Annotated in this window: 62 protein-coding genes and 1 pseudogene (1 of these 63 cut by a window edge); 19 read left to right on the top strand and 44 right to left on the bottom strand. The window is 44.2% G+C overall.

The features are described from left to right. The first annotated feature begins 7 nt into the window (after positions 1-7). Positions 8-700 carry a Crp/Fnr family transcriptional regulator gene (locus E4U82_RS06440; protein ID WP_135109285.1) on the top strand — a complete coding sequence of 231 codons (693 nt, stop codon included), beginning with the start codon at positions 8-10 and terminating at the stop codon, positions 698-700. 339 nt (positions 701-1,039) lie between these two features. Here the strand turns inward: E4U82_RS06440 and E4U82_RS06435 are convergent, their stop codons facing one another. The 8 genes from E4U82_RS06435 to E4U82_RS06400 form a co-directional block, all read right to left on the bottom strand. After that, complete coding sequence (locus tag E4U82_RS06435; protein WP_135109283.1) at positions 1,040-1,834, bottom strand: ABC transporter ATP-binding protein; 795 nt, start codon at positions 1,832-1,834, stop codon at positions 1,040-1,042. A 2-nt stretch (positions 1,835-1,836) separates the two neighbouring features. After that, positions 1,837-2,823: an ABC transporter permease gene (locus E4U82_RS06430; RefSeq protein ID WP_135109281.1), complete on the bottom strand. Its 987-nt coding sequence runs from the start codon at positions 2,821-2,823 to the stop codon at positions 1,837-1,839. Between the two features lie 70 nt (positions 2,824-2,893). Further along, a complete protein-coding gene (locus E4U82_RS06425; RefSeq protein WP_135109280.1) occupies positions 2,894-3,883 on the bottom strand; it encodes an ABC transporter substrate-binding protein in 990 nt (329 codons plus the stop codon). Between the two features lie 394 nt (positions 3,884-4,277). Then, positions 4,278-4,511 (bottom strand): molybdopterin converting factor subunit 1, encoded by a 234-nt coding sequence (moaD, locus tag E4U82_RS06420; protein ID WP_135109417.1) that lies wholly within the window; start codon positions 4,509-4,511, stop codon positions 4,278-4,280. Then, the gene (locus E4U82_RS06415; protein ID WP_135109278.1) at positions 4,504-4,977 is read right to left on the bottom strand and encodes a molybdenum cofactor biosynthesis protein MoaE; all 474 of its coding nucleotides are present in this window, start codon (positions 4,975-4,977) and stop codon (positions 4,504-4,506) included. The genes moaD and E4U82_RS06415 overlap by 8 nt, the downstream gene beginning before the upstream one ends. Then, a complete protein-coding gene (mobB, locus tag E4U82_RS06410; RefSeq protein WP_135109277.1) occupies positions 4,970-5,476 on the bottom strand; it encodes a molybdopterin-guanine dinucleotide biosynthesis protein B in 507 nt (168 codons plus the stop codon). The genes E4U82_RS06415 and mobB overlap by 8 nt, the downstream gene beginning before the upstream one ends. 76 nt (positions 5,477-5,552) lie before the next feature. Continuing rightward, complete coding sequence (locus E4U82_RS06405; RefSeq protein WP_135109275.1) at positions 5,553-5,864, bottom strand: metal-sulfur cluster assembly factor; 312 nt, start codon at positions 5,862-5,864, stop codon at positions 5,553-5,555. Between the two features lie 121 nt (positions 5,865-5,985). Continuing rightward, positions 5,986-6,747, bottom strand: a complete 762-nt coding sequence (locus tag E4U82_RS06400; RefSeq protein ID WP_135109273.1) for an alpha/beta fold hydrolase — start codon at positions 6,745-6,747, stop codon at positions 5,986-5,988. Positions 6,748-6,878: 131 nt separating this feature from the next. On the opposite strand from E4U82_RS06400, the gene E4U82_RS06395 reads away from it, so the two are divergent. The 4 genes from E4U82_RS06395 (at position 6,879) to E4U82_RS06385 (ending at position 8,925) form a co-directional block, all read left to right on the top strand. Then, a complete protein-coding gene (locus E4U82_RS06395) occupies positions 6,879-7,709 on the top strand; it encodes a Cof-type HAD-IIB family hydrolase (protein WP_135109271.1) in 831 nt (276 codons plus the stop codon). Positions 7,710-8,107: 398 nt separating this feature from the next. Further along, complete coding sequence (locus E4U82_RS19815; protein WP_167751343.1) at positions 8,108-8,257, top strand: hypothetical protein; 150 nt, start codon at positions 8,108-8,110, stop codon at positions 8,255-8,257. 1 nt (position 8,258) lies between these two features. After that, the gene (locus E4U82_RS06390; RefSeq protein WP_135109270.1) at positions 8,259-8,462 is read left to right on the top strand and encodes a DUF3813 family protein; all 204 of its coding nucleotides are present in this window, start codon (positions 8,259-8,261) and stop codon (positions 8,460-8,462) included. A gap of 199 nt (positions 8,463-8,661) precedes the next feature. Continuing rightward, positions 8,662-8,925 carry a NifU N-terminal domain-containing protein gene (locus tag E4U82_RS06385; RefSeq protein WP_135109268.1) on the top strand — a complete coding sequence of 88 codons (264 nt, stop codon included), beginning with the start codon at positions 8,662-8,664 and terminating at the stop codon, positions 8,923-8,925. Positions 8,926-9,024: 99 nt separating this feature from the next. On the opposite strand, the gene E4U82_RS06380 is transcribed toward E4U82_RS06385, so the two are convergent. Beyond that, on the bottom strand, positions 9,025-9,867 hold the full coding sequence (locus E4U82_RS06380; RefSeq protein ID WP_135109267.1) for a YitT family protein: 843 nt from the start codon (positions 9,865-9,867) through the stop codon (positions 9,025-9,027). A gap of 184 nt (positions 9,868-10,051) precedes the next feature. Here E4U82_RS06380 and E4U82_RS06375 point away from each other — a divergent pair, with 184 nt between their 5' ends. Continuing rightward, the gene (locus E4U82_RS06375) at positions 10,052-10,912 is read left to right on the top strand and encodes a DegV family protein (protein WP_135109266.1); all 861 of its coding nucleotides are present in this window, start codon (positions 10,052-10,054) and stop codon (positions 10,910-10,912) included. Positions 10,913-10,990: 78 nt separating this feature from the next. Here E4U82_RS06375 and E4U82_RS06365 read toward each other — a convergent pair. The 6 genes and pseudogenes from E4U82_RS06365 to E4U82_RS06340 form a co-directional block, all read right to left on the bottom strand. After that, positions 10,991-12,051: pseudogene (locus E4U82_RS06365) on the bottom strand (GerAB/ArcD/ProY family transporter). Between the two features lie 54 nt (positions 12,052-12,105). Further along, complete coding sequence (locus E4U82_RS06360; protein ID WP_135109260.1) at positions 12,106-12,321, bottom strand: hypothetical protein; 216 nt, start codon at positions 12,319-12,321, stop codon at positions 12,106-12,108. Positions 12,322-12,329: 8 nt separating this feature from the next. Next, positions 12,330-13,568: a Ger(x)C family spore germination protein gene (locus E4U82_RS06355; RefSeq protein ID WP_135109258.1), complete on the bottom strand. Its 1,239-nt coding sequence runs from the start codon at positions 13,566-13,568 to the stop codon at positions 12,330-12,332. 9 nt (positions 13,569-13,577) lie between these two features. Next, positions 13,578-15,155 (bottom strand): spore germination protein, encoded by a 1,578-nt coding sequence (locus tag E4U82_RS06350; RefSeq protein WP_167751342.1) that lies wholly within the window; start codon positions 15,153-15,155, stop codon positions 13,578-13,580. Beyond that, the gene (locus E4U82_RS06345; RefSeq protein WP_135109254.1) at positions 15,148-15,372 is read right to left on the bottom strand and encodes a hypothetical protein; all 225 of its coding nucleotides are present in this window, start codon (positions 15,370-15,372) and stop codon (positions 15,148-15,150) included. The genes E4U82_RS06350 and E4U82_RS06345 overlap by 8 nt, the downstream gene beginning before the upstream one ends. Then, positions 15,329-15,532 carry a hypothetical protein gene (locus E4U82_RS06340; protein WP_135109252.1) on the bottom strand — a complete coding sequence of 68 codons (204 nt, stop codon included), beginning with the start codon at positions 15,530-15,532 and terminating at the stop codon, positions 15,329-15,331. Before E4U82_RS06340 ends, E4U82_RS06345 begins: the two co-directional genes overlap by 44 nt. A 220-nt stretch (positions 15,533-15,752) precedes the next feature. Here E4U82_RS06340 and yppF point away from each other — a divergent pair, with 220 nt between their 5' ends. Beyond that, a complete protein-coding gene (yppF, locus tag E4U82_RS06335) occupies positions 15,753-15,938 on the top strand; it encodes a YppF family protein (RefSeq protein WP_135109251.1) in 186 nt (61 codons plus the stop codon). Positions 15,939-15,958: 20 nt separating this feature from the next. Here the strand turns inward: yppF and E4U82_RS06330 are convergent, their stop codons facing one another. From E4U82_RS06330 to E4U82_RS06315, 4 genes are all read right to left on the bottom strand, one after another. Beyond that, positions 15,959-17,464 (bottom strand): alpha-amylase family glycosyl hydrolase, encoded by a 1,506-nt coding sequence (locus tag E4U82_RS06330; protein WP_135109249.1) that lies wholly within the window; start codon positions 17,462-17,464, stop codon positions 15,959-15,961. 286 nt (positions 17,465-17,750) lie between these two features. Continuing rightward, positions 17,751-18,752 (bottom strand): NAD(P)/FAD-dependent oxidoreductase, encoded by a 1,002-nt coding sequence (locus E4U82_RS06325; RefSeq protein ID WP_135109247.1) that lies wholly within the window; start codon positions 18,750-18,752, stop codon positions 17,751-17,753. Between the two features lie 21 nt (positions 18,753-18,773). After that, positions 18,774-19,790, bottom strand: coding sequence for a FecCD family ABC transporter permease (locus tag E4U82_RS06320; protein WP_135109245.1), 1,017 nt, complete (start codon positions 19,788-19,790; stop codon positions 18,774-18,776). Continuing rightward, positions 19,787-20,806 carry a FecCD family ABC transporter permease gene (locus E4U82_RS06315; protein ID WP_135109244.1) on the bottom strand — a complete coding sequence of 340 codons (1,020 nt, stop codon included), beginning with the start codon at positions 20,804-20,806 and terminating at the stop codon, positions 19,787-19,789. Before E4U82_RS06315 ends, E4U82_RS06320 begins: the two co-directional genes overlap by 4 nt. Positions 20,807-20,958: 152 nt before the next feature. Here E4U82_RS06315 and E4U82_RS06310 point away from each other — a divergent pair, with 152 nt between their 5' ends. Next, on the top strand, positions 20,959-21,921 hold the full coding sequence (locus tag E4U82_RS06310; RefSeq protein ID WP_135109242.1) for an iron-hydroxamate ABC transporter substrate-binding protein: 963 nt from the start codon (positions 20,959-20,961) through the stop codon (positions 21,919-21,921). Positions 21,922-22,420: 499 nt separating this feature from the next. Here the strand turns inward: E4U82_RS06310 and E4U82_RS06305 are convergent, their stop codons facing one another. Together E4U82_RS06305 and E4U82_RS06300 are read right to left on the bottom strand one after the other, a co-directional pair. After that, positions 22,421-22,786: a YisL family protein gene (locus E4U82_RS06305; RefSeq protein WP_135109240.1), complete on the bottom strand. Its 366-nt coding sequence runs from the start codon at positions 22,784-22,786 to the stop codon at positions 22,421-22,423. A 220-nt stretch (positions 22,787-23,006) separates the two neighbouring features. Further along, complete coding sequence (locus E4U82_RS06300) at positions 23,007-24,185, bottom strand: DUF418 domain-containing protein (protein WP_342447720.1); 1,179 nt, start codon at positions 24,183-24,185, stop codon at positions 23,007-23,009. Positions 24,186-24,302: 117 nt separating this feature from the next. On the opposite strand from E4U82_RS06300, the gene E4U82_RS06295 reads away from it, so the two are divergent. The 6 genes from E4U82_RS06295 to E4U82_RS06270 all read left to right on the top strand — a co-directional run bounded on the left by E4U82_RS06295 (position 24,303) and on the right by E4U82_RS06270 (position 26,194). Next, positions 24,303-24,515, top strand: coding sequence for a spore germination protein (locus tag E4U82_RS06295; protein WP_135109238.1), 213 nt, complete (start codon positions 24,303-24,305; stop codon positions 24,513-24,515). A 16-nt stretch (positions 24,516-24,531) separates the two neighbouring features. Continuing rightward, positions 24,532-24,735, top strand: a complete 204-nt coding sequence (locus tag E4U82_RS06290) for a spore germination protein GerPB (RefSeq protein WP_135109236.1) — start codon at positions 24,532-24,534, stop codon at positions 24,733-24,735. 69 nt (positions 24,736-24,804) lie between these two features. Beyond that, a complete protein-coding gene (gene gerPC / locus E4U82_RS06285; protein WP_135109234.1) occupies positions 24,805-25,377 on the top strand; it encodes a spore germination protein GerPC in 573 nt (190 codons plus the stop codon). Beyond that, positions 25,364-25,531 (top strand): spore gernimation protein GerPD, encoded by a 168-nt coding sequence (locus tag E4U82_RS06280; protein WP_342447721.1) that lies wholly within the window; start codon positions 25,364-25,366, stop codon positions 25,529-25,531. The genes gerPC and E4U82_RS06280 overlap by 14 nt, the downstream gene beginning before the upstream one ends. A gap of 7 nt (positions 25,532-25,538) precedes the next feature. Continuing rightward, on the top strand, positions 25,539-25,913 hold the full coding sequence (locus E4U82_RS06275; RefSeq protein WP_167751341.1) for a spore germination protein GerPE: 375 nt from the start codon (positions 25,539-25,541) through the stop codon (positions 25,911-25,913). 62 nt (positions 25,914-25,975) lie between these two features. Next, positions 25,976-26,194 carry a spore germination protein gene (locus E4U82_RS06270; RefSeq protein WP_135109231.1) on the top strand — a complete coding sequence of 73 codons (219 nt, stop codon included), beginning with the start codon at positions 25,976-25,978 and terminating at the stop codon, positions 26,192-26,194. A gap of 42 nt (positions 26,195-26,236) precedes the next feature. On the opposite strand, the gene E4U82_RS06265 is transcribed toward E4U82_RS06270, so the two are convergent. The 9 genes from E4U82_RS06265 to E4U82_RS06220 form a co-directional block, all read right to left on the bottom strand. Continuing rightward, positions 26,237-26,794 (bottom strand): hypothetical protein, encoded by a 558-nt coding sequence (locus E4U82_RS06265; protein WP_135109229.1) that lies wholly within the window; start codon positions 26,792-26,794, stop codon positions 26,237-26,239. Between the two features lie 3 nt (positions 26,795-26,797). Beyond that, positions 26,798-27,433: an SCO family protein gene (locus E4U82_RS06260; RefSeq protein ID WP_135109227.1), complete on the bottom strand. Its 636-nt coding sequence runs from the start codon at positions 27,431-27,433 to the stop codon at positions 26,798-26,800. Positions 27,434-27,512: 79 nt separating this feature from the next. Then, on the bottom strand, positions 27,513-29,192 hold the full coding sequence (locus E4U82_RS06255) for a cbb3-type cytochrome c oxidase subunit I (protein WP_135109225.1): 1,680 nt from the start codon (positions 29,190-29,192) through the stop codon (positions 27,513-27,515). Positions 29,193-29,204: 12 nt separating this feature from the next. Continuing rightward, entirely contained in the window at positions 29,205-29,666 is a 462-nt protein-coding gene (locus E4U82_RS06250; protein ID WP_135109224.1) for a cytochrome c oxidase subunit II, read from the bottom strand. Positions 29,667-29,678: 12 nt separating this feature from the next. Beyond that, positions 29,679-29,822, bottom strand: coding sequence for a cytochrome c oxidase subunit 2A (locus tag E4U82_RS06245; RefSeq protein ID WP_135109222.1), 144 nt, complete (start codon positions 29,820-29,822; stop codon positions 29,679-29,681). A 206-nt stretch (positions 29,823-30,028) separates the two neighbouring features. Next, entirely contained in the window at positions 30,029-33,754 is a 3,726-nt protein-coding gene (addA, locus tag E4U82_RS06240) for a helicase-exonuclease AddAB subunit AddA (protein WP_135109220.1), read from the bottom strand. Further along, positions 33,754-37,245: a helicase-exonuclease AddAB subunit AddB gene (gene addB, locus E4U82_RS06235; protein ID WP_135109218.1), complete on the bottom strand. Its 3,492-nt coding sequence runs from the start codon at positions 37,243-37,245 to the stop codon at positions 33,754-33,756. The genes addA and addB overlap by 1 nt, the downstream gene beginning before the upstream one ends. A gap of 623 nt (positions 37,246-37,868) precedes the next feature. Further along, positions 37,869-38,417, bottom strand: coding sequence for a signal peptidase I (lepB, locus tag E4U82_RS06225; protein WP_135109216.1), 549 nt, complete (start codon positions 38,415-38,417; stop codon positions 37,869-37,871). A 224-nt stretch (positions 38,418-38,641) separates the two neighbouring features. Beyond that, entirely contained in the window at positions 38,642-39,304 is a 663-nt protein-coding gene (locus E4U82_RS06220; protein WP_135109214.1) for a TVP38/TMEM64 family protein, read from the bottom strand. Between the two features lie 311 nt (positions 39,305-39,615). Between E4U82_RS06220 and E4U82_RS06215 the strand changes: the two genes are divergently transcribed. Then, positions 39,616-40,005, top strand: a complete 390-nt coding sequence (locus E4U82_RS06215) for a YhjD family protein (protein ID WP_135109213.1) — start codon at positions 39,616-39,618, stop codon at positions 40,003-40,005. Here E4U82_RS06215 and E4U82_RS06210 read toward each other — a convergent pair. The 3 genes from E4U82_RS06210 to E4U82_RS06200 form a co-directional block, all read right to left on the bottom strand. Beyond that, positions 39,953-40,474, bottom strand: coding sequence for a competence protein ComK (locus E4U82_RS06210; protein ID WP_135109212.1), 522 nt, complete (start codon positions 40,472-40,474; stop codon positions 39,953-39,955). The two genes, E4U82_RS06215 and E4U82_RS06210, sit on opposite strands and share 53 nt — an antisense overlap. Before the next feature lie 207 nt (positions 40,475-40,681). Further along, on the bottom strand, positions 40,682-41,677 hold the full coding sequence (gene lplA, locus E4U82_RS06205; protein ID WP_135109211.1) for a lipoate--protein ligase: 996 nt from the start codon (positions 41,675-41,677) through the stop codon (positions 40,682-40,684). 63 nt (positions 41,678-41,740) lie between these two features. Next, positions 41,741-42,484, bottom strand: a complete 744-nt coding sequence (locus E4U82_RS06200; protein WP_135109210.1) for an MBL fold metallo-hydrolase — start codon at positions 42,482-42,484, stop codon at positions 41,741-41,743. A gap of 100 nt (positions 42,485-42,584) precedes the next feature. On the opposite strand from E4U82_RS06200, the gene yhfH reads away from it, so the two are divergent. The 3 genes from yhfH (at position 42,585) to E4U82_RS06185 (ending at position 46,170) form a co-directional block, all read left to right on the top strand. Beyond that, positions 42,585-42,713: a protein YhfH gene (gene yhfH, locus E4U82_RS06195; RefSeq protein WP_135109209.1), complete on the top strand. Its 129-nt coding sequence runs from the start codon at positions 42,585-42,587 to the stop codon at positions 42,711-42,713. A gap of 346 nt (positions 42,714-43,059) precedes the next feature. Beyond that, positions 43,060-44,871 (top strand): oligoendopeptidase F, encoded by a 1,812-nt coding sequence (pepF, locus tag E4U82_RS06190; RefSeq protein ID WP_135109208.1) that lies wholly within the window; start codon positions 43,060-43,062, stop codon positions 44,869-44,871. A 258-nt stretch (positions 44,872-45,129) separates the two neighbouring features. After that, positions 45,130-46,170: a nuclease-related domain-containing protein gene (locus tag E4U82_RS06185; RefSeq protein ID WP_135109207.1), complete on the top strand. Its 1,041-nt coding sequence runs from the start codon at positions 45,130-45,132 to the stop codon at positions 46,168-46,170. Here the strand turns inward: E4U82_RS06185 and E4U82_RS06180 are convergent. The 5 genes from E4U82_RS06180 to E4U82_RS06160 all read right to left on the bottom strand — a co-directional run bounded on the left by E4U82_RS06180 (position 46,100) and on the right by E4U82_RS06160 (position 52,649). Further along, the gene (locus E4U82_RS06180; RefSeq protein ID WP_135109206.1) at positions 46,100-46,711 is read right to left on the bottom strand and encodes a hypothetical protein; all 612 of its coding nucleotides are present in this window, start codon (positions 46,709-46,711) and stop codon (positions 46,100-46,102) included. The two genes, E4U82_RS06185 and E4U82_RS06180, sit on opposite strands and share 71 nt — an antisense overlap. A 43-nt stretch (positions 46,712-46,754) precedes the next feature. Next, a complete protein-coding gene (gene hemY, locus E4U82_RS06175) occupies positions 46,755-48,161 on the bottom strand; it encodes a protoporphyrinogen oxidase (RefSeq protein WP_135109205.1) in 1,407 nt (468 codons plus the stop codon). Beyond that, the gene (gene hemH, locus E4U82_RS06170) at positions 48,158-49,096 is read right to left on the bottom strand and encodes a ferrochelatase (protein ID WP_135109204.1); all 939 of its coding nucleotides are present in this window, start codon (positions 49,094-49,096) and stop codon (positions 48,158-48,160) included. Before hemH ends, hemY begins: the two co-directional genes overlap by 4 nt. 27 nt (positions 49,097-49,123) lie before the next feature. Next, positions 49,124-50,158, bottom strand: coding sequence for a uroporphyrinogen decarboxylase (gene hemE, locus E4U82_RS06165; RefSeq protein WP_135109203.1), 1,035 nt, complete (start codon positions 50,156-50,158; stop codon positions 49,124-49,126). Positions 50,159-50,519: 361 nt separating this feature from the next. Beyond that, positions 50,520-52,649: a transglycosylase domain-containing protein gene (locus E4U82_RS06160; protein WP_135109202.1), complete on the bottom strand. Its 2,130-nt coding sequence runs from the start codon at positions 52,647-52,649 to the stop codon at positions 50,520-50,522. A gap of 244 nt (positions 52,650-52,893) precedes the next feature. Between E4U82_RS06160 and E4U82_RS06155 the strand changes: the two genes are divergently transcribed. Continuing rightward, a complete protein-coding gene (locus E4U82_RS06155) occupies positions 52,894-53,394 on the top strand; it encodes an antibiotic biosynthesis monooxygenase family protein (RefSeq protein ID WP_135109201.1) in 501 nt (166 codons plus the stop codon). Positions 53,395-53,616: 222 nt separating this feature from the next. Here the strand turns inward: E4U82_RS06155 and E4U82_RS06150 are convergent, their stop codons facing one another. From E4U82_RS06150 to E4U82_RS06125, 6 genes are all read right to left on the bottom strand, one after another. Then, a complete protein-coding gene (locus E4U82_RS06150) occupies positions 53,617-54,126 on the bottom strand; it encodes a thioredoxin family protein (protein WP_135109200.1) in 510 nt (169 codons plus the stop codon). A gap of 3 nt (positions 54,127-54,129) precedes the next feature. Further along, a complete protein-coding gene (locus E4U82_RS06145) occupies positions 54,130-54,564 on the bottom strand; it encodes a disulfide oxidoreductase (protein ID WP_135109199.1) in 435 nt (144 codons plus the stop codon). 79 nt (positions 54,565-54,643) lie between these two features. After that, positions 54,644-55,282 (bottom strand): response regulator, encoded by a 639-nt coding sequence (locus E4U82_RS06140; RefSeq protein WP_135109198.1) that lies wholly within the window; start codon positions 55,280-55,282, stop codon positions 54,644-54,646. Positions 55,283-55,298: 16 nt separating this feature from the next. Next, positions 55,299-56,336 (bottom strand): sensor histidine kinase, encoded by a 1,038-nt coding sequence (locus tag E4U82_RS06135; RefSeq protein WP_135109197.1) that lies wholly within the window; start codon positions 56,334-56,336, stop codon positions 55,299-55,301. Positions 56,337-56,349: 13 nt separating this feature from the next. Then, entirely contained in the window at positions 56,350-57,114 is a 765-nt protein-coding gene (gene liaF / locus E4U82_RS06130; protein ID WP_245183527.1) for a cell wall-active antibiotics response protein LiaF, read from the bottom strand. Positions 57,115-57,201: 87 nt separating this feature from the next. Beyond that, positions 57,202-57,279: the 3' end of a phosphatase PAP2 family protein gene (locus tag E4U82_RS06125; protein ID WP_135109196.1), read on the bottom strand. Its footprint extends 576 nt past the window's final position; the window shows 78 of its 654 coding nt (coding positions 577-654); its start codon lies beyond the right edge, outside the window; it ends in the stop codon at positions 57,202-57,204.

Raw genomic sequence — 57,279 nt, 5'->3', positions numbered from 1 at the left:
GAATCCAATGAATACCGATACTATACAGCAGTTGCTCCAAAATATTCCACTATTCAAAGATCTGACCGACTATGAAATGGAGCCGATTATCGGTCTGGCAAAACACCGAATGTACAGGCATGGCACCCACATATTCATGCAGGGCGATCCATTAACGAACGTTTATTTTATTCACCAGGGAAAAATAAAAATCTATAAAACCGACTTTCATGGCAGGGAACAGATTGTAAACATACTGCAGCCTGGCGATATGTTTCCGCATCAGGGGTTTTTCAGGAAAGACAATTACCCCGCACATGCCGAAGTATCGGAAGACGCTGTATTGATTTATATTCCAATCGAATCATTCGAAATCTTTCTGGTTAACCACCCTGAAATCTGTGTAAAGCTGTTTCGTGTACTCGGGGATATTATTGTCGATTTGCAGAGCCGGCTGGAGGAAAAAATTCTTCATAACACATACGAACAAATTATTATGCTACTATTGCGCCTTTCGAAAGGATACGGAAAACGGACGCGTGATGGCATGGTCAAGCTGACAACCCAATTCACCAATCGCGAGCTCGCCAATATGATCGGCTCAAGCCGGGAGACCGTCAGCCGCACACTGACCCAGCTAAAAAAATACAACCTGGTAGCCACTGACAAGTCCGGTACGGTCGTACTGGATATCGATGGGCTGGAAGATGAGTTGTTCTAAGGGAACGGACCACCCTGAGGAGTGGTCTTTTTTGTTGAATATGATCATGTGGGGCTACTTTGTCTTTTGCTGATATCGATATACCCCCTACTGAGGGAACAACAATCATGCACTTGACAAAGAAGTTGGCATTGCCTTATCTGAAGTCTTCAACCCGGGACTTGGCATGAGTCGTGCTGATGGCAATAGGCATGGACGCCTGGCAAACGAGTGACCGCGTCAAGAGATGCTTGGTTTTGGATGAGTCCAACCACCGAAGAGAGAAATGACATATTCCTTCTTCGGCTGTTTTCGCCATCCTTCGGAGTATAAAGATATTCCAGCGAAAATTGACGCCAATCAGCCCAATATCGCCCGGTCGCTTTCAAAATCACTTCCGCGTTTCTTCTGAAATTCCTGCATCAAATTTTCAATAGTCAGCTTCTGCTTTTCTTCTTGTTCAACATCCAAAATAATTTCCCCTTTATCCATCATAAATAATCTGTCCCCCAGATCCAACGCCTGTTGCATATTATGTGTAACCATAAGCGTAGTAAGTCCAGATTTATCCACGACATCCCGGGTAATATTAATAATCAATTCAGCTCTTGAAGGATCCAATGCAGCCGTATGTTCGTCCAGAAGCAAAATATCAGGTTCGGTAAAAGTGGCCATCAACAAAGAAAGAGCCTGACGTTCACCGCCAGAAAGAAGACCTACCTTTGCCTTCAAGCGATTTTCAAGTCCTAAATTCAATGTAGCCAGGTATTCTTTGAACATCTGTCTTCGGTTTTTGGTTACGCCTGGTTTTAGCTTTCTTTTTTTATTCCTTGCATAAGCCATCGCCAAATTTTCTTCAATCGTCATGGAGGGTGCCGTTCCAGCCATGGGATCCTGAAATACACGGCCGATAAAATGGGATCGTTTATATTCGGGAAGACTGGCGACCTCTCTGTCATTTACGACGATACTTCCGACATCAGGTTCCAGACTGCCGGAAATGACATTCATCAGCGTGGATTTCCCCGCTCCGTTACTTCCGATAACTGTCACAAACTCTCCTTTGGGCAGTTCAAGGTTAATCGCCTGCAATGCCCGTTTTTCATCCGGTGTATTTTCGTTAAAGGTAATAGAGACATCCTGTAACCAGAGCATTTTTACACCTCGCTTGCTTTCTGCTGCAGTAATTCAGTCTTTTTCTTCATTCGTCTTTTTTTCTCATTTCGCGCCTGAACCATTTTCGGGGCAATCAGGGCTATTACGACAAGTGTTGCTGTGATTAGTTTCATATCGCCTGTCTCCAAGAAATCAGCACGAAGCGCCATGGTCACAAAGATTCGGTAAATAATGGCACCGCCAATAACAGCTAACGTGGCTCTTGCAATTGTTTTGACGCCAAATATTGATTCCCCAATAATAACAGATGCCAGACCAATTATAATCATTCCGATACCCATATTCACATCGGCAAAACCGCCATGTTGAGCGATTAATCCTCCGGAAAAGGCTACAAAAGCATTTGATATACCAATACCGCTAATAATAAGGAAATCTGTATTTGCGGAGAGACTGCGAATCATTTTTTTATTGTTACCAGTCGCTCTCAGCGCCAGACCAATTTCTGTTTTCAAGTAATAATCGGTTAACAATTTGATACTGAGGGTTACTAGTATCATAATTGCAATGATGACCCATGTTGAAGGGGTCTGATCCGCTCCCATAGCTGTTAATGCCCCGTTAAAAAAGGTATCGATACCTGTTGTTGCCCATAAGGATTCCAACTGCTGAAACAAAGTTGTTTCGTTTAACATGGATAGTGTAGGCTGTCCCATTATTCGCAGGTTAATTGAATAAAGAGCCGTCATCATAATAATTCCTGCTAATAAAGCGTTGATTTTTCCTTTCGTATGAAGAATGCCTGTTAAACACCCGGCCATAAAACCAGCCACTGCAGCCAGAACAGATGCAACGGCCGGTGGCACCCCATTTACGATGGATACCGCTGCTACCGCAGCCCCGGTAACAAAGCTGCCGTCAACTGTTAAATCCGGAAAATCCAGGATGCGAAAGGACAAATAAACGCCAAGTGCCATAATGGCATAAATCATTCCTGATTCAATAGCTCCGAATAACGATATAAGCATGATTGCCTCCTTACGGCAAGATGACTATGACTGCCATCTTGCCCGGCTTCTGAAGTTGTATCTCTATTTCCTATTCAGTTTCAACAAATTCCGCATCTTCATCCCAGGAATCATTCCATTCAACCCCTTGTTCTTCAGCAGCCTGTTTATTGATAAAAAGTTGAATTTCAGGTGGATACTCTACTGGGATATCTTTTGTGGTTTTCTCTCCTGTTAATATTTCTGCGGCCATTTCTCCAGTACGATAACCGATGGTATGATAATTAATTCCATAGGTGGCAAATCCTCCCCCTTTTAGGGAATCGGGCTCACCGACCATTAACGGAATATCCTGCTCATTTGCAACACCCACAACACTGTCTAAAGCAGATACAACTGTGTTATCGGTGATAATATAGAATACATCTGCTTCACTAGCCAATGTCGTTGCTGCATCTTTTACTTCAGATGCGTTCGCAACTGTTCGCTCGGCCAAACTTAACCCTGTACCCTCCATCGCTTCCTTGACAGACTCTATTTGAGCTACAGAATTTTGCTCACCCGCGTTATAGACTGTGCCTATAGTAGCCTTCGGGAAGTTGGCAGCGATAAATTCGACCGTTTTTTTAATGGCATCCGGATGGAGATCAAGTACACCAGTAATATTAGCACCAGGATCATCCATAGACTCTACTAACCCTGCTCCTGAAGCATCTGTTACAGATGTGAAAAGAATCGGAATTTCATCCGTTGCCTGCAAAGCACCAAGTGCACTTGGTGTGGAATTGGCAAAAATCAAGTCAACACCATCTGCAACGAAATTATCAGAAATAGGCTTTACATTATTTTGGTCGTTTTGTGCGCTTTGAAAATCATATTCCACTTCTAATCCCTGTTCTTCTAACGCAGCTTGGAATCCTTTATATGCCTGATCCAATGACGGATGTTCCACAATCTGTGTAGCGCCTATCTGATATGTTTCAGATGCTGTCGTTTCCTCCGAAGATCCATCATCAGAGCCGCATGCAGCCAGCAAACTGAAAACTGCAATAATTGTTATAATCTGTATCCAGTTTTTCATCTCATTTCCCCCTATTCGAAATTGTCAGAACACTTTATTTCACTTCTGCGCTTTAAAAGGTTAAAGTTGGATGATAGACGACTACAGGGTCAATTGCTGCCGCAATCATTTTTGCCATATCCGTCCTCGGGAGTGAGCGCTCCCTCCTTTTAACCTGAAGATGGTAGCTCCCGGGAATTGTTATCCAGCGGGGAAAGTAAAGTGAAAGGTTCTTAAAAATATTATGAATATATTACACCACTTTTGTGTACTGCGTCAATGAAAATCAGTTTTGTTTTTATTAGAGTAGTTTTCATTGTAAAAAACAGGCAGCAAACACCATAAAAAACAAGCCCCGCTCATCTGTGAAAAGTGAAAACAACAAAAAAACGGGGCTTAGTTGTGAATTGGAAACTCAACCTCCGCTCACCGGTGGTATAAACGCCACAACATCGTCACTTTTTAAGACAGTTTCTTCACGGGAATATTCTTCATTAACGGCAATCATGGCCTGATCCAGATTTGTCAGTTCATATGATGATAACAGTTTTGTTTTCAACTCGTTCACAGATAGACCATCAGCCTCTATCCGCACTTGATCACTCCCGGCGTCTTCCTGCAATTCGGCAAAAAACAAGACATCAACCATCACGCATCTCCTCCTCAGAAGGTATGTCCTTTTCATATGAAGTGTTCTCTTTTTGATCCCCGATCCACTTGGTTCCGTCTTCCCAGTATTCTTTTTTCCAAATCGGCACTATTTCTTTAATTCGCTCAATGGCATAACGGCTTGCTTCAAACGCGTCATGTCGATGTGGGGTCGATACAGCGATCACAACCGCTGCATCCGTAATATCGAGCCGTCCAATCCGGTGCACAATGGCAGTATCGGCTTCCCCCCATTTTTCCCGAATCTCCTCACCAATCTGTAGAAGTTTCTTTTCAGCCATTGGAATATAGGCCTGATATTCAAGAAACAATGTCCGTTTGCCTTTTGTAAACTCCCGTACAGTGCCAATAAACGTGTTCACGGCTCCTGCTTCATGACGAACGACTTTTTCAATACAGTCATTCGGATTAATTGGCTCTTGTGTTATCCAAAATTTTTTATCCATCGAAACCCCTTCTTATGTAATCTGCAAGCGCTGATATGTCTTTCTTGAGATCATTCAAGTCGAATACGGGGTATTTTTGATTTTCCACCAATGTCACATCCCGTGTTCCTACTGCTATTATATTCGAAAGTTCCCGTAAAAGCGATAGGTCCGCTTCATTTTTAATCAGAACAATTTTACGGTAATTGGCTTGCTTATATCCTTCAATCAGCAATAAATCAAGCGGGAATGTCCCATACAACTTGATTAATTCATCTAATTCAAAAGGCATTTGCAATGTAAGTTGTGTCAACTCTCCACCCTGCACACCACTGACGACCGAACCGGACTTAAGGTGCTGATGGCTGTCTGTTCCTTCAAGCCCCTCCGGCTCACCACCATGACCATGATGCTTCAACGAACCGACTTGCAAGCCCTTTTCGGAAAAATACCGGACGAGCTGATTCATAAGCGTTGTTTTCCCTGAATGTTTATAACCGGCAATTTGACAAATTTGCATAGAATGTCTCCACTCTTATATAAAAATAAAAAAAGGCCGATTCACAAGAGATGAATCAACCATGTAAGTGCCTGTATTAGTCAGGAATGCCGAGTGCAATTTTGGCATAACGGGACATATTTTCTTTGCCCCATGGCGGATCCCAGACAATACTCACTTCCGTTTCTTCAATTTCCGGAATATCTGAAAGAGCACGCTTGACATCCTGTTCAATATGACCCGCGAGCGGACATCCCATTGCTGTCAGCGTCATGGTAACGGTACAGATGCCGTTATCATCCAGATCCGCGCCATATACGAGTCCAAGATTGACAATATCGATTCCCAGCTCGGGGTCAATGACATTTTCAAGTGCACCCAGGATATTTTCTTCGAGAGCTTCGTCCATGACAATCCCTCCTTCATGCTTATAATCTTATTTAAACATATTCAGGCCCTTTTTTAAATGATTTACGTCACACTCATAACGTATGTACAAGAACAATGATAAGTAGCCATCTTTCAGGCCCCTATAAATATGTTTTAAACCATTTCACCGTCTCCAGTATAGCATATCGGCTCACTTTATGATCCCGATTTGCTTCTTTGATAAAACGGATCCGTTCTTGGTTGGTATAATGTTGTTTGGCATCTTCATAGAACGTATAGGAATGGTCAAACGGCACCACCGGGTCATTTTCACCATGCCAGAACAAGACTGGACGTTCATTCAGCTTATCGACCTGATTCGACAAATCATACTGTTCAAGCTGGACGTACAGATGCTCAATCACATCATCGGTCACAGGCAGATTACCCATCTTCTTGAAACTATCCACCAATGTTTTGGCATATGTCGTTATTTTCGGTGACCCCATTAGTATACCAGCTGTTTTAATCCATGGGTATTGTGTCAGTGCCGCAGCGGTTGTAATGCCGCCCATGCTGGTGCCGGCAATACCAAAACGCCCATCCAATATAAGGCTTTCTGAATCCAGTTCCTCCCTGATCGCCTTCAGTTCCATTACATTTTGCATCACGATATCCCAGAATGATATTTGCTTTTTGATGCGGGATATTTCTGTTTCGCGTTCACCATGATACATGCTGTCCGGAAGAATGACCCGAAAACCTTCCTCTGCCATTAGATAAGCAAGTGGCAAATTATGTTCTTTGGCACTGGTAAAGCCGTGAAAATATGTAACCGTTGGCAAGGGTTTGTTTTCTTTTGACTGATCGACAATAACCAGGCAAGGCATGGCTGCAATCGTTTTGTGGTGTATTCCTATCATAAATGAGGTTCCTTTCCTGTGAATTGTTGTTCTATTGCCATCATAATATGAAGTTTTTGCAAATTGCAAACGAATCCTTTACATATCGTACCATCCCTTATAAACTATAGAGCAGACGAGGTGAAAAATATATGAAAGAAAAGCATCTAATTGCATTGGATTTGGATGGGACATTATTAACCGATCACAAACAAATCAGCTTGCGCAACAGACAAACCCTGAATAAAGCAATCGATGAAGGGCATATCGTCGTCATCGCTACCGGAAGGCCACATCGTGCCAGCATCGACTATTACCATACGCTTGGACTTGATACGCCAATGGTTAATTTTAACGGCGCCTTAATCCACCATCCGACTGATGACAAATGGGATGTCTTGCACAACCCGATGCCTGTCAGAACAGCCCACGGCATTATTGATGCGTGTTATGACCTGAATGTCCGAAACATCCTTGCTGAAGTAATGGACAATGTTTACATGGATCAATATGACGAAAAAATCCTTGACATTTTCCAGGCAACGCGAAAGGATTCACCTTTTACGATTGGAAGCCTTAAAAATAAACTGCAGGAAGACCCGACCTCACTGCTGATTCACCCGAGAGAAGACAACATTGTCGCATTAAAAAATCATTTGGACGATTACCATGCTGAACTGGTTGAGCATCGCAAATGGGGCGCTCCGTGGAATATTATTGAGATTGTTAAAAAAGGACTGAACAAAGCTGTCGGACTGCAAAAGATTGCGCATTATTATCATATCCCCGATGAGCGAATTATTGCATTCGGTGATGAAGATAATGACCTGGAAATGCTCGATTACGCAGGTGTAGGTGTTGCAATGGGCAATGCGATCGATGAGCTCAAATCAGTTGCCAAACATGTGACAGACACGAACGAAAATGATGGAATCGGCATATTCCTGGATGATTATTTAAAACTCCAGTCCGAAGTCATCTAAGAAAAGCATAGGGCACCTTGTTCACCCCTAAAAAGCTTAAGCAAGCATTTGTAGTGGCGGGTTTTACCACGTACAATGATTGCTTAAGACCTGGAGAGGGTAGGCGCTGGCCGGCTAAGTTCGGCACGTCCTGTGCCAACGCTGGCACTAGTACGTCCTGTACGTCGAAGCTGGACATGGCTATTGCAACAATGAGCTTCATATAGCCAAAATTTTTTTCCTTTAGTGGTCAAACAAGGCTCTTAACAGCCTCTAAAAATTTCCTTTCATATTCGGTGGGTACCGGACCAAACTAGAAGTGAGCGCATAAAGCGTTCACTTCTTATTTGTTTTGATGACTTCCATGAGAACGATGGGCGCCTGTCATTGTTCAGGGTATTCCGAGGGAGGAATTGCCAGTGGGAAAACAAAGCAAGTCAAGACGATTCAGCCAGCATAGTGCGGATGCCGTTAAACGACATGACGAAGTGTTTCCCTACAGATCGCGTTTTTCAGAAAGCAAACGCAATCAGGATGACACGGACAGTCACACATTAGGAGGGGTATAAAATGGCCCAGCAGCAAAACAATATGATGCAACGTGCCAGAAATGCCGTTAACCAATTAACGAACGCTCAAGGCAATGCAAACCAGCAAGAACAGCAGGCTGCACAAAATGCCATTCAGGCTGCCAAAAGCCAGGCATCATCTGAAGAGCAGCAACAGCTTCAACAGCTTGAGCAGCAGTTAAGGCAACAAAACCAATTGCAATAACCTCCAAGCATCACTCAAAGCTTTAGCGCACAAAAAATGAATGTATGTTAACGATCCACCATTCATTAATAATTGATGAAGTGCGGGATTCTAATATGCATGAGCACCCTTATCTGAAAGGCCGGATAAGGGTGTTTCCCTTCTGTTCATTTTCTGTTAAAATATAGATAAGTATCGATAATGATGGAGGGAAAAATTAATGGGAGTAAGAGCTGAAGCTACGCCAAACCCAAATGCATTGAAATTTACAACTGACAGCCTTATTTTTGAAGGTGACAGCAGTATTTCTGTCATGCCCGGAGATACAAGCGAACATGACATTTTAAATGATCTGATGGACGTAAATGGTGTCGATAACGTATTTGGTTACCAAAATTTCATTACGGTTAATAAAGCCTTTGACGCGGAGTGGGATGAACTGCAGCCGCGGGTCATTGAAGTGATTGAAAAATATGGCTATTAATCCAAATACATAGTAACTGGAAAGACAGCAAATTGGGGTTGCTGTCTTTTTAGTGAAAAAATTAGCGGTCTGCTGATGACTAAGCAAACCGCTCCTCGTCTAATCCTTCCTGAAGAAGCCAAATATACCAGTTGTCTGAACAATATTCGTGAAAGCGTTCGGATCCACTTCCCCAATAATCCGTTCCAGGTCGTAAAGCTCATAACGGGTAACAACCAGATACATCATGTTTTTATCTTCCCGTGTATAAGCTCCTTTTGCCGGAATAATGGTAATCCCGCGAACCATTGTGTCATGAATCGCTTTTTGCAATTCTTCCGCCTTATGTGTGATAATCATAGCCGTTACTTTCTCATGGCGTGTATGGAGCGCATCAATCACACGTGTTGTTACATACAATGTCAAAAGCGTATACAGAGCGTTTTCCGGTTCATACAGAATACCAGCCATGGCGATAATCACAGCATTCAGGATTAGAAAATAGGTGCCAATCGGCCTGTCTTTCATCCGTGATAAAACCATGGCAATGATATCCATCCCACCTGTTGACGCGCCGTGCTTTAACGTCAATCCGACACCTGTGCCGGCAAGAACGCCCCCAAACACAGCATTTAAAATAATATCCCCGGAAAGCTCAACAACTGGGAGAACCTCCAGGAAAGCCGTCGTAACAAGAACCGATATGACACTGTAAATGGTGAACCCTTTGCCGACCTTATACCAGCCTAATACCGCAACCGGAATATTTAACACGAATAAAATAATACCTGTTGATAAACCAATTCCCAGAAAGTCATTGAAAATACTGGAAACCAACTGTGCCGCGCCAGTGAACCCGCTCGCATAGACATTTGCCGAGATCAGGAAAAAATTCAGCGACAAAGCATTTAGCACAGCTCCAAATATGACGATAATGATTCTTCTTGCCTCGACTAAAAACATAAGGCCCCTCCTTTTCCAGCGGCTAAAACCGCCACATCAATTGCAACTTCTTTGTGATCTGCATCATGCAGTGGGGAAGCCTGTCCCACTGCATGATGTTTCACTTTATCACTATTTTTTGACTATTATCTTATATAGTTTTAAACTAAAGTAAATAATATTATCAGAGAACGCAGGTGAAAAAATGACAATTCAAATTCTGGCAGACTCTGCATGTGATTTGTCCGAGACTCATTATAAAACATATGACATTGAAATGATACCCTTAACGGTCCATCTTGACGATCAGGAATACAAAGATGGCATTGGTATTAAGCCTGAAAAGGTCTATGACGCCATGCGTGAAGGGAAAAGTCCAAAAACATCCCAAGTATCACCCCAAGCCTTTAAAACGATGTTTACATCGTATGCTGAAGCAAATCAACCATTAGTGTACCTTGCCTTCTCTTCAGAACTTTCAGGTACATACCAGACGGCGAAAATGATGGAACAGGAAGTGAAAGAAACTTATCCGGATGCTGAACTGCATGTCGTTGATACACACTGCGCCTCCATCGGATATGGGCTTGTCATCCTTCGCGCCGCCCAGCTAGCTAAAGACGGCGCAGGCATTGAAGAAATCATCGAAACAGCCACATACCATGCGAACCACATGGAACATATTTTTACAGTCGATGACCTTGAATATCTATATCGCGGCGGCCGCGTCAGTAAAACGGCTGCATTTGTCGGATCATTCCTTAAAATCAAGCCGATTCTTCATGTGGAAGGTGGCAAATTGGTTCCGCTTGAAAAAATACGCGGGTCTAAAAAAGTCTTGAACCGAATGCTCGAAATCATGGAAGAACGCGGAACGGATTTTTCGAACCAGACAATCGGCATTAGTCATGGCGATGATGTTGAGACGGCGCAAAAATTAGCCAGCATGATTAAGGAAAAATTCGGTGTTGATGATATCCTGATCGAAATGGTCGGCGCCACAATCGGTGCACATGCCGGACCGGGGACGCTTGCCCTTTTCTTTTTGAATCATACCTATCAATAATACAGCCAATACTGATCCGCTCCGTCCCGGATCAGTATTGGCTGTAATGCTCTGGGCACAACTCGTTCCACAAAACATTTATTCTCTCTTGTGTTTTTTATTGCGGCGAAAAACAATCAATGCCACTATGAGACCCACTGGAATGATGGCACCCATCAAAATATTAAGAGGAACATAGGATTCAAAGAAAAATTCATTTAATTCTGCGTAATTAACGGCAAATAGAATAGCGCCGAAGCCAGTCAGCCAGGCTAACGGAATCACCAACGGGCGGTATGTATCGAGCCGGAAAGCCTGAGCCAATCCTAAGCTTAATCCGTAAAGAAACAGTGATATGTGAATCATGAGCCCAACCGTCCAAAGAATAATGGCAATCGCATCAAACCGGTTAATAACCTCCCCCGCTTCGATATACCGGACTTCTGTAAACGTCGGGAATGCCATTGCGGCTGCCTGTTCAGCCCCAAATAGAGCAACAGGACCAATAACCGGGCCGAGAAAAAAATCAAGGTAACGCTGGCCACTCCTATCCCTGTTTTTCCAAGTTTTTGTGGATTTTGCACATAAGGAAGAATCATGCCCATAATCACAAATTCACCGAACCAGGCCATAACCGACAGCGATCCGATTGTGACCGGAAGCATCCCATCCCCCATAATTGGGAGCAGATTGGTATAATCTTTGTTTTCCCCCATTGTCAAAAAAACCACTGAAACGGCCACAACGACCAGAACAATTAACATGATTTGGTTAAGTCTTCCCATAGTTTCCAGGCCAAGATACACGATATAGACAGTTAACAACAATATGATTGTGACAAGTGCCCACATAGGTGTTTCGTCCAAAATGAGCTTATAGGCTTCAGCAAACAATCGTACCCCCAGGGAAGCCATCAAAAAAAAGTAAACCAGATAAAGGACACCGATGATTTTTCCCGGCCATGCAAAATGCTGAAACAGAATTTCAATCAGTGTCAGACCCGGGAAGTGCTGCGATAGTTTCACCAGTGCCATAATCCCAATCAGCCCCAGGATGGCACCGCCAATCGCCGCAAGCCAAGCATCCTGACGACTTTGCTCAATGACAACCGTTAGCAAAATTAAGTGTCCAATAATTGTTAAGGATGTAATCGCCAGCATAGCAGCTTGAATATTGCTTATTCGGCCTTTTTCAATCATAGGTTGTACCCCCTGTTATTTATCCACCGGACTTATGGTATTGAATACACTGGATATGGAAAGTTCCGAAACATTATAAATCGTCAGGATCCCTAACAAAAACGCTAAACTGATAATCCCAATTTGGATAAATAATAAGTTATGCTTTTTCCGTTTCCATGCAAACCGGACATGCCATCCCGTTGTTAGAGCCATTAAAATGAACAACAGTAAAATCATTAAAATAGTCATATCTTCCCTCACTTATTCGGTTTGGCAGGATCTTTTATCTCTCCATACCGTGATAGACTTGCCGAAACCGTTAAATCGATCTTCATTTTTTTCAGCAGGCCATTTCGCCATTGCGGCGCCATTTGCTTCCATTCTTCAGGATACTTACGGTAAAATTCCTCACCGAACTTGAATATATCTGTTTGCCACTCATTTTTGACCTTTTCTAGAACAGTAGATACATCCCGTTTGATCAAATCCTCAAGCTGCTGATTAAAACGCTCCACTTGCTGGGAGTTCATGTTTAAATTAGAACAGGTCAGTTGCCCAATATCACCCTCAACCTGAATGTCGATCGCCATTTTGGGAGCGCCCCCTGCTGCCAGTGGAGATAATTTTGAATTAACATCGGTTATCGTTATAGTGGCCGTTCCCTGATTCTTACCACAGTTTAAAACAAATATCTGATTTTGAAGTTTGCCCTCAATCGCCATTAATCCACGTGTCTCTTGTTCATTTAAAATACCTTTTAACTGTCCGCCCTTAAAAGCGGCGGCACCTCCCAGACTCATTGCATTAGGTACATTTTGTTGTTGCTGATTTTGACGATTTCCCGCGTTTGGTTGTTCGGTCTTTTGTTTTTCACCTTTGTCCACATCGATTCCGTCTTCTTTCGCGGAATTGACGACGCCGGTATAGGGATCAGCGGTCTCGCTTGAAAATGCCTCCATAAACTGACTGACATCGTTTACCATGCCTGTAGCCGCATATCGATTGGAAATTAATAAATCATTCATTTCCAGCCCAAGGGAGATATTAAACTGAGGGGTCGTTTTAACAAACTGTTTTGCAGAGCCGCGTGTGACCATTAATTGGATGTTCGGTCTGAAATCATTTTCCCGTTTGATAAAGTCCAGTGAGGCTGAGATCCCTTCACGTGCTGCCTGTTCACCAAATACGACGAGACTTGTATGGCCATAATAAATTTTTTCCGGTATAGAACCTGATATTTTACCGAATGCCTCCAATATACTTTCACCTGTTACTGTTTCAGCCAGAAATTTGTTCTGCCCCTGACCTTCCACAGCGGTATCTGGAAAAAGTGTATACGGTCTGGTTATAACGGCGGTTACTTCAACCTTTCCGGCGTTGTTCACATCAATCCCGATGACATCGACTGTGGATAGATCATTGATTTCCACTGCATTCCAGCAGCCTGTCAGAGCAGTCCAGCAAGCATTCCCGTCAGCAAAATTGGACGTGCCCATGTGAACAGCTTATTTTTTTCCATCTTGATCCACCTTTTCTTCTGCAGGAGTATGAACCCTATTCTTTGCTCCAACCCGGTCGATATTGTCAACGCCCAGTCCAGGTGCACGGGTGTCCATGGCCCACCATGGCGCCCGTATAAATACGTCCTTCCAGCCTTCCTTCCGTCCAGGGGAAACAGGTGAAAAATATGGGACACCAAAGGAACGTAAGCTAATAAGGTGGGCTAATACAAACATCAGAGCGACCAATATGCCCATAAAGCCGAACACGCCAGCCAATAAAAGGAAGGGAATCGTACCAAAACGTATCACCTGGTGAAATTCGTAATTCGGCAAAATAAAGGAGGTCAATGCGGTTACCGATACCACAATAGCCATCATGGAACCGACAAGCCCTGCCTGTACAGCGGATTGTCCAATCAGCACCAGCCCCAAAATGGTGACGATGGCTCCCCCAAGCTTCTTTGGCATTCGTAACCCTGCTTCGCGCAATAATTCATAGGTCAACAGCATAAAAAAACCTTCAACCATGACTGGATACGGCAAAGCTTCCCGGGAGGCTGCGATGCGCATTAAGAAAGGCGTCTGTAATAAGTCCTGATGAAATGTCGTTATACCAACAAAAAAAGCCGGAAGTATTAAAGTAACAAACAATCCTAAAAAACGTACCCAGCGAATAATACTTGCAACCAGTGAGCTATCGTAATAGTCTTCACTTGAATGAAGGAATTCAACAAACATAGTGGGAGCTGTTAAAGCAGAAGGGCTGCCATCGGTCAGAATTGCCACTTTCCCATCCAAAAGTCCGCCACAGACACGGTCTGCACGCTCTGTACTGAATAACGTCGGAAACGGCGACCACGGTGAATCCTTAATCATCGATTCAATATAATGACTGTCAAGCACCCCATCAATGTCGATACGGGACAGACGACGGTGAACTTCTGCAACGATCTCTTTATCAGCAATTCCTTCCATAAACACTACACTGACTTTTGTATTTGATTGTTCGCCAAGCGTTAAATAATTGACCTTTAGCGAAGGTGTCTGTATTTTTTGTCGGATGAACCGCAGATTGGTATCAATGGTCTCAACAAACCCTTTATTAGGCCCCCGGACAGTCCGTTCCGTATCAGACTCAGGAACGTTTACTTCAGATGGATTGTTCGTATCAAATAAAAGTGCATCGTCTGTATCATCAACTAAGAGAGCGACTTTACCTGCCATGATCCTTTTGATGACACCTCGTATGTTTTTTGAGTCCTTATCACGCCGGAATGGAAAACAGCGATAAACTAGCGAGGTAAAAGACGGTTGTGGCCCGTTTTGCGTATACGACTCTAAAGATGATGCAAGACCCTTTTCAATTTCGAATATCGTTTGATTGCTGATTAATTCAGCGATATAAACCAGGCATACGGATTTATCGACGAATGATACCTCGTTAAAGACGATGTCGTCACAGCCATCAAACGTCTTTTTTAAAACATCAAGATTTTCGTTAAGCGATGAAGATAGTGACATGGATGGAATGTCAGAATTTGATTGCCCTAAGTCCTGGTTAGTAGGGAGAGAGTTATTCATCCGCCACACCTCCTTCAGGAAGTAGTTTTTCATAAAAGAAGGTATTTATTCGGATAACCGCCAATATTAATGGAACCTTCCCCAACGTGGACTCCGAAACCAGGGTGATATCTCCCATCTTCTCGCGCGATTCTTCCACTCTTCTGCCGATTCTTTCGCCCTTCTGCTGATTCTCACGCTCTTCTGCCGATTCTTCCGCCCTTCTGCTGATTCTCACGCTCTTCTGCCGATTCTTCCGCTTTTCTGCCGATTCTTCCGCCCTTCTGCTGATTCTCACGCTCTTCTGCCGATTCTTCCGCCCTTCTGCTGATTCTTACGCTCTTCTGCTGATTCTCACGCTCTTCTGCCGATTCTTCCGCCCTTCTGCTGATTCTCACGCTCTTCTGCCGATTCTTCCGCCCTTCTGCTGATTCTTACGCTCTTCTGCTGATTCTCACGCTCTTCTGCCGATTCTTCCGCTTTTACCTGTTATCAATCTTTCTATACTGAAAAAGAAGACCTTTTTCCAGATAACATATCACCTATCATGTTTCTATTACCTTTTGCATATATTTCCGATAAGACAACCTAAACCGGGAATCATAAAGGAGGATTCGGGTGAGTATTTTTGAATTAATTACAATTTTTGAAACGGAACGAAATCGGCCGCCGGAATCAATGAATGCATTGCTGGACTTTTATCAGCAGAAATACATCACGGACGATATTAACATAAATGACTACCGGAAAATTTATCATTATTTACACCGACAAGGCGCCATCTCAGCTCATGAAATTGCATAAAAAAAGCGGGAGGCTGAGCATTATGCGTCAGCTTCCCGCTTTTTTTGTTGTCTGGACAGATAGATAATACCTGCGACAAATAGAATAAAAATCACTACAATCGGAACAATGATAAGCCAGTTCAGACCGGCATTATCCTCGATAACATAAACTTCAGCAGTCTCGCGCGGCAAACCAATCCGGAATTCTCCTTGATCATTTTCCCTTACAAGGTTATCACCGAGCAATCCTTTCAGCTGTTTGTCAGATTCAATACCTTCAAGTGATATGGCTTGCGATTGGGTATCATTATTAATCGCAATATAAACTGTTTCTCCTTCATATGACCGCTTGAATAAGTTCATCGCGCCACTGGAATCCAGCATTTCATAATCGCCATGCTGCAATGCCGGAAATTCCGATCGGAGCGCACCAATCCGCTCTGTGAACTTCTGCAAGTCTCCATCTGCATTGTTCCACTTCACTAACTGCTGGCTTTCAGGAAAACCTGCGCCGCCCATTGGAATTTCTGACCCCTGATAAACCATCGGCGCTCCGGGGGCTGTATATAAATAAGTCAGTGCCAATTTCCACGCTGTTACGATATTGCGTCCATTCTCCTGGAATTTTTGCGTGAATCGTATGGTATACGGATTATCCAGATAGTTTAAGCCGGCCTGCTCTCCCGTACGCTGCCACGTTTCATAAATCGGTGCAATTGGGGTACCAGCGTTGGCGAACACATCCGTCATCGGCTCATACAATGCATGGTTTTCCACTGCTTGTATAGCTGTATTTTCGGTAAGATTGCCGTTATAAGCGTCATCCAAAATGTTGCCTAGCAAATAAAAATTCGGATCCTTATCGTGGATATGTGCTGTCAAATCATCAAAAAATGCTTGATTGCCCTGGTCTGCAGCATGAAATTGATATCCATCAATATTAGCTTCCTCCATCCAATAATCCGCCACATCAGTTAAAAAGCTTTGCACCTCCGGGTTGGACTGGTCCAGTACAGCCGTTTTATCCTGCCACCGGAAAGATTGTCTGTTACTTTCTTCAGCAAGCCAGTCACGTTTATCCGGATTCTCTGTGATGGGATGGTTTTCGGAAACATAATTTGTAACAAACTCCAATACGATTTTCATGTTGCGATCGTGCGCTTCATTCACCAGCTTCCGCAAATCTTCCAACGTTCCGAATTGGTCATCCACTTGATAAAAATCCTCGATCCAATAGCCATGATACCCATTAGGGGAATTTTCCATAATTGGCGATAGGACAAGCGTCGTATAACCCAAATCTTTTAAGTCATCAAGCTTTTCTGTAATGCCTTGTAAATCACCGCCATGATAGGTAAGCGGGTCCTCAAGGTCAATCTGCTCGTCCAAGGAGCTGTCGCCATTGTTAAAACGATCCACCAAAATATGATAGAAGATTTCGCTTTGTACCGACCCGGACTCCTCCTCTGCTGCCACAGCGTAATTGACAAAACAAAACGACAGCAAAAGAACAACCGCCAGAGCTCGTAATATAAGGCGTTTCATACGCGTACTCCTTCAAATGTGTAATGTGATGTAGTTCCATTATTGACGATTCATGTTCATAGTCAATACAAACGGCTGGATTGTCGAAAATCATTCATATTTACGACGCTTGTGAAAATAACCGCTCAGACGAAGCCCGTCCACTGACACACTGTGATAACCAGGAGAATTGGACAGAAGTAAAACAGTCAATCCACTACTTAAGCGAAGTATATTTCCGCAGCAGGTTAGATGCACCAAACTAAAATCGGGTTACACTGTAATAAAATACTTTTGTCTATGCTCCCTAAGAAAACAGGTTAGTATCCGTTGAGAACAAATGGTCCAATTGCTGATCCGGGTAAATATGTTTTTTGGCACTGTTGACGGCAATCGGGCCTTCATTAAATCCACCCGCAATTAATTGTAATTTGTGCGTATATCCGGCAATATCACCAACGGCAAAAATACCGGGGATCGTTGTTTCCATTTTGTCATCAACCGAAATCGTGCCGCCTTCCATGTTCATGCCCCAGTCAGCAATCGCCCCAATATCAATTTCAAATCCATGGTTCACAATTAAGGCGTCAGTTGTGACGTCTTCTGTTTCATCTGTCTGCAGATTTTTCAGCCGGAGACTCGAAATAGAACCTGCTTTTCCGTTCAACCGATCAATCGTATAGGGCGTTTTAACAACAATGGAAGAATTCCGCAATGTCGTGACATTACTTTCAATACTTGGAAAAGTTGTTTTGCGATATACCAAAGTTACCTGTTCAGCAATTGACCCCAATTCATTTGCCCAATCAACAGCCGTATTGCCGCCACCAGAGACGACAACACGTTTCCCGCGGTAATTTTCCAAGCGATTTATAGTATAGTGCAAACTGTCCCCCTCAAATGGACCGGCATCAGGCAAATCCAGTTTGACCGGTTTAATTGACCCAAAGCCTGTCGCGATGATAACCGTCCGGGTATAGTGTTTGGCACCATTGTCACTTGTCAGAATAAAACAGCTCCCGTCCGCTGATTTTTCCATTTTACTGCATTGTTCGCCTAGAACGACAGCCGGGTTAAATGTCATGGCCTGTTCAATCAGCTCAGCGGTAAATTTTTCGCCGGATATGGACGGAATCCCACCAACATCCCGAATCGCTTTCTCAGGGTAAAAGTATGGCACTTTACCACCTAAAAACGGTAAATATTCGACTATTTTCGTTTTCATCTCACGCATGCCACTGTAGAAGGCTGTAAATAATCCAGCCGGACCGCCTCCAATAATCGTGACATCATAAACTTCCGTTGACATGAATGTCCCCTCCCATTTGGGTTAGTTCACTTTGATGAGTAAATAGATAAAATATGGAGCGCTCAGAATCGAAACAACGACTCCGACCGGTATTTCCATTGGTGCCAATAAATTTTTCCCGACCATATCGGCAGCCATCAAAAGTAGAGCACCAATCAGCGCTGAAACTGGAATGGTATAATGGCTTAACGGGCCGATAATTTTCCGAGCCAGATGCGGTACAACCAGTCCCAGAAAGGCTATGGCACCGCCAGCAGCCACACTTGCCCCAGCCAGTGCAACTGCAACCAATAACAGGATAAGGCGATCGCCTTCAACCTTTGAACCAAGTCCTGCTGCAATATCATCGCCCAGATTCAACACATTCAGCGCATTTGCTTTCACAAGTGCAATCGGGATAAGTATGAGTATCCATGGCAATAACGACATGACAAACGGCCAGCCGGCATTCCAAATATCGCCCGACAGCCAGACCGTTGCCTGCCGGAAATTCTGGGGGTCCATTTTTAGTTGGAGGATGATCAATGCTGCACTGAAACCGGCATTGATGCCAATCCCCACCAGAACGAGTCTGATTGGGTTCACCCCATTTTTCCATGCCAGGGAATAAACAAGAAATGCGGCAAGTAATGCTCCTAATAACGCAAATAAGGGCATGATAAATACGGATAATGTGCCAGTAAGCGAATCCTGAATAAAGAATATAAACAGGACGACAGCAAATCCTGCCCCAGTATTAATACCTAAAATGCCCGGTTCCGCCAGCTCATTTTGTGTCACACTCTGCAAAATGGCACCGGAAACCGCAAGACCGGCACCGATTAAAAGCGCCAGTATAATCCGCGGTAGCCGGAAATCAAACAGTACCAGATCCTGTCTGTCTGTCCCCTGCCCCAGAAGAGTATGAATGACTTCAGCAGGTGATATGGAAACAACACCTGCCCCCAGTGTAATAAAGAACATGACCACAATTAGCACGATTAACGAAACGGTGACAGCCGCAAACCGTCCTGTTTTCTGTCTTTGGTTCTGTTTCATGATTGACCACCCCCGTTTTTACCGCGTGCAAGATAAAGAAAGAACGGGATGCCAATTAAAGAAGTGATAGCACCCACAGGGGTTTCAAACGGCGCATTGATCAGTCTTGAAACAATATCAGACAACACGAGCAGCAGTGCTCCAAACAATGCCGATACAGGAATGATCCAGCGATAATCGGTTCCCATCATAAACCGTGTGATATGTGGAATAATGAGACCGAGAAACCCGATTGAACCTGCTACCGACACGGCAGCTCCGGTCAATATAAGCACAGTTAGAATGCCAAGAATTTTTAACAGGACGTTATTTTGTCCAAGTCCTGCTGCCACATCTTCACCCAGATTAAGGACAGTAATCGATTTAGCAATCATCAACGCAATAAACAGTCCGATAGCACCTGAGATTAATAAAACCTTGTTGGCCTGCCAATCTGCACCCGCTAATCCACCGGCCTTCCAAAATCCCAGCTGCTTTTCCAGTTGAAAATAGAGTGCAATAACCGACGTAACCGACGTTAACAATGTTCCAATGGCAACACCGGCCAGGGCAAGCTTTACCGGTGTTAATCCGCTTTTCGAAAACGAACCGACCATAAAAACCAGTACAACGGCAGTACCGGCACCGGCAAACGACGTGAACGTCATAGCTGAATTCGAAGCCGCTGGAAAAAATGCCATGGTGATAACAAGGGCGAATGCGGCACCATGTGTAACCCCCATAATAGACGGCGATGCCAGTGGATTGCGGGTCATACCCTGCATAACAGCTCCCGATACCGCCAAAAAAGCGCCGACTAATGCCGCAGCAACCGCTCTTGGCAGCCGCAGCTCCTGGATCACCTGGTGGGATGTCAAGTCTTCATTGAAATGAACAATTGCTTCCCAAACCGTTGACAGATGAATATCAGCAGCCCCAAAAGCAACCGAGAAACCTATCGAAACGACCAGCGCAATGATCGCTGACATAATGATTGCTGTTTTAAAAATCCTGGAATGCTGAATAGTGGATAACATAATTGGCTCCTGTAAAAAAACAAATTAATCCATACAAAAGTATAATGGCAAATAAAAGACTCTGCAATATTTTAAAAACAAATTGACATATTAATTGAAAATGATTATCATTACCATTAGGAACTTCATTATAACATAGAGGAGTTTTACATATGAACAAAATGGGCAAATCTTATAACGTGATCATGGCTTTTTTGGTAGCTTTGACCGTTTTGCTGACCGCGTGCGGTGGCAATGGTTCGGATGAGGATTCAACCACTGGTGATGAAGGGGATCAGACATCCGACGTAACACTGGACAGTAAAATGGGGAAAGTTACGATTCCCGGTGACGCTGAGCGTATTATCGCGCCATATCATGAAGATGCATTGCTTGCACTGGGCGTTACACCAGTAGCTAAATGGGCAATCGGCGAAACGGTTCAAGATTATCTGGCCGACCAGCTGAAAGATGTCCCGAAAATTGAATGGAACCTCCCACTGGAACAAGTTCTGGAACATGAGCCAGATTTAGTTATTCTGGAAAATGCCATTGATAGTTATGAAGGCTCTTATGAAGACTATCAAAAAATTGCCACAACCTACGTGATGTCCGAGGAGACAACCAATAACTGGCGTCAACAAATCGAAACGTTCGGTAAAATGCTTGATAAAGAAGCCAAGGCCGAAGAAGTGCTCAACCAATATGACAAGAAAGTTGCGGACGCAAAAGAAACACTCCATCAGGCTATCGGCGACGAAACAGTTGCCATGATCTGGGCAAAAGGTGACCAGTTTTTCTTATTTGAAAAAAACCGTCATAGCGCAGAAGTTCTTTATTCTGAACTGGGGATCAGTCAACCTGAATTGGTCAAGGAACTTGGAGAAGCAGGCCAACAGTGGAATCCGATCTCCCTTGAAAAACTCTCTGAATTACAAGCTGACCATGTATTTCTGCTGGGCCAGGAAAATGAACAGGGACTGGAGACGCTCCAGAACAGTTCCGTCTGGCAAGGCACACCAGCAGCGCAAAACGACAGGGTCTATGTTATCAATGATCCAAGCCCATGGACCAACAAAGGCCTGATTGCATCTAAAAGAACAATCGATGATGTTCTTGAAACGTTGGCAAACTAATTTTCAGATGAAGTCTAACCCCTTGGGCCAAAAACAAGGGGCTGGGGCAAAATCATAGCATCAAAATAAAAATCCGAACAATGATGTAACATATTTATAATCTGTTCGGATTTTTATTATAGAGTGATAGGCTTTTCAACTAGCGGAGGAAAAATACAGAAAATCCTGGGTGAGCGGAGACCTGGAGGGGACCCCGGAACGCGCCATTTAGGTTCAAAGGCTAAAATCGCGACGACAATCGCAACTCCTTTGTGACCAACGTCCTGTTGGCCTGAGCTCATCAGCCGCCCCCGAAAAGCGACGAGCAAAACTTCTGCCGAGTAAACTGCTGGTTGCAAGGAGTGCTACTTCCCCGCAACATCTTACAACACGACGAGCACCAAGTATTTTTCCGGAGCGATGGTTAACACATCCTGACTTTAATCTAAAATAATAAATGATCATTCGTTTCTAATATTTAAAAAGTTGAGTTTTGTCCCAGCCTCTTGTTTCACATATTCTATGGCAAAAATCCGAAGCCGAGCCGTCCGAATCCTAAAATCAGCGTCAGCAAAACGGCGATGACGAGCTGAATCCACCAGCTTTTTGTTGGTTCCTCACGCCCCGATTTCAGACTGATCATTTCCATTGCAAAAATCGCCCAAATCCCGGCAAGCCCTTTGAAAATAGCTTCTCCCATTTGCGGACCGTTAAAATAGGCCGCAAGCAATGTTCCGCCTGAATACAGAATCAATAAATAATCCAAGCGAAGAATCATTTGCATTATTTTGGCGCCTTTTGCTTTGCCTGATTTATTCAGCGCAATGACGACAATAAAAAGGATAAATGCCAGAACCCATGAGGTCACATGTAAATGTGTATTCATTTTTTATCGTTCCTCCTTGAAACATACTTTTACTCATTATCATAATCCCTATCTTAACATGTCCGATCAGGAAAATCATTTGAAAATTTATTGAACAGTTGAGAAGGCTGACTTTCGGGCGGAAGTTACTGCTATCACACCGAAAGAAATCCTTTTTCCTAAGATGAAGTTTTGCCTTCAAGTTGACGTTCCTTTTCTATCCGTTAAACATCCCATCAGGTTATTTCCTTTCCCGCAATGGCTGCCGTTCTTTATACGTAAGGCTTCTCCAGACCCACTCAAGCGGTCCGAATCGGTATCTGGCCAACCACCATTTACTAACGAAAATCTGCATCGTGTACACTATTACAACAATCCCCATTGCCTCAATCGGTCTGATCAATCCATACAGGCCGAACCCGACACCATAAAACAGCACAAAACAGATGAATGATTGCAGGATATAGTTACTCAGCGACATACGCCCGACATAGCTGAACGGCTTCAGCAATTTTTGGCCGAACGGACTACGGGCAAGAAGTGTTATGGAAAATAAGTAAAACAATGCAGAAGCTGTGCCACCAATATTATCCTGCACGCAGGAAAACCATACTGGATTACCGTACAGATACGGGCCCATCTTAAGAGCAAAGAACACAATCAAACTTAACACCCAACCGATACAGAGCTTACGCCTGTGTTCATGGGGATTATGCAGCCATCGCTTCCGTGCTGTGTACATCCCAAATAAGAACAGAGGCAATAACGTCGTCGCCAGAAGCAAATAAGAGACGAAACTATTAGAATAGAGCCAGTCATTCAAGTTCTGCCCCAAAATGACAGACAGATCATCACTTGCATAATGCTTTTCCGCCATATGAATTCCCGATGTGTGGGCACCGCCAAGAAAGGTCCTGAGATTATATAGCATAACTGTATAGAGAAACACGCTAATACTGAGCATAAACACCGACCAAATCAGAATCATTTTGTTGCTCCGGTAAATAAATGCCATGAAGAACAGCCCGATAACACCATACGACAGTAAAATATCACCATGCCAGATCAAAAACGCGTGGATCACTCCAAACACTATTAATATGACAAGCCGGCGGAATAAAAATGGCCTGACAGCAATATTTTTTATAATCAGGCGTTCCTTTAACATCTGAAGTCCAAAGCCAAAAAGAATGGAGAATAATGTATAAAAACTCGCCTGAAAGAATATATCAATCAACGCTTCTGTGAATTGATCAATTGCCAGAGGCCAGGCTTCTTGTCCCCCACCATATAAAAAATATGGTGCTGCGAATGCACCAATATTGACGACGAAGATTCCCAAAATCGCAAATCCTCTGGTTGCATCCACCCACATCATGCGTTCAGATTTTTGTAAAGGCTCCGCAGTATTCATGACCATTTCCATCATCCATTCGTTCGGTTATCTGTCATCCTATTCGATACCTGCCATCCGATTTCCTCCCGGGTTTCACAAATTCATTTTCATTCATAAACTACAGAGAAGGAGGACGTTACGATGCCAGCAAAAGTAGGTGCTGTAAAAGTGAATAATGTTGGGAACTCAAGTGTTTTTAATATCGGTGACGTCTACTCCATGAGCCCGGAAAGCACTGCAAAAACCTATGCTGGCGGCGGTTCTTTCATCACGGGTGACGGAATACGCATCAGGCTTGGGCAATCCACCACATATGTGACCGACAAAGACAAATTAGACCAAAATATAACATAGTAATGGGGTGTGGCGTATGAATTTTATCATACATCAATCGATTTCCATACATTTCGTCAAAATAGGTGCCATAACAAACTCCTCTGTTTTTCAAATAGGCAGTACTGGACATATTCAGGCACAATCAGATATTCATAACACCGGTGGTTACACCGAAGCAGCTGATCCTGCTGAACCTGCCGGGGAATATACCATCATCCGGCTTCAGCAGCCTGATTGAATTCACAATCAGAGTCCCTGCGCATATGCTGTCTATAGGTCTTTGCCTAGTCATAAGGAGGGCGCTTATATGAATGGCTGGAATCAATATATTTATAGCCTTTACCAGCGTATCGATGAACAGGACCGATTCATCCGATCACTGGAAACACGAATACAGCAACTTGAAAATAATACCTACCAGCACAATAAGCAAACAGTCGAAAAAGTTGAATATCACTTCGACCAACTGAAAATTGAAAACCTTGATGGCACATTGCATATCGGTCTGTCACCGGATGATCTGAACAACATAGAAGATTTTTCAACGCCGGATGCCGGCCATTCTACGATTAAACAGCAGTTATTGCCGGATTTGAATGCTTATTTAAGAGAAAATGGCGTGGAGCTGATTCGAGACCTCGCAATCCAAAATCAGGTTCCAATGGAGCGTATCGACTCAGGTCTCCTTCTGGAGGATATGGCAAAACAATTGCCAGAAAGGATTGCACATTATGAAGCAGAGGCTAGACAAAGCAGACAGGAATTTAACGAAAAGCAGTTGAAAAGTCATATTCGTGAACAAATCAAACATGAAATTCACCATTCATTAAACAAATTCATGGAAGGGAATGATCAGAACAGTGAATATGGAAGTCCATAATTGGGAGTTGTGCGTTGCCAATGTTGAGGTCGGAACAGTTACCGCGTCATCCGTCTTTTTAGTTGGTGATAATGATTCGTTTGTCATGTCGTCTTTTTACGACACGCCACCTGAAGCAACAGCTATCGGGACAATTGTACCCTTATCAGGATGAGGTCATCATGATGGAAAAAAGGACCGTGCATACCGAAAAAATCAGACTGAATGGGTTAACGTACAGTGCCATTTTCAACATAGGTGACACAAAGCTGGCCCGACCACGTTCCAAAGGGATTGCTGTCCAAAAAGAAGGGGCGTCCTTTCAGGAAGATCATGGTGCTGATTTCAACGAATATGAGCTATTTCAACAAAAGGCAAACTGGCCCCCGCCGGGACCACCTGTGCAAAAAATGACCATTCAACACCGTGGTACCATTCAAGTAAATCGTTTGAATATAATCGGCGTCACCCAGTCTGCCATTTTCCAGGTTGGCAGCATTAATCAGGTGGACAGTGAAGCACGATTGAAACACACGCGCAAGTATCTAAGCGGTTAATCCACACACAAACGAAAAACCATCATAAACTATCGTAACCATTATCCTAAGAAGGTGTTTTCATGCCATCAATTGTCGGACCCATTAAAATCAATAGCGTCGATGGTGGCGTCATAAACTTTGGGGATTCATTTTATCTGTCACCAAAAAGCACGTCAAAAACAAGTTCCGGTTCAGGGTCTTTTAACACGGGAGACTTTCTGAATACCAATAATGGAGTCAGCTCGACTAACCCACTTGATCCAGATGTAAATGATCAGAATATGTCAGCAAATGCTTAAAAAGTCTGCGCAGCACCGGTTGTGCAGGCTTTTCGTTCATATCTATTCATATTGCGATTGATCGATGAACAGTACTTGCAGGACGTAAAACGACAAGATGACTCCAAAGAACAACGACCCCCATCCGACCGTTTGTTGTTCGACCAGCAGATAATTGTTGCAAATTTGATTGTCAGCACCAATATAAATCCATGCCATGAATGAGAATACCAGAATGAAGAACCCGAACACAATGTATTGCCCGCGAGCCCCAATTTTGTGCCAGCTGTCCCGCAACGCAACCCCAGCGAGAAACGGAAGGCTGCTAAACTTAAATAGTTCAACGACCTGAATAGTCAGCGCGTCGTCCATCGACCTTGGAATCATCCAAAAGCTCCAGATAATCATGAATAACAGGATTCCGGCAATGCCATTCATGTTCCATTTTTTGAAAAAGACCGGGAATTTCAGCTGGAAAAAACGCCCCATTAAAAAGCCTGATAGCACTAACAGGGTCATCTGCATATGCATATGGACAATCATGATCGATTCCATAACGGCAGCAACCGGAGGAAGCGCCAGGAAGCTAAATAATAATAATCCGTAGAATGCCTGTTTCATCGCCTATGCACCCTCTTCGCTTTCAAGCAGCCTGTTCACTTCGTCTGCTGCCTCATCAATTAAAGTAAAATCCATCATTTCCAGCAAATGCCCGGACTTCCCAATTAAATAAAATGCGCTGTTATGCGTAAAATCACCATTGCCATCCGGGATAACGATAACACCAAGCTTATCCAGAACTGTATTCAATTCTTCTTTATCATGAATTCTTGCCATTCGCCATGTTTCACCATTACTGCCAAAATAAGTCCTGTACTTGGACAATGTTTCCGGATCATCATGTTCGGGATCAAAGCTGATGCTTAAAAATACAATATCCTCGCCAATGTAGTCATTCGGAATTTGTTCATAAACCTGTGCCATGTTCATCTCAAGCTGTGGACATACCGTCGTGCAGTTCGTGTACATAAATGTGACAAACACATACTTCCCCTCAGCAAATTCATCAAATGTGTATGTCCGTTCTTTACTGTCCTCCAATGTCACATCAGGAAACGCGGGCTGGCTCTGGTTAATGTCATAAGTCCGTGCACTTTCCGCAGTAAATGCCCGGAACCCATCTGTGCCGGCATAAAACAACGCAAAGCCAAACAGCAATACGGCCATAACAGCTATTGTATTTCGTTTATTTTCGCCCATCGAGATCACTTCCCTTAAAATTGCAGGGCCGAGGTCAGAGGCACCTTTTCTTAGTCCCTCATCTCCTATAGCCTCTGTTTCACCACGTTTTAATAGGTGGTGAACCTGGGGGCGCGTTGACAACGAAATCGACAATTGGAACCACGTAAGCCATAGCAACAACCATCAGCAGCAGTATAATCCAGAGACTCCAGCGCTCGGTCCACAACGGGGTGTTCTCTGCGTTAATTTCCACTTCACCGATCGGGAATTCCGATTCGCCTTTTGTCGCCAAAAACATCATGTTGAATACGGCATAAACTTGAATGATAATACCTAATAAAAGCAATGTTGCCCCGAATGCCATCACATATTCGTACGGTATCCAGCCGAGAGCCGTCTCATGATCACCGTATGTTGTATAAGAAGTACGTCGTGGATCGCCTAACAGACCGACCATATGCTGTGAACCTGACATCAAAATCATGCCAACCGTCCATACGATCGTCTGGATAATTCCCAATTTATTCATTTGGGGTGTCAATTGACGCTTCGATATATATGGGACGAGCCAATAACAAATCCCGAAGAATGTCAGTACAGCCGTTACACCAACTGTTATATGAAAATGGCCGACAACCCACATTGTATTATGAATCACCTGGTTCATCTGGTTGCTTGTGTTAATCAGTCCACCTGCACCACCAGGGATGAAGGCAATCATCGCGACCATCGGTGCCAGGAAGCGGACATCGCCCCACGGCAACTTCGTGAACCAGCCAAACAACCCTTTACCACCTTTTTTGCGGCCTGCGCGTTCAAATACCGCAAACATCGCGAACGCCGTCATCAATGATGGAAACGCAATCGAAACACTCATAAATACATGCAGGAATTTAACCGTCTCAGAGATTCCCGGGTCAATAATCTGGTGGTGAAAGCCACCCGGAATATTCAGGATAACAAGCATGATAACGACCACCCGCGCTAATTTATCGCTGAAAATTTTGCCGCCGATAATCTTCGGTATAGTGACATACCATGCTGACGTTGCAATGATGTACCAGACGTTAACTAATGTGTGACCAAAACTCCAGAACAATGTCCGGCTGACCATGACATTAATCGTCTCTTTCCATCCCATTGACCATGGAATAAGTGTCAGCACTTCAATCGTTACACCGAGACTCCCGAAAAACCAGAGAATAAACACCCCCATTGTAAAGAAGGCAAACAACGGAGTGACTTCACCCCTATGATTTTTCCGCCAGTGATGATAGTTGATGAATACACCCAACGCACACGACCAGATGCCAAGTACAACAAACACCAGTCCGATATAAAACACAGGTGATGCAGCCAATGGCGGATAAAACGTATACAACACAGATGCTTCATTCATTAGAATCGTTGCAACTACTAGTGCAACACCTACTAGAATCAGACTAAATCCTGCCCAAGCCATTTTTCTTACTTTAGGAAGTAATCCACCTATTGTGTGGGAAAACCCTGCATATAAATAACCAATCGAGAATGCAGCCGTGAAGATAAGGATTAGTAAAATACCATGCGCGGTCAGGACCTGATAATAGTTCAGCCAGGCCGGCAGCTCTAGTAATCCCGCTCGTTCAAGACCCTGTACTAATCCTAAAAGTCCGCCGACAAGCAATGTTATAAAGGCAACTGATAAATAAGCTTTCGAAATTTTAGCATCTTCAGGGGTAACCCCGAGCGTTTTTTTCGGGTCATCACGAATAATATCCTTCAGTGGTTTTGCCATGTAATCACTCCTTTACTTCACCGTAATTTCCGTTGACATTAGCTGATGCCCACTGCCACAATACTCATTGCATAACACCAGATAATTGCCGGGCTCTTCAAACGTGTGTGTGATTTCCTGAATGTGCCCTGGCATAACCATGGCGTTGATATTTGTTCCGGCAACTTGAAAACCGTGGCTCACATCCTTGGACGTCATAGTAAATGTCACCTCTGCCCCAGCAGGCACTTCAATATCATTCGGGGTAAATCCAAATGCTTGAAGTGTCATGACAACTTCATATTCATTTTCGCCTGTTTCATATACGCCGGGCTTATCAAACGGTTCTGTCTGGTCAACTTTTTGCGGATCAATGGTTTCCTTATGACTTGGCGGCCCCATTCCCAGTGCGAACGCCTGATAACCGACAATAACCATGAATAAGACTAAAACACCTGCACTTAAACCGAGCCAAATCTCCTCAAGACGATGCATGTTACTCCCTCCTTAGACGCGATCCATATAAATCAGGAACACACCAGCCCACATGACGACGATAATAGCTGCTACAACCAGTACTGATGCGAATGTTCCTTTCAGTGACTTGTCATTTTCTTTATTTTTTGGGGTGATTTCCTGTGCCTCTCTCATGCGAATTCCCCTCCTTGTTTGACTTATTACACTTTCATCATATTCAGTTAAAGAGGGGATCGAAGTGAACTAAATCACAAGGAAATGTGATTTTCGTAACACCTTTAAAAGGGATTCATGCTTTTAAGAATAAAAAAAGTCAAACCCTTGATATATCAAAGGTTTGACCAGGTTTATTCTGTAACAAATTCGCCATATTCGTTTGATCAAATTTCCAATTCAAGCTGTTTGGAAAAGAAATAAAGATATGCGGTTTTGACCTGTTCTTTCCAGATACGCTGTAAGGCTTGTTTATAGAGTTGCATTTGCACATCATAACGCTTCAGCAGGTTCGTTTTTACGCGATCTGTTAGGTCTCCTGTGATTGTATCTGTCTTATAATCCAAAATAATCCAGCCATCATCCATGGGAATCACACAATCGATGACCCCTTGAATCAATACATGTTCATCTGTTTCACCAGACCAGTTTGCATAGATTTCACTAGCTGGGAGCGTCAGGCTAAACGGCACCTCACGATCTACAGTCGGTGCATTCATGACCAACTGACCGACAGCAGTGCCAAAAAAGGCCTCAACGGCATGAATATCAATGACGTCTGCTTCCTGTCTGGTCAAAATCTCCCGTTCGAACAGTGATTCCACAAACTCGGCAATCGCATCAGCCCGCATAGGCTTTTCTAATGGGATATGCTGCATCACGGTGTGCATGGCGGTCCCACGTTCAGCCGCCGTAATGGTCTGTTGTTGCTGCATAAATGCCGGCCGCCTAACAATGGGCGGTTGTGGCTGAGACTTCTGGAGGAGCTGATCACTGCTGTATTCGTCCTTCAGTTCGCGCTGTCGTTTGATTTCCGTAACGGTTTGCTTGGCCCGGGAATGGGCTGCTTGTTCATGTGGATACGTATACGCCAGCCGATTATCCACCGCGTGATCATACACGTTATCATCAATATCAAGCGGTTCCCAGTTGACAATGTTTTCTTTCAGCTCGCCAACTTCCTTCGTATCTTCTTCCTCCAGGTTGGCAAAAGAGCTTCCATGTACAACGGATACGTTCCACTCAGACGGGTCGATACGGATGGCTTCAAGTACTTGATCAGACACTTCCATTGTACGCAGCACATCGTTTGTCTGATGCCGGATCAATGCGGGGCCGATCCAGTCCAGGTATGTTTTCGACTTGACGCGGTAATGCGCCGGCAATATCCAATCGGAATGATCGATGACCTGCTCCCATTTTTCCTGTTTTTTGGCAAACGATGCGACACTCGCGACCATCAGCAGTTTTTCTTTTGCCCGTGTCAGTGCCACATATAACACACGCATTTCTTCGGCAAGCAATTCTCGCTTTAATGCTTGTTTTACAGCGTGATAATAAAGCGTTGGATACGTAATGCGTTTGACCGGATCAATATATTTGCTGGCAAACCCGAGATCTTTATGCAGTAAATACCGCTGATTCAAATCCTGCATATTAAACTGCTTATCCATGGCCCCGAGAATAACCACCGGAAATTCGAGTCCCTTACTCTTATGAATCGTCATAATCCGGACAACATCTTCTTGTTCACTGAGCGCACGCGCAGCGCCCAAATCATCGCCACGCTCTTCCATTCGTTCAATAAAGCGCAAAAAGCGGAATAAGCCGCGAAATGACGTTGTTTCATAACCCCTTGCCCGGTCATAAAGCGCCCTCAGGTTCGCCTGACGCTGCCGCCCTCCAGGCATACCACCGACAAAGTCATAATAGCCGGTCTCCCTGTATATCTGCCAGATCAGCTCTGATAAAGCCCCCTGACGTGATGCAAGACGATAACGTTCCAGCTTTTCCATGAAATGGGTCACTTTAACGGCAGCATCATCAATATCCCCCCGATGAAAAGCTTTCAAAGCATCGTAATAGGTGCCCCGTTTATCAGCTAACCGAACAATCCCGAGTTCTTCTTCATTTAGCCCGACAATCGGGGATTTCAGCACAGAAGCAAGCGGAATATCCTGTCTTGGATTATCAATCACTTTCAGCAAGTTCAGCATGATCTTTACTTCGATAGCTTCAAAGTAACCGGTTGAAAGCTCAGCATAAACGGGAATGCCCTGTTTTTTTAACTCATCCACAATCGTTGGCGCCCACGTCATGGAACGTAGCAAAATAACCATATCACGGTACTGAACATCCCGCTGTTGATCCGTCGTTTTATCATAAACTTTTAGTGGTTCTTTTTCTTTCTGACCAATCCAGCCTTTGATTTTTTCCGCATAGGCACGTGCCTCAAGCTGTGCTTTTTCCAGATCCTGATAGTCTTCCTCTTCCGGTGTCAGGTCTTCTTTTTCTTCCGGTGATTCACGGTCAATGATGACGAGTTCAGGCTCCGGCTCAGGTTGTGGTAATGCATCGTACATGTTATTGGCATAAATCAGCTCTGCGTCCGGATCATAATTCATCTCGCCTAATGATTCATCCAGAATTTGCCTGAAGATGTAATTGGTACCTGTAAGGACTTGTTCCCGGCTCCGAAAATTGCTTGCCAGGTCAATTCGTTTCGCAGACAAGGCATCACTTGCGAACCGTTTATATTTATCGATAAACAGGGAAGGTTCAGCATGCCGGAACCGGTAAATGCTCTGTTTGACATCGCCGACCATAAACATGTTTCCAGGGCCTTCGTGATCACTTATCAGCGTCAGAATCGTCTCCTGAACAAGATTCGTATCCTGGTACTCATCAACCAGCAATTCTGTAAATTGCTCTCTCAGGCTGACTGCTACATTGGATGGTGTGACCCGCCCGGGACTTGAGGTGTCGTCCATTAACAGCTGCAAACAGTAATGTTCCAAATCGGAAAAGTCGACAATCGCCTTCTCGCGTTTTTGTTCGGCAAACCGCACTTTGAACTGTTTAACCAGTACAGTCAGCTGTCTGATCACAGGAGCCAGTTCCTGCATATCGGTAACATGGCCCTCCAGGTTACGGCTGAACCATCCCTCTTTCATATCGTTCCAGCGTTTTTTATAGCTATCACGCAGTTTTTTTACTTTATCTTTTTTCGCTTCATCACAGTCAGCCTTTTTTCCAGATAATCGTGCAAAGGAACTGGCAGCCATCACCGCCTGCAGATGGTCCCACGAATCAATTTGGGCCTCGGCTTCCTGTAACCCGGAAAGGTCTGATTCGATTGTCTCAGCATAATGATATGGTCCGTCACTCTCCCGGGTCAGATCCATTGCCAGCTGCATCTCCTGATTGATCGCGTCAAACTCGCTTCTGACTTCTTTTTTAATGATGGAAAGCCAGTCTAAATCAGCTTCCTGCCAGTTATCCGGAATATCATAGACATCTGCAAGTCGATCAAGCCACTGGTCCGGCCAAGGATTTTGTACGGAAAATGTATACAAATCAAGGACAAGACTTTCGACATCGGTATCACTGCGGTCATTCGAAAAACGGTCCACCACCGCGAAAAAGTTTTGCTGCTCTTCCCCCTCTTTTCCATACCAATCCTCAAATAAATCATCAATGACTTCCTGTTTGATCAAATCAGCTTCCATATCATCGGCAATCCGGAAAGCGGGATCAATCTCAAGCAAATACGCGTATTGCTTTACAATATCAAGACAAAAAGAATGCAAGGTCGATATGGAGGCGCGCTGCAGAAGGGATAATTGTTTTTTCAAATGACTGGAATCCGGATCATCTGCCAAAGCCTGTTCCAGCGCCAGCCCGACCCTGTTCCGCATTTCCTGTGCCGCCGCGTTCGTAAACGTCACCACAAGCAGGGAATCGATATCTGCCGGGTCCTCTTTCCGCAGCAGTTTCTGGATAATCCGCTCCACAAGAACAGCCGTTTTTCCTGATCCTGCCGCAGCAGCAACAAGGATATCACGGCCATCGAGGGAAATCGCTTCTTCCTGTTCTTTTGTCCAGTTGACCATTATGATTCCTCCTTCGTGCGGAGTTTCTCCAAAATTTCATCATCCTTCATGTCGGTCAGTTTACGATAGTTATTTTCATCCAAAGTTGGGTCAAATTGACAAACGGATAAAAATGGACAATAGGTGCATGCTTTTTGCTGCTTATGCTGATAGGGGTTCAAGTGGACACCGCCTGATGTCATATCAATGCCTGCCTGCATCATCAAATGATGGATGTGATTTTGCAGGTTCTGGAATGTTTCATTGTCAGCAATCCTCGAACCACTGTAAAAGTCACCATTCTTTTTAACACCCGCCGGAATGATTTGACTTCTTCCTGAATCCAGTGAAGTATCCATCAATTTAACAATTTGCTCATCGGACAGCAGCAGCCCCTGCATTTTATATTTTTTAAAGAGTTCCTTTTCGATTTCTTCATCAGGCATATTCATTTTTCCTGAAACCATTGGGTTATGCACATGAAAATAAAGAACGCCCGCTGGTGATGCTTTTACCCCAAGCCACTGTTCAGACTGAGAAAGAACGACATCCAGATAAGTCAGCATCTGGAGTGCCAGCCCATAATACACATCGATTAGATTCAATCCTTTTTCACTGGATTTGTAATCAATGATTCGTAAAAATAATCCATCAGCATTCTCAGCTTTATCAACACGGTCAATCCGCCCGCGCAGCATTAATTCAAAGCCATTCGGAAGCGGCAATGTCACCGGATTAAGGGTCTGATTGTCACCAAAGCCAAGCTCAAGCCCCACCGGTGAAAATTCACTCTGTCGTGCCTGTTCACCCAATATATACGTTGCCCGTGTAATAACATCCTGAAGTTTTTGTTGAATATATTGATAGCGGTTTGAACTGTGCAAAATCTGATGTTGCAGAACAGGCGCCAGGTTGTCCACGGCCTGCCGTGCATAACCGGCACTTTCGCTTCTGGATAGTTGTGAAAAATCCCTGCCTGAAGCCTGAATCCATTCGGTAATTTTTTTCAATGCTTCATGGAAAAGCTGCCCAATATCAGGTGCATCAAGCTTATAAGTCTTTCGTTCCTCAAGCTGCAAACTGTACTGAGCAAAATGCTGGTAAGAGCAGCGATAATAGGTTTCAAGTCGCGACACACTGGCCTTCACTTGTTTTGGATACAGCTGTTCGGTTGTCTGGCGTGATAAATTAACCGGTCTGTTTTGATAATACAAACTTTGCAGGACCGTATAAGTTGTGCTGTATTTAGCGTGATTCCGGAGATACCAGTTCAGAACATGCCACCATACCTCTTTCACCGGGTATCCTTTTTGGCTGCGTGCCAGCTGGGCCGTCAGCGCTGCCCGTGTTTTAATTGGGGTGGTAATAAACCGTTCAGCATCAATCAGTTCATCAGGATCCTGCAGCAATAGATGATCACGGCATTCAGGAAATAAATCTTCCAGTCGCTTAACCAGCTGTGATGGCATCTTTGATTTTCCTTCCGCATCACTTAACGGATAACTGACCCATAAATAGTCGCGCGCTGAGGTGAACGCCAGATACATATAAAACCAGTCATCCAACAGCTTCCGTTTACTGCTTTCTGCCAGTTCCAATCCGTGTTCCGCCAGAATGTTGCGCTCTTGTTCATTGATCAGGCCATCTTCCGCCTGGATCATCGGCCACACGCCGTCATTAACACCAAGTAAAAATGAACACTGCACGCCGCTGATCCGCGAACGGTCAATCGTCCCGACAATGACATGATCAATACTCGGCGGTACGTGGGCGAACGTTAGTGTCTCAAAACCGGCTTCGATGGCGGCACGGAATGTTCCCATCGTCATCGACTCATCACCGGCCATTTCAACCATCTCATCAAGCAGCTGAATGACAGCACTCCAAACTTGTTCTTGCTCACGTGCTTTTTCAATCTCACCTTCCGCATCGAAAACTTCCCTTATTTTTTCAAGACGGCCGGGTACATCAAGTTTTTCCAGCAGTAAATAGATAACTTCACATCGCTTTCGTACCGTCTTAGCCTGTCTGATAGCTTCGTCAAATTCTTTCAGTGCCTGAGCCACCTGATGACGGTATGCATTGATTCGCTGCTGCATTTGTTGTTCGGCATCAGTCTGTCCCGATCGGGCAAAACCAAGAAACCGCTGGAAAACCCATTCATCCTCACCAAGCCATTGTTCACGCGACCGGACGCCATATTCAAGCACGTAATTTTCCAGCTCGTCAATCGCATCAGCATTCAGCGGGTATCGTGCATCACTGGACGGGATAAACCCGGTTTTCAGAACACGAAAAACCGCATCATACCGCCAATTTCCTTCAACGATATCCATAATGGACCGGATAAATTCAATCAAGGAATGATTCAGCATGCTGCGTTTTTCATCGATAAAGACAGGAATATCATGATCATCAAAAATCGTATCGATCAAATCGTGATAGACATCGGTTTGACGAATAAAGACCGCGATATCCTTAAAGCGGTAATGTTCTTCCCTGACAAGACGTAGAATCTCCTGGGCAACCCCTTCTACTTCTGCACGCGGATGAACAGCCTCGGCGATTTGGATTGGCACTTCCCCGTCATACACAGGCGCAGGCCTCACATCAAAATACCGTTCCAAATGAGCAAAATACGGCCGGGTATGCAAGCTGCCATTTTCCGGCTCCAATAGAATCGGTGTATTGATTGGAATATGATTCTCCTGCGCAATGGTCTGCAAGGTTTGATACGTTTCTTTTGTCTGGTAAAACAAATCCAATTCAGACAGATTGTTCTGATTCGGGATATCTGTCGTCAATGCCACCGTCACAGAACGACATTTTCGTAATAAGGCCTCCACAACAAGCAATTCTTTCGGTGAAAACCGGTGAAACCCGTCAAGGTAGATATCAGCTTCCTCAAGCAGTGGCGCCTCCTGTATTTTGTCAGCAAGCAACTGCAGCTGATCCTCGCTGTCCATATAGTTATCTCCTAAAGCACGAATCAGGTTTTCATAGATATAAGCCAAATCGTTCAGCTTGCCCGTTAGTGCCGCCTCGCCGGGTTCTTTATGGACAAATTGCTGCATCTGTTCCATTTGCACATGCAGCAGTTCCGGGGAAATTCGATAGCGTTTGAACTCAGTTATCATGCTTTCAAGCTGTTCGAGAAACCCTTGCTTCTCCAAAGCCTTTTGAAATATATGCCAGTCACTTTCTTTTTCCGCAATAATTTTACGGAGCATCATTTGAGTCCCGACCGAACTGATAAATTGTCTTGTCCCACCGCCTGTTTCCTGCAGAACGCGCCATGCCAACCGTGAAAAACTGACAACCTGGGCGCGGATACTGCCTTTAATCGCTTCATCCTGAAATAAAGCATATTCCTGCTGAAACGTCATTTGGTCTGGCACAATATAAAAGATCGGCGACCCTTGTGGATGATCCGTTAATTGCGTTTGAATATCCTTTAAAATCCGTTCGCTTTTGCCTGTTCCGGCTCTGCCTAATAAAAATCGGAGTCCCATATATTTTGCCCCCCTGAATAACAGGCTTTTTTCTTAAGACTTTTTTTCTAAAAAATTGTTGACATTGACACCAAATCCATAAACTGCGACGTAGACTATGCTTGATTTCCGCTGCGGGCAGTCACTTTCCGCGGGCAACGCTTCAGCCTCCTCGGAAGAAAACCACTTCCTGGGGGTCTTCAGCTGTTGCTTTTCCCGCAGGAGTCTCCTGCCCTCCGCTCCAATCAAACGCTGCAATGGAGAAGAACTGCGATATAGCCTAAGGTAGTCCATTTGGCAGCATTTAGATGGCGTGAGCAAACCTTAGCGCAGGAAATACACGGAGACTCCTGCGGGAGCAGAGGCATAGGTGAGACCCCGCAGTGCGCCAGCACAAAGCAAAGCTTCCATGAGTATGCTTCGTCCTGCGAGGAGTGCTGCTTCTCGCAATCACTTGCAACACGACGAGCACGAGGAGGCTCACCAGCCGCCCGCGGAAAGCGGTGTGTATTTCCGAAGCGGTGTTTAAGTGCACAGATTTTTCAATATGTCGCAGTTTATATCTTCAAACTATAAAATAATAAAACCTGTTTCTTATTTTACCAGAGAAACAGGTTTTAGAACACTTTCCAAATGTATGAACTTCATCCGAAACTTAGTTGCATATCAGAAACCGGCCAGTATTTGACATCGACTTTTCCAACCAGCGTGGCCGCGTCAACAAAGCCGATTTTACGACTGTCAAGACTTTCCCTTCGATTATCACCCATCACGAACAGTTTTCCTTCAGGGACTGTTACGGACCCGGTGACACCTTCCAGGGTAAAATCCTCCGTATACGGTTTGCTGTCCCGCATTTTTCGAAATGGCTCCAAAAATGGTTCCTGTACATTGTCGCCATTAATAAATAATTCGTCATTCTTGTAAACAATTTCGTCGCCGGGCAGCCCGATGACACGTTTGACATAATCAGTCCGTTTATTAGCATGAAACACGATAATATCGAAGCGATCAACATCTGTCAGGTTATAAACAACCTTATTGACCATTAACAAATTTCCATCATGGAGCGTCGGTTCCATCGATTCACCATTGACAACATAACTTGCAAATAAATAAGATCGAAAAATAATCGCCAGGGTCAGGGCTAACAGGATGATCGGTATTATTTTGCGAATATATCGTTTTTTCATTCCAGTTTCCTCCAGGGTATCAGACTGGCTGTACAGTCGTTTCGCTTTTGACTTTACCAGCTCCAGCTCCCAGCGACTAGCGCGACTTCCCTCGCCTCCGTACGATAAGTCAACATCGACTTCCTATGGTCGTCGTGTTTCCTTTATCTTCTGCGCCTCAGTCCAGTCCGTACGTCGCTAACCGGTCGCTTTCGCTTTTGACTTTACCAGCATACCCTGTTTTGTCACTTTTTAACCTGGTCCCGTTCAGAAATTTCTTTTATCACTGCTTTCCGCTGCAATCGCCGTTCGATGTATTTTCCGAACACCCAGAACAGTACGATACAGACGCCGACAACAATGGTTCTGACCGGATTCTTTGCAAACTCAAAAATACTTGAACCTATAAAAGCAATTGAAAAAATCATGACCGTCTTCCCCATAAGTACCGCCAGGATAAATTGTTGGGTACTTATTTTTGAAAGACCCGACACAATATTGATGACCGACGAAGGGGAAAACGGGAAACACATGAGCAGAAAAAGCGGGCCAAAGCCGTGCCGCTCCACCCATCCGGTCACCTGAAGCACTTGTTTATTCCGGCGTATTGCCTTAAAAAACCGCTTGTCCCCAAGTCTCCGGATAAGCAAAAATACCAATATGGCGCCGGCACATGCTCCTGCCCATGATAATATGAAGCCCTCCCATAAGCCATAAGCGGCTGCATTGGCAAGCACAAATACAACCAATGGTAAAAACGGCAGAAATGCTTCTATAAATGGTAAAAGAACACCTGGCAATGGTCCCAGGCTTTCGTATTCACTTAATAGATGCCGAATAAACTCGTCCAGCCTGTCCTGTTCGAGCCAAATTCTCCAATCCATAATGCTGACGTTTAACACATACATGTCTTCGTTGTCCCCTTATTGATCCCGCTTGTAACGGTCAGCATGCCCCCCTAACACGAGGGGGATACACTGCCCGTCCGTAAATGTCCAATTTATCTGAAACGTCTTCTTTATCCAGTAGCCAGTATAACTGGTTTTATTGTAAATTATCCGTCCGCATCTACATAGTAAACATTATCGAAAAAGCATTTTGATTGAAATACATATCCTCTTTCTTTCCATTTTACCTTATACCAAATTTTTTTGTATATTTTTTGTTCAACATATCATATAATAGATACGGAACTAATGTTCGATTACGGAGGGATAATATGCGCTATCTGAATGACGAAGAGTTACAGCTGGCTTCACGCTTTCTGTTTCTTTCAATGGCGATGGTGGTGATTCAACAGGATATTCACAACATCCAGCATGGTACTTTTAAAATAAAGGAGCCATATATCAACTTTTTGGAGAACATGAATACCGAAGCTGCAAATGAACGAAGAAAGCTGAGAAAGACGATGCAGGATAAAAAACTCCGGGTCGTTACCTTGAATAAAAATGATTCATTTTCATCCTACTTATTTCTTTGCAGGGGACGTGAAGAAAAGCGTAACTATTTTAACCCGGCTATCCGCAAAAAAGTGGAAAACATTATTCAGGAACTTATGCAAAAGGCTCAGCCACTTTATCAGAGGACTGATTCTGCAAGCCTTTGATCCGGTTGTCCAATAAATAACGGTATTGTGCAGTCCGCTGTACCTGATTAAGCATCGAGCCAAATGACACATCAAGCAGAATGGAAGTTTGATTTTTAAAAATAATTTCTGTCCGCCTGCCCGGCCCCTGATTGACCTGGTCAATATGTGAGTGGGCAATCCATGAACACTTTGGGTTGGTTGGAGATGTTGTCGGGAAAAAATACATGCCGCTTCCCGGATCGATGGAAATGGGAGCTTTATGGGTAATACCGCAAATACCGCGAGTTCCGTCCTGGCGACCCCTGAGACTGCTTCCAAAGAACTTGCATGCGCGATCAATCATTTTGCTCGGGGAGCTGTGAACAGAATATTCCTCCTGTTCTTCCAATACGCGTGCGCCGGAACGTCCACCCTCGTCCTGATGTGGGATAACTGCCATTGTAAGGGGAGTCACTTCGTACGTTGGAGAATAAAAATTTTCTATCATTATGTTTCATCCTTTCATGTAACAATGAAAAGAAAGAGGGTATCTATAATTTACCAACTCCGAACGAAAAAAACAATAGAAAATTTGCTTTTTTCTTGAATTTTTACATAAAAACCATCAAATTTCATCAAAAAAGTTAAAACGAATGCTTTTATTTATCCTAAAAAAACCGGCCCTTTTTTTTTACAGAACCGGTTCCTACCTGTCTTAATACAGCATTTTAATAAATTCATCTTTTGGAATCCTGCCGAGATAATGCGGTACCTCAACATTGGAAAGCGCTTCTTCAATCGCCTTCCGTTCGTGACGGACACCTGTTAATGCATCTTCAAGATCACTGACCTCGCCCAATCCGAAGAAGTCCCCGTAAATTTTGCAGTTTTCAATCGTGCCATTGTTCACGTCAAGGCGAACATCGACAAGACCTGCATCGAATTTATGGGACGCCTGCACATTAAATTTAGGTGATTTCCCAAAGTTCCATTCCCATTTCCGGTAACGGTTTTCGGAAATCTTATGAATTTCTTCCCAATCCGCTTCAGTCAAGTCATACCGTGGCACATCCTTGACATCTTCCACATCAAAAACATGTTTCAGAATCATTTCTTTAAATGCATCCATCGAGATCTTTTCATCAAGATACTCGGAAATATTAGCGACACGGCTGCGGATCGACTTAATGCCTTTCGATTCGATTTTTTCTTTGTTAACATTCAACGCTGAGACGACGTTTTCAATTTCCGAGTCAAGCATCAATGTTCCATGACTAAACATCCGGCCTTTCGTTGAAAACATGGCATTTCCGGAAATTTTACGGCCTTCAACAGCCAGGTCATTGCGCCCTTTCATTTCCGCGGGTACGCCCAGCTTATTCAGCGCGTCAACAATCGGCTGGGTAAACTTCGCAAAATCCTGGAAACTATCACCATCATCTTTTGTGATAAAACTAAAGTTAAGATTTTGCTCATCATGGTAGACGGCACCGCCACCGGACAGACGGCGGACGACCTTAATACCATTTTCGTCCACGTATTCCGTATTGATTTCTTCAACGGAGTTCTGATTCCGGCCAACAATGATCGAGGGTTTATTGATATAAAACAACAAATATGTATCTTTCTCCCCGAAGTTTTGCAGGATATACTCTTCTATTGCCAAATTTATAGTCGGATCAGTGATGCCCTGATTATCAATGAATTTCATGACAGAGACCTCCCTAAAAAAATACATTCACCATTTTAAGTGTAATGGAAATGTCGATTATAATCAAAAATTACGACTTTTTTCCCATATGAGGCCCTCTTTTGCTAACTGAACTTTTCCGGAAAAATAGCGTCCGGCTTCTTTTACTAAGTCATTGTTGTCACGGTATTGGGGCAAGTGACTCAAAATCAGTTCGTTAACATTCGCTTCCTCGGCAACCATGGCTCCCTCTTGACTTGTCATATGCCCGGCAGCTGAGGCATCCTGATCTTCATAAAAATTGCAGTCCGTTATCAAAAGATCAGCATCTTTGGCAAAATCATACCATTCTTCTTTAAAGGCAGTATCGGCGGTATAGACAATCGTCGTCTCTCCGTCAGTAATCCGCATGCCGAAACACGGAACCGGATGAACTGTCTTTAAAAAAGTAATGGAAAATGGACCGACTTCAAGTGCTGCAGCCGGATCATAGGCAATTCCTTCTGTATTTTTATGCGTCAATGCGTTAAACCCATCCAAGTCTTCTGTATGACCGTAAATCGGCAGAACTTCACTGTTTTCCTGAATGTAGGACTGCACCAGCCATGCATACTGCAAAACCCCGATATCAGCCACATGATCGTGATGATAATGGGAAAGAATGACAGCATCCAAATCCATAACGTGTTTATTGGATTGCAATTTGGACAGTGACCCACTCCCGATGTCTATTAATAGTGTGAAATCATCTTTTTCCAGCAGATATGCTGATGTTGCACCATCCGGGGCAGGATAACCACCCCAAAAACCAATAATCGTTAACTTCATAATGTTCACCTCAAATGTTAAATTTGTTGTAACACAGTATTGACACCGTGCATACTGTTATATTACAATGCACTTACCAACTCAAAAAGGGGATGTTCGCATGATGAACGTTATTGAGTTTTTCAGGAACCTGCCAAAGAAAAAGTGTCACAACTGTGGCAACGTGATGTATGAGAAAGCCGACTGCTACGGCAATCTTTGTGACGAATGTGATCACCCGGCAAGGTAGGCTTACACCTCTATTTTCGTTTAACTGTACTCTATACTTCCTTTCCATCGATACAGCTATACATACAGCTGTATCTCTTTTTGTATGTTGTGCCGATTACCGCCCCTAAGACGGTGTACTAAAACAGGCAGGTTGTAAAATTTAATACACAGTTGTCAATCATTCAGATATACTAAGCTAAAACTCGTCGACGAAAGATCTTGAATACCTGAGGACTATCGAACTTATAAAAGCTTACCAAAGTATCGCGGTATTTTTCAAAAAATAATCGCAAATGATGTTATTTGACTAACTTTTATTTTATAATTAATTAGGAAAACGAATTGATTTGGGGAGGGGTATTTGAATGACCGCAAAAACGGATCGTCTGACACGTTTTGAAGTACCGGAAGAACAGACATGGGATTTAACGGATTTATTTCAGTCCCATGATGAGTGGGAAAAAGAGCTGAGCGCTATTCAAGCAAATGTCAGTGATGTTACCCAATATAAAGGACGGCTGGTAGCAAATGCCGAAAACCTGTTGAATGGTCTGAAGGCGCAAGAGAATTTTGAAAAGCGTCTGATTCGAGTCGCAACATATGCAAATCTGAAATCAAGTGCTGACGGGGCCGATCCGGAAAATCAGGCTGACTCCGCCAAAGTATCATCCGTGCTGGCCACAATTGGTGCGAAATTAGCATTCGTTGAAAATGAACTGTTGGCGTTATCGAACGACGTGATTGACTACTTCATAAGTGAAGAACCGGAATTGAAAACATACCGGAAAGTGCTTGACGATGTATTGGAGAAAAAGCCGTTTACACTGGCACCGGAAATTGAAGAAACTCTTGCTGCACTTGATGAAGTTCATAGCGCGCCATTTATGATCTATGAGCGGAGCAAATCAGCCGATATGCAGTTTGAAGCCATCGAGGACAGTGAAGGTGAAAAATTACCGATGTCAGCAGCGCTATACGAGGACAAGTATGAATTGTCGCCGGATACAACTGCCCGCAGAAATGCATACGACGCATTTATTAAAACGTTGGATCAGTACAAAAATACGTATGCGGCAACATATGCTACCGAGGTAACAAAAGAAGTTACCATGTCACGACTTCGTTCTTACGATTCGGTAACTGATATGTTGCTCCACCCGCAGCAGGTAACCAAAGATATGTATCATAATCAGCTCGATGTCATTCAAAAGGAACTGGCACCGCATATGCGTCGGTACGCGAAATTGAAACAGGAAAAACTCGGTCTTGACGAGATGCGCTATTGCGATCTCAAAGCACCTCTTGATCCGGAGTTCAATCCGGCGACAACCTACACTGAAGCAACGGATACAATTCTTGAAGCACTGGAGGTTATGGGACCAGCGTATCGCGACATCATACATCAGGGAATCCACAATCGCTGGGTCGACCGGACGGATAATGTCGGTAAGCAGACCGGAGCATTTTGTTCGTCGCCTTATGGAGTTCACCCGTATATTTTAGTAACGTGGACAGACAACATGCGGGGAGCATTTATCCTGGCGCACGAGCTTGGACACGCAGGACATTTCTATCTTGCCGGCGAAAACCAGTCACTCGTAAATACCAGACCATCCACATATTTTATCGAGGCACCATCAACTTTGAACGAGTTATTGCTGGCAGACCATATGATTGCCAAAACGGATGACAAGCGGATGAAACGCTGGGTGATCAGCTCGCTGCTCGGAACTTATTATCATAACTTTGTTACACATTTGCTGGAAGGCGAATTTCAGCGCCGGGTGTATGCATTGGCTGAAGAAGGCACCCCACTAACGGCAACTGTTCTGTCTAAGCAGAAAAAAGAAGCGATCGAACAGTTCTGGGGAGACGCCGTTTCGATTGATGAAGGCGCTGGCCTGACATGGATGCGTCAGCCACACTATTATATGGGATTATACCCGTACACCTATTCAGCCGGCCTGACGATTTCAACTGCCATGGCGAAAATGATCCGCGAAGAAGGCCAGCCCGCCGTGGATCGCTGGCTGTCCGTATTGAAAGCAGGCGGAACAATGAAACCATTGGACCTAGCCCAGAAGGCTGGAGTTGACATGTCCAAACCGGACGCTATTAAAGAAGCTGTCGCCTATGTCGGCGAGCTTGTTGATGAGTTGGAAAAGAGTTATGAATAATGGGAAGAAGAAATGCCCCGGTTTTGGCCGGGGCATTTTATTGCTAAATTTCAACGTCATCCGCCCATTCTCCCGCTCTTCTGCCGATTCTTCTGCTCTTCCGCAGCTATTCTCGATACCCCTGACCACCCTATTTTTTATACATTCACATTTACAACCGATTTCATCAAAATTTGTCCAATTTTTTATAATACTTAGCAGGAATCAGGAGTCTTTTGTCGAATATATGATTGATAATTATTAAGGAGTGATGGAAGCGTGAATCCAACAACTATAAAGCACAGAAAAAAGACTCATGAACTTTTAACCTACGAAGCCCTGTTCAGATGGATTTTACCACAGTACCGGCAGCATAAAACCATTGTTTCAGAGTACAAACGGGAAAAAGCAGGTTATGACGGCGAAAGGAATGTTGACTACAAGGTCGCCACCTACCCGCAAAAAGATTTCTTCGTTTTACAAGGTATCAGACTGCAAAACCCTCCGTTTTATTTTCAGATCGACACACTCATCCTGTCAAAAAGGGTCCTTTTCATACTCGAGATTAAAAACAAACAGGAAACATTCAGGTATGATTCGAAACAGGGACAGTTAACCCAGGAAGTTAGCGGACAGACAAAATCATACAAAGACCCGATTTTACAAGCTGAGGCACAAAAAACAAATATGCAAATATGGCTTGAAAGACGCGGATTTTTCAATATTCCGATAGAAACTCTCGTAGTCGTTGCTTATCCCTCAACTATTATTGAAAATATCTGGGATGATCCTGATGTATATAACAAAATTATTCACAACGAAAGCCTGCACCATCATCTGGACAGACTTAACCATAACTATACGGAAAATATAACCACAAACACCCAGTTGAAGAAGTTGTCCCATACCTTATTGCAAGAAGATTCCCCTCTTCGGGTAAACATACTTCAGGACCTTAATATAAAGGAAAAGCATTTGATAAAAGGAATCCCTTGTGAGAAATGCGGGCAACACCCTATGAGCCGATTATACAAAAAATGGCGTTGTCCAAACTGTTTTGCCACGTCCTTTAAAGCCCATGAGCGGAAAATTTTAGATTACTTTCTTTTTCACGGAACTGCCATTACAAACAAGAAATGTCGCAACCTGCTCCAAATCAACTCACCCAAAACGGCTCAGACCATTTTAAATAGCATGCATCTTCAACAAGAAGGACAGAATAGAGGAAGAAAATACTTATCACCAGGCATTAACGATTTCCCGCAACATTCAATCTTTCCATATAAAAGTCATTCAAAACAAATACTACAGTTTGACTAAGGTAGAGTTTTCTGCAGAATGTTTGTGCACTTCTGCAGATTTTTTCTCCCTTCTGCCGATTCTCCCGCCCTTCTGCCGATTCTTCCGCTCTTCTGCCGATTCTTCCGCTCTTCTGCCGATTTCCGCGCTCTTCTGCCGATTCTTCCGCCCTTCTGCCGATTCTTCCGCCCTTCCGCCGATTCTCCCGCTCTTCTGCCGATTCTCCCGCTCTTCTGACGATTCTTCCGCTCTTCTGCCGATTCTCCCGCTCTTCTGACGATTCTTCCGCTCTTCTGCCGATTTTCGCGCCCTTCTGCCGATTCCTTCGCCCTTCTGCCGATTCTCCCGCTCTTCTGCCGATTTTCCCGCTCTTCTGCCGATTTTCCCGCTCTTCTGCCGATTTTCGCGGCCTTCCGCCGATTCTCCCGCTCTTCTGCTGATTCTTCTGCTCTTCTGCCGATTCTTCCGCTCTTCTGCCGATTCTTCCGCCCTTCTGCCGATTCTTCCGCTCTTCTGCCGATTCCCGCGCCCTTCTGCCGATTCTCCCTCGATCCTGCGACAAAAAAAATCGGTACCAAACGCGCTGTTGGGTGCCGATCCGAATATTAATCACGCAAAAATGTCAATACGTCAGTAACCGCCTTTTCGCCCTGACTGATGCAGTCCGGGATGCCGACGCCTTCATACGAGCTGCCAGCCAAAAAGACACCCGGAAGCTCCTGGTCCATATCATCACGTACGTTCGCAATCCGTTCGGTATGTCCTACCGTGTATTGCGGCATGGCATTGACCCAGCGGCTGATGACACTAAACTCAGGCTTTGCCGTAATATTCATCGTTTTATTCAAATCGTCCAGCACAATGTTCGTTATTTCTTCATCGGATAAATCGACCACTGACTGATCACTCGGCTTGCCGACATAGCAACGGACAAGTGCTTTGCCATCAGGTGCGGCATTCGGCCATTTTTTATGTGTCCAGGTGCATGCCGTAATCCGGAAATCGCTGTTGCGCGATACGACAAATCCGGTGCCATCGATATCCTGTTTGATGGCTGATTCATCAAATGCCATGGCGACATTGGCAACCGATGTGGCCGGAATATCACGGAAATCGTCAAACAGCTCGTACTGACTGAAAATTTTTGGCAGCGTATCATGCGGTGTTGCCATCACAACCGCATCCGCTCTATATACATCACCATTGCTCAACAACACATGGTAACCGTGGTCTTTTTTCTCGACATGGTCAACCCCGACACCGAGCGAAACGTTATCACCAAGAACATCCTCAAGCCGTTCGACCAATGTTTCGAGGCCATTTGCAAACGAGTAAAACATGCCTCGCTTTTTCCCGCTTGATTTTTTCGGCTTCTTTTTCTCAGGCATGGTTTTCCGCATCCCTTTGATCAGGCTACGGTGTTCCTGTTCAAGCTGATAAAAGTTGGGGAATGTAGCCATAATGCCCATATCATCAAGATCACCGGCATAAATCCCGGACAAAAGTGGTTCAATCAAATTTTCAACCAATTCATTTCCGAAACGCCGGCGGAAAAATCCGCCCAGTGACTGATCACCTGTTTTTCCTCGTGGAAGTACTAAATCCATGCCGGCACGCAATTTCCCAACTGGCGAAAAAATACCGGAAAACAGGAATGGACGAATGCTTACAGGCACGCCCATATATGAGCCTTTAGGTATTTTATGCAATTTATTGTTCACAAGGATGTAAGATTGTCCGGTACCATTACGGACGAGCTGATCACTTAACCCCAATTCCCTGACTAGTTTAACGCCGGGTTGTTTACGTGATAAAAATGAGTCCGGCCCCTGCTCAATCACAAAGCCATTACGGCGTGTTGTTTTAATTTTGCCGCCAAGTCTGCTGCCTGCTTCGACAAGTTTCACCTCATACGGCAAACCCTTTTCACGAATTTCTTTTTGCAAATAGAAGGCAGCGGATAAACCCGTTATCCCGCCGCCTGCTATTAGAATCTTTTTCGTTTCGCTCATTGGACTTCACGCTTTACTTTCTGCATCACAACATCAGCCAGTGTTGCAATAAATTGCGGATGGGTATTCGGCATTTCCGGGCGATGATAGGTTGCCCCCAACTCATCACAAACGACTTTACATTCGTAGTCGTTGTCATATAACACTTCCAGGTGATCCGCAATAAAGCCGACCGGTGCATAAACGAACGAGCGGTAGCCTTTTTGTTCATACAAATCACGTGTCAGATCTTGTACATCCGGGCCAAGCCATGGATCAGGCGTATTGCCTTCACTCTGCCAGCCGATTGCGTAATTTTTGATACCAGTCTCCTCAGAGATTAACCGTGCTGTTTCTTTCAGCTGATCCGGATATGGATCGCCATCCTTGAGAATCTTTTCCGGCAGGCTGTGGGCGGAAACGACTAAACAAGCTTTTTCTCGTTCGTCTGCAGGCATGTTATCGTAAATGGCACTGATTTGATCAGCCCAGTATTTAATAAAGCCTGGTTCATCATACCAACTTTCCACTGATTCGATGGAAATGCCGTGTTTCTCGGCTGTATCATTAGCGCGCTCGTTATACGATTTAACACTGAATGTTGAATAATGTGGAGCGAGCACGATTGAAACGGCTTCTTTTATCCCATCATCCGCCATTTGTTGAACAGCATCTTCAATGAATGGATGGATGTGCTTCAGGCCGATATATGCCTTGAATACAACGTCATCCTGTGATGCATTTAACTGATCTTCCAAAGCTTTCGTCTGTTCTTCCGTGATTCTTGCCAGGGGAGAAATGCCGCCGATTGCTTTGTAACGGTCTTTCAAATCCTGCAATTGTTCTTCAGTCGGTTTTCTGCCGTGACGGATATCCGTGTAGTACGGTTCAATGTCCGCTTCTTTATAAGGTGTACCGTACGCCATCACCAGCAGTCCTAATGTTTTCTTTCCCATTTCTAACACCTCGTCAGTTTCAATTTATCACTTTGCATACGTATGAATAAGCTCTGTCAATTTTTTAAGTGTTGCCGGTTTGATATCCGGCGTGACACCATGACCAAGATTAAATACATGTGCACCCTGCTGAGCCATGCTTTCATCCAGAATCGCTTTCGTTTTCCGCTCAATCGTCTCCCAGTCAGCAAGCAGCACTGTCGGATCAAGATTCCCCTGCAATACTTTGGTGATCCCCATTTGCTGTGCTTCGGTAATGGACGTGCGCCAGTCAAGACCGATGACATCCACCGGCAGATCGTTCCACTCCAGCAACAGATGCCGCGCACCGACACCGAATAATATCAATGGCACGTTCTCAGCCTGCAATTCCGAGAAAATCCGCTTCATGATCGGTTTGATATAATAGCGGTAATCCTCTACGTTCAAGGCGCCGACCCACGAATCAAATATTTGAATCGCCCTAGCTCCGGCGTCAATTTGCGCCTTTACATAGGCAATCGTCATATCAGCCAGTTTGTCCATTAGCGCGAACCAGACGTCCGGCTGACTGTACATGAGTGCTTTGGTTTTACTGTAATTTTTGGATGGGCCGCCTTCGATCATATAGCTTGCCAATGTGAATGGCGCACCGCTGAAGCCAATAAGTGGTACATTCAGCTGTTCTTCGGTCAAAAGGCGAATCGTGTCCAGGACGTATGGGACATCTTGCTGCGGATTGATGGTACCCAATCGTTCCACATCCTGAAAATTTGTAATCGGATTGTCGATTACCGGACCGACGCCCTTTTTAATTTCCACATTGACGCCAAGTGCCGGCAGTGGTGACATAATATCTTTATACAAAATCGCTGCATCTACCCCGTAATGTTCCACAGGAAGCCTTGTGACATAGGCACATAATTCTGGTTGGTGCGTAATGTCAAATAAGGAATATTTTTCCTTCAGTTTACGGTATTCTTTCTGCGACCTGCCTGCCTGGCGCATAAACCATACTGGTGTATAATTCGTTTTCTCACCATTGTATGCTTTCAAAATCGTATCATTAAATTGTTCTACCACGTACTTCACCCTTTATTCCGCATGTAATGGTCAGTAACCCGCCAAAGTTCGGCGGCTAACTGGCCCTAAATGCCCGATTCGGCTCAACTTTCATTCAATGGGAAAAAGCATCCCATTGAATATAGTTTCGCTTTATCCCGCATGTAACTGGCAACAAGACCCCACTTCAAAGCGATGAGGTAACACAAAGATGATAAGTAGGGGTCCAACTGCAAGTCAAATGTCCAATTCTGTTCAACTAAACAGAATTGCCTATCCTTAACTATAGCGATTTTCAAGTTCGTTGTATAGAAAACAGCCGGGATTGTCAACAATTTGTCTAAATTGAACCACAATCCTCCCTGTCACTTTAGCCTTAACATTACATGGACAATTCAACCGTATTTGATTTCTGCCCTTCCGTTTTTGTCAGAGGATCATAAGGTACAACGTAATAACGGGATGATCCAAAAAACGGGATACGATTCACCGTATATTCGTTGTCCCCTTCCACTTTGCCGATTCGTTCATCAATCCCTTCCTTTTCCTGATAAACGTGGTAAACGATCCGCTCATCGTCAGGGGGCGTCCATTCAAGTTTGCCGTTGAATAAGGAAAAGCCGCCAAACGAATAATCCCCGTGCAATGAAATGTCCCCAGGCAATTGAATCGGTTCCGGCAAAGCTGCCACATTGTCCGGTTTTTCAAACGATGCTGCCAGCGATTCCTGTTTGTCGATTTCTGAAAAAATATCCTTTGTCAGTTTTGTCGGCATTTCACTTCCAGCCGTCAAATAATGATTTTCATCAGAAGTATCATAGCCCATCCACGCAGCGCTCACGTATTCCGGCGTAAACCCTGCAAACCATGCATCCTTCACAGCGTCTTCAACGTACGGGTGCTGTGTTGAACCGGTTTTGCCTGCCAATGCTTTTGGATAGCTCCCCGCACTGCCTGTCCCTTCTGTCACAGCACGTGATAAAATCGACGTCATGTTCCAGGCGACTTGCGGACTGAAAACCTCAGCAGTCTTTGTTTCCGCTTCATAAATAACCTCACCTTCCCGATTTGCAATTTGTTCAATGGCCAACGCATCAACCACATTACCGCCGCTCGCAAATGCACGGTAACTTTCCGCCATTTGTAAAGGGGTTACACCTTCTGATAAGCCGCCTAACGCGATTGCCAGTCCTTCATCCTGAACCGGTATGTTCAGTTGATTCAAGTAGTCCTTCGCATAGGGTATGCCTATCTCATTTAGGAGCCATACCGCCGGTGCATTTTTCGACTTCACCAGCGCTTCATAAACCGAAACCATCCCGGCATACTCGTCATCATAATTTGTTGCGGTATACCCGTCAATTTCAGTTTTTTGATCCGGAATTAACGTATATGGCTGATAGGCCTCCTGCATCATCGCAGGCCCGTAGACGGCAAGTGGTTTCATCGTTGATCCCGGCTGGCGCTTCACTGTCACCCGGTTCAGGTCACCCAGTCGGTAATCACGACCTCCGACAGCAGCTGCAATTTTCCCCGAATCTTGTTCCATCATTATAAAAGCACCTTCAACTCTTTCGGTATTACCCGGGAAATAATGATCATCCTGGAAGTTTTCATAGGCAATTTGTTGGATGTTCGGATTTATGTTCACGAAGACTTGATAACCGCCGCGCCGTATTTCGTCAGCCGATAAATCATACTTGTCTTGTGCTTCCTTTAGCACCAAATCAATATAACTCGCCGCCCATGGTTTCGGTTCATATTCCTGCACATCCAGACTAAGCGTTTTTCCTTGTGCTTCCAGACGCTCTTCTGTCGAAATAGCGTCGGTATCCTCCAATGCATGGAGAACAACATCCCGGCGATTCATTGCTTTTTCAGGATGATTGATTGGCGAGTAGCCATTCGGCGCTTTTGCCAGCCCAGCCAATAGTGCTCCTTCTGATAATGTCAACGCGTCAGCTGATTTATTGAAAAACTTTAGGGATGCAGCTTCAACGCCGTACACACCTTCTCCAAAGTAGATTTCATTTAAATATAATTCCAGGATTTCGTTTTTGGATAAGTGTCGTTCCAAATGAATAGCCGCCATGACTTCTTTTGTCTTACGCAGCCACGTTTTGTCATTCGTTAGAAACAGATTTTTCGCCAGCTGCTGTGTGATCGTACTGGCGCCTTCTACCTTTGCCATTGCCACAATGTCCCGAAAAACCGCCCGGACAACCGAAATAAAATCTACACCTGCATGATCGTAAAAGCGTCTGTCTTCTACAGCTATGAATGCTTCCTGAACATGCTCCGGAATACGTTCAAGTGTGATGGGTATCCGATTTTCATCATATAACTTGCCGATGACCGTTCCATCATTTGTTTCAATTGTCGTTGTGGCATCAAGAACCATATCTTCTTCATCAACAATAAGCCCGCCGCCGAATAGTATGACAGCATATCCAATTAGACCGAGCATCAAAATGAAAACAAAAGAAAGGAATAGCCATTTTAGCTTTTTCATCTTATGTGAATTCACCTCAAAATTAGTATACGACAATTTTTGCAGTGACGAAAGAATTACACTCACTGTTATTTAATAAGAATTATAAAGTGCGACTTCGTACAGTGTTAGCCTGAACAGCATCGGCCGTTTACGACAGTTTTTGAAACATTTGTGTCGTTACATGCCGAGACAGAGGAGAGTATCGCTCAAGGAAAACGGGTATGGTAAAATAGTGGTGCAGAATTTGTTAGGGGGTAGCATGATGAATGCATTTATGACAAAAGGAACGTTTGATTTTTTGAAAAAAATGCCGGAAAAACATCCGAACATTGATTTTTTCTTTATGCGCGAAAACACCAGTACCCTGATTTATTATGAAGGGGAAAAGAAAAATATCTTCGCTTCGGGCAAAGAATATGAATCAGTCACCCAAAGCGGTACTTTACAGAAAAACGGGTATGTGGTCATGAATAATATTCCGGTAGCCGATGATGGCAAGGCGATATTTGAAGACAAGTTTAAACAACGGCGCGGGAACGTGGAATCAGCGCCTGGGTTTCAAGCTTTCCGGTTGCTTAGACCCAAAAAAGGCAATACCTATGTTGCGATGACCCAATGGGCTTCAGAATCCGATTTTGACAACTGGAAGAATTCAGATGAGTTTAAGCAGGCACATAAGGATGGCGGAGACGTTAAACCACCGGCATACTTTCTGGACAGACCTTTTGTGACAAACTATCACATGGTCGATATGGAGGGATAGGCATAACAAGGCAACCCGGGGGTCCCGAGAGTTCTCGGGAGCGCCCCCAGGAGATTGAGACACAACTTAAAGGCTAAGAGCGCCACACCCTTTTGTGACCAACGTTATATCGGCCCAACCCCGCCGGCTACGCTAAGGTGCGCCAGGCATATTCCCACAGCGGGTCTATACATCTACTTACATACAAACTTTTTTTCATAAAAACCTTTTGTCTCTGGGCGCTTAGCTTGCCTCGCCATCACTGTTGCCTGAATCGTTCACAACATATTCATTGAAAAATGCCTCGAAAACCTCATTTGACTGAGCCCCATTTACACGGTCGACTTCCTCCCCATTCTCAAAATAGATCAGTGTCGGCGTACTTTCAATGCCATACGTGCCCCACGCATCCTCGAACTCAAGCAGGTTCAGTTTTTTCATATCAACACCCATCTCATCAGCAATTGGCACAAGGCGCGGTGTTAACTCCTGACAATGCGGACATTGCGGGTCATAGAAATAGACAAGCATATCCTCCCCATTATCCAGTTCCGTTTCCAGTTCATCCGGCAAAATCTGATTCTGGTAGTTCGGATTATCCAACTGATCGATCGTTGCCTGTTCCAGGTTGTCTGTTCCGTATGGATTTTCACCATCGCCGGTAGCCTGCTGATTTTTATAATCCATCACAAAATAAAGTGCCACAAACAACACGACAATCGAACCTAAAATAATCAGCATCTTCTTTTGCATCAACTAATTCCTCCCGCTCCTGCTTTTTTTGAGTAGCACGGTATGCAATACAACAATAACGATAAATGCGATACCCGCTAAAAATGGAATCGTAACAAATCCAAAATAATTCACATATTCCGTATTACAAGGAACAGCTCCACACGAGCCACCTGCAACGTGCAAGTCCGGCAGCTTCTGCACCAAATAATGATACAGTGAGACAAATATCCCAATGCCGCTCAAAATCAGACCCGGCAATGCAATGGATACATCTTTTTTAAAAAGAGCAGTCCCATATATAATCACTAGTGGATACATGAAAATCCGCTGTATCCAGCACAGCTCACACGGTACATAACCCATGATTTCCGAAAAAAAGAGACTGCCCAATGTGGCAACAAGTGACTGAACCCATATTAGCATTAGCCATGTTTCGGTTGTTTTCGTGTTTTTCATATGGATATCCTTTCAATTATTTTCGTACGTATTATACTAAGAAACGCAGAATAAAATCAAAAAAGGTGTCTTAAAATAATTAATCATTCAGTTTCAATAAGGCGTTTTTGTGAACATAAACAGCAGCTTGTGTCCGATCATGAACGTCTAATTTGGAAAGAACATTACTTACGTGTGTCTTCACTGTTTTAACACCGATATACAACTTTTCTCCGATTTCCTGATTTGTCAGCCCTTCACCAACACAGAGAAGCACTTCAAGTTCACGTTCAGTCAATTCATCGTGAGGCTGTTTCTGATCACTCTGGAAACTGGACATCATCTTTCCCGCCACTTTCGGCTCGATCACATTCTCGCCGTCCGCAGCTTTTTTGATCGCCCCGGCAATTTCCGAAGCGGAAGCCGTTTTGAGGAGATAGCTGAAAGCACCTGCCTCAAGAGCAGGAAAAACCTGCTGATCATCATAATAGCTTGTCAGAATAATGATTTTACACGCCGGCAAGTGTGTCCTCACTTTTTCCGTCGCTTCAATTCCGCTCCCATGATCCATGATTAAATCCATCAGGACAACCTCAGGCTCCGTACGCAAAATCAAATCCGCCCCTTCATGACCGCCTGATGCCTCCCCGACAACATCAATGGCTTCCTCCGTCTGCAAATACGCTACAATACCTTTTCGTACAATTTCATGATCATCAACGACGACAACCCGGATCATTCAAACGTCCCCTCCTCTAGCATGGAATACGAATATCAATATACGTGCCTTCTCCTCGGACAGACCTTACTGTAAAAGTCCCCCCAAGTTCTTCTGTACGTTCTTTCATCGTTTTCAGACCATATGACGTTTTGCGGTCTGTACGTTCTTGTGCATCAAATCCCCGACCATCATCGCGGATGTGCAAAAACAACTCATTCGGACGGGTGACCATGTCAAGTTTTACATGACTTGCCTCCGCATGTCGCAATATATTGGATAATGCCTCCTGCGTAATCCGAAATAAATGCTCTTCTATCGTTTCAGACAGCTTCAAGTCATCAGCCATATGTACAGTGAACGTCAATTGGGTTTTTTGCTCAAGTTCGCCAATCAGCTTTCTGATACCAGATGACAGGGGTTCTCCTGATAAATGAACCGGACGCAAATGCAATAGCAAGGCCCGCATTTCAGTTTGGGTCTTTAACGCGGTGTTGGCCACTTCCCGGATCTGTGTCCTTGCCTCTTCCGGCTGTTGATCAATCTGTCTGACTGCTGCTTCCGACATCATCGTTAAGGCAAACAACTGCTGACTGACCGCATCATGCAGATCTCGTGCAAGACGTTGTCGTTCTTCCATAGCGGCCGCCTTATGTGCCGATTTGGCATAATCCGCCTTTTCATCAGCCATCCGTTTGAGTGATGCCACTTGGCTCTCAAGTTTTTCGCCAAGTTCATTCATCTCATTGCTGATTCTTGTTATCTCGTCACGTTCTTGAAAATAAACACGGGCATCATAATGACCATTAGCAAATTTTGTAATCAGAACAGACATATCATCAAGTCGTTCTTTCATGCTACCGCCTGATTTAAAACCGGCATAAAAGGAAATGACGATTCCGAACAAGACATAAAAAAGAGTGAAAGCAACAATACCTCCCGCCGACAGCCAGTCAGGTGCAAACAGAACGTGAATGCTTAACAGCATCGAAAGCAACAGAATCGTCGTCAGAAAAACCGCATATAAGTGGGAACGAATATACATATAACGGGTACTGCTTAGTTTTCTCAGCATTCATGTGTCCCCCTTAAACCTTGACGACTTTGATAGAGCCTGCCTGCAATTTAATCAATAAATCCAGTTTTTGAACCGCCTGTTCATAATCCGGTGTTTCATAGGTGATAAACTGGCTGACACCGTCTTTTTGTTGACCGATAATATCAATATCACCAGCTTTGACCGACGCCTCCGCCCGAAATGTAACATTTTCAGGAACGATAATGTGAACATCAGCCGCCAGAGAATTGATAGTGATCGGGATTTCCTCTTCAGGTATAAATGCCTTGGAAAAGTCCAAGTAAAAGTCCCCCGCCATGTTTCTCAGGTTCATTGGCTCAACTTTCCAATTCGGCTGATTATACTCCTCTTCACCGACTGAAAGAAAATCAAAAACACCAAAATTTTTCCTCTTATATTTTCTTTGATGATGTTTAATTGTTCGTTTATAGCCCCTGGTACTGCCAATAAATGAAAACCCGATATAAATAATCAGGAGAGGCCACAGTTTAAAAACATCGCCGAAATGAAAAGTGATGATGTCAAAACGGTCAATCAACAGCAATGCCCCGAATATGAAGAAAAACGATCCGAAAACCCAGCTGCCGCCACGGTGCCTGATACGATTGGTCATCCACTTAACCCCAATGATAATCAATAAAATCGGATAGATGTACAGCCAGGCATTGTTTACATTAACATCAATGACGCCAATATTTCCCAGTACCAGTGTGGCACCAATTGAAATAAAAATGATCGCCACAACATACTGCATAAACCGGCCCAATATATTCACCCCGCTCCTCCCGCTGACATGTTAACCTTTATCTATAGTTTATAGAATATTGATAGAGAACGTAATCATCTTCAGCATGTTTTTGACTCAGTCTTGAGACGGAGATTTTTCTTTTAAATTCTGCAGCCATTCATATAAATAAATCAAAGCTGCTAAATAAATGAA

The sequence above is a fragment of the Lentibacillus salicampi genome (genome assembly GCF_004565465.1).
Classification (GTDB): Bacteria; Bacillota; Bacilli; order Bacillales; family Amphibacillaceae; genus Lentibacillus; species Lentibacillus salicampi.
Note: the sequence above shows the minus strand (reverse complement) of the source record. Positions and strands in the feature narration are given on the sequence as shown.

Bases quoted from the DNA above. Each gene is read 5' to 3' on its own strand.
- E4U82_RS06280 (WP_342447721.1), top strand. From the start codon at position 25,364: ATGGAAGTCCATAATTGGGAGTTGTGCGTTGCCAATGTTGAGGTCGGA.
- E4U82_RS06265 (WP_135109229.1), bottom strand. From the start codon at position 26,794: ATGAAACAGGCATTCTACGGATTATTATTATTTAGCTTCCTGGCGCTT.
- E4U82_RS06150 (WP_135109200.1), bottom strand. From the start codon at position 54,126: ATGCAAAAGAAGATGCTGATTATTTTAGGTTCGATTGTCGTGTTGTTT.
- E4U82_RS06245 (WP_135109222.1), bottom strand. From the start codon at position 29,822: ATGAGAGAGGCACAGGAAATCACCCCAAAAAATAAAGAAAATGACAAG.
- E4U82_RS06145 (WP_135109199.1), bottom strand. From the start codon at position 54,564: ATGAAAAACACGAAAACAACCGAAACATGGCTAATGCTAATATGGGTT.
- E4U82_RS06275 (WP_167751341.1), top strand. From the start codon at position 25,539: ATGATGGAAAAAAGGACCGTGCATACCGAAAAAATCAGACTGAATGGG.
- E4U82_RS06400 (WP_135109273.1), bottom strand. From the start codon at position 6,747: ATGATAGGAATACACCACAAAACGATTGCAGCCATGCCTTGCCTGGTT.
- E4U82_RS06270 (WP_135109231.1), top strand. From the start codon at position 25,976: ATGCCATCAATTGTCGGACCCATTAAAATCAATAGCGTCGATGGTGGC.
- E4U82_RS06385 (WP_135109268.1), top strand. From the start codon at position 8,662: ATGGGAGTAAGAGCTGAAGCTACGCCAAACCCAAATGCATTGAAATTT.
- hemY (WP_135109205.1), bottom strand. From the start codon at position 48,161: ATGAGCGAAACGAAAAAGATTCTAATAGCAGGCGGCGGGATAACGGGT.
- addA (WP_135109220.1), bottom strand. From the start codon at position 33,754: ATGGTCAACTGGACAAAAGAACAGGAAGAAGCGATTTCCCTCGATGGC.
- E4U82_RS06320 (WP_135109245.1), bottom strand. From the start codon at position 19,790: ATGAAACAGAACCAAAGACAGAAAACAGGACGGTTTGCGGCTGTCACC.
- E4U82_RS06430 (WP_135109281.1), bottom strand. From the start codon at position 2,823: ATGCTTATATCGTTATTCGGAGCTATTGAATCAGGAATGATTTATGCC.
- E4U82_RS06360 (WP_135109260.1), bottom strand. From the start codon at position 12,321: ATGACTATTTTAATGATTTTACTGTTGTTCATTTTAATGGCTCTAACA.
- moaD (WP_135109417.1), bottom strand. From the start codon at position 4,511: ATGGTTGATGTCTTGTTTTTTGCCGAATTGCAGGAAGACGCCGGGAGT.
- E4U82_RS06310 (WP_135109242.1), top strand. From the start codon at position 20,959: ATGAACAAAATGGGCAAATCTTATAACGTGATCATGGCTTTTTTGGTA.
- E4U82_RS06415 (WP_135109278.1), bottom strand. From the start codon at position 4,977: ATGGATAAAAAATTTTGGATAACACAAGAGCCAATTAATCCGAATGAC.
- E4U82_RS06220 (WP_135109214.1), bottom strand. From the start codon at position 39,304: ATGTATGTGTTAAACGTCAGCATTATGGATTGGAGAATTTGGCTCGAA.
- E4U82_RS06305 (WP_135109240.1), bottom strand. From the start codon at position 22,786: ATGAATACACATTTACATGTGACCTCATGGGTTCTGGCATTTATCCTT.
- E4U82_RS06440 (WP_135109285.1), top strand. From the start codon at position 8: ATGAATACCGATACTATACAGCAGTTGCTCCAAAATATTCCACTATTC.
- addB (WP_135109218.1), bottom strand. From the start codon at position 37,245: ATGGGACTCCGATTTTTATTAGGCAGAGCCGGAACAGGCAAAAGCGAA.
- yhfH (WP_135109209.1), top strand. From the start codon at position 42,585: ATGATGAACGTTATTGAGTTTTTCAGGAACCTGCCAAAGAAAAAGTGT.
- E4U82_RS06210 (WP_135109212.1), bottom strand. From the start codon at position 40,474: ATGATAGAAAATTTTTATTCTCCAACGTACGAAGTGACTCCCCTTACA.
- E4U82_RS06435 (WP_135109283.1), bottom strand. From the start codon at position 1,834: ATGCTCTGGTTACAGGATGTCTCTATTACCTTTAACGAAAATACACCG.
- E4U82_RS06160 (WP_135109202.1), bottom strand. From the start codon at position 52,649: ATGAAAAAGCTAAAATGGCTATTCCTTTCTTTTGTTTTCATTTTGATG.
- E4U82_RS06350 (WP_167751342.1), bottom strand. From the start codon at position 15,155: ATGAATAACTCTCTCCCTACTAACCAGGACTTAGGGCAATCAAATTCT.
- E4U82_RS06395 (WP_135109271.1), top strand. From the start codon at position 6,879: ATGAAAGAAAAGCATCTAATTGCATTGGATTTGGATGGGACATTATTA.
- E4U82_RS06250 (WP_135109224.1), bottom strand. From the start codon at position 29,666: ATGCATCGTCTTGAGGAGATTTGGCTCGGTTTAAGTGCAGGTGTTTTA.
- E4U82_RS06140 (WP_135109198.1), bottom strand. From the start codon at position 55,282: ATGATCCGGGTTGTCGTCGTTGATGATCATGAAATTGTACGAAAAGGT.
- E4U82_RS06300 (WP_342447720.1), bottom strand. From the start codon at position 24,185: ATGGTCATGAATACTGCGGAGCCTTTACAAAAATCTGAACGCATGATG.
- E4U82_RS06200 (WP_135109210.1), bottom strand. From the start codon at position 42,484: ATGAAGTTAACGATTATTGGTTTTTGGGGTGGTTATCCTGCCCCGGAT.
- E4U82_RS06330 (WP_135109249.1), bottom strand. From the start codon at position 17,464: ATGAAACGCCTTATATTACGAGCTCTGGCGGTTGTTCTTTTGCTGTCG.
- E4U82_RS06260 (WP_135109227.1), bottom strand. From the start codon at position 27,433: ATGGGCGAAAATAAACGAAATACAATAGCTGTTATGGCCGTATTGCTG.
- gerPC (WP_135109234.1), top strand. From the start codon at position 24,805: ATGAATGGCTGGAATCAATATATTTATAGCCTTTACCAGCGTATCGAT.
- E4U82_RS06215 (WP_135109213.1), top strand. From the start codon at position 39,616: ATGCGCTATCTGAATGACGAAGAGTTACAGCTGGCTTCACGCTTTCTG.
- E4U82_RS06380 (WP_135109267.1), bottom strand. From the start codon at position 9,867: ATGTTTTTAGTCGAGGCAAGAAGAATCATTATCGTCATATTTGGAGCT.
- E4U82_RS06155 (WP_135109201.1), top strand. From the start codon at position 52,894: ATGAATGCATTTATGACAAAAGGAACGTTTGATTTTTTGAAAAAAATG.
- mobB (WP_135109277.1), bottom strand. From the start codon at position 5,476: ATGCAAATTTGTCAAATTGCCGGTTATAAACATTCAGGGAAAACAACG.
- E4U82_RS06255 (WP_135109225.1), bottom strand. From the start codon at position 29,192: ATGGCAAAACCACTGAAGGATATTATTCGTGATGACCCGAAAAAAACG.
- E4U82_RS06425 (WP_135109280.1), bottom strand. From the start codon at position 3,883: ATGAAAAACTGGATACAGATTATAACAATTATTGCAGTTTTCAGTTTG.
- E4U82_RS06290 (WP_135109236.1), top strand. From the start codon at position 24,532: ATGAATTTTATCATACATCAATCGATTTCCATACATTTCGTCAAAATA.
- E4U82_RS06295 (WP_135109238.1), top strand. From the start codon at position 24,303: ATGCCAGCAAAAGTAGGTGCTGTAAAAGTGAATAATGTTGGGAACTCA.
- E4U82_RS06315 (WP_135109244.1), bottom strand. From the start codon at position 20,806: ATGTTATCCACTATTCAGCATTCCAGGATTTTTAAAACAGCAATCATT.
- E4U82_RS06405 (WP_135109275.1), bottom strand. From the start codon at position 5,864: ATGGACGAAGCTCTCGAAGAAAATATCCTGGGTGCACTTGAAAATGTC.
- E4U82_RS06390 (WP_135109270.1), top strand. From the start codon at position 8,259: ATGGCCCAGCAGCAAAACAATATGATGCAACGTGCCAGAAATGCCGTT.
- lplA (WP_135109211.1), bottom strand. From the start codon at position 41,677: ATGAAATTCATTGATAATCAGGGCATCACTGATCCGACTATAAATTTG.
- E4U82_RS06355 (WP_135109258.1), bottom strand. From the start codon at position 13,568: ATGGGCACGTCCAATTTTGCTGACGGGAATGCTTGCTGGACTGCTCTG.
- E4U82_RS06375 (WP_135109266.1), top strand. From the start codon at position 10,052: ATGACAATTCAAATTCTGGCAGACTCTGCATGTGATTTGTCCGAGACT.
- E4U82_RS06325 (WP_135109247.1), bottom strand. From the start codon at position 18,752: ATGTCAACGGAAGTTTATGATGTCACGATTATTGGAGGCGGTCCGGCT.
- lepB (WP_135109216.1), bottom strand. From the start codon at position 38,417: ATGAAAAAACGATATATTCGCAAAATAATACCGATCATCCTGTTAGCC.
- pepF (WP_135109208.1), top strand. From the start codon at position 43,060: ATGACCGCAAAAACGGATCGTCTGACACGTTTTGAAGTACCGGAAGAA.
- E4U82_RS06135 (WP_135109197.1), bottom strand. From the start codon at position 56,336: ATGCTGAGAAAACTAAGCAGTACCCGTTATATGTATATTCGTTCCCAC.
- hemH (WP_135109204.1), bottom strand. From the start codon at position 49,096: ATGGGAAAGAAAACATTAGGACTGCTGGTGATGGCGTACGGTACACCT.